Here is a 56,152-nt window from a genome sequence, read left to right on the forward strand (position 1 = left end):
CCCGGCCGCCGGGGGGGGTGAACACCCCCCCCCCCCCCCCCGCTCGCCCGCTTCGCGTGCGATCGACCCTCCCCCTTGCGGGGAGGGTGGCAGCGGCGCTCCGCTCGATGGACTTGCGTGGCGGCGTTCAGAACGTGCGGATGATCCTGAAATCCAATCCGTCGGCCGCGGCGAGATGCATGGCCATGCCCGCGCGGCCGTGGCGGATCGTCACCTCGCCGCGGGCGCCGGAATAGACGATGTTGCCGCCGGCGGCGGCGAGCGGCCGCAGCGCCAGCGAGCCGGAGCGTTCCGCGGCCGCCTTCAGGAAGCGCAGGCCTTCATAGTTCGACTGTCCGACGGAGCCGACCGGCGGCGCAGCGGCGCCGAACATCGCGGTGTAGCGGCTCACGAACGCGTCGTTCGCATTGGAGCCGATGCAGCTGAAATAGCCCGAGGCCGAATACAGGTTCTCGGTGTTGTCGGCGCCGATGCCGAGCAGCACCGTCTCGTCCATCGCGCCGGCCAGCCGCAGCGTGGTCGCGGCCAGGCCCGATTCGCCGAAGGCGCGGTTGAAGGTGATGCTGTCGGTGCCGATCAGCGAGATCAGCACGACGTCGGGCCGGGCGGCGCGGATGCGGGCCAGATGCGCCTCGTGATCGTCCTCGCCCACGGGGACGAACTCCTCGCCGACCACCTGGCCGCCGGCGTCGGTGATGTAGGTCTTGATCGAACGGTGCGACTGCCACGGCCAGACATAGTCGCTGCCGATCAGGTACCAGCGCTTGGCACCTTTGTTCTCCGAGAGCCAGTGAATGGCGGGGCGGGTCTGGCTGTGCGGCGTCTCGCCGATCGCCATCACGCCGGGCGTGCGCTCGCCGCCCTCATAGACCGGCGTGTAGACATAGGGAATGCGGCCGCGCGTGAGCCGGCGCAGCGCCAGCCTGACGGCGCTGATATGCGAGCCCATCACGACGTCGATGTCCTCAAAATCGAGCGCATCCCGGGCGCGCGTGATCACCTCGTCGACGGGCCCGCCGGAATCGTAGAACGACAATTCGATCTCGCGGCCGAGAATGCCACCGCTGCGGTTGATCTCGGACACCGCCAGCAGCGCGCTGTTGGTCGCTGCCGGCCCCCAGATGCCGGGCGAGCCGGAGAAGGTGATGAAATTGCCGATGCGAAGCTTGTTGCGGCCGCCGCGCCGCACGGCACGGTCGGGGTCGAAGGGAACGAGAGACGGAAGGTCGCCCCGCTTCGGCGAGGTCCTGAACAGCAGCGACGGCGGCAGGCCGAGGCGCCCGGCCGTGACGGATCCTGTCGAGAGCACACCCACTCCTTGGCCCGCAACCATGGTTGGCCCGACACTGTGGGCCGGCGGTCATACGCCGTCAAAATCAGCACGCATTCGGCAAATATCCTATTCGAAAATGTTGAATGTTCAAGAATTGGGATGCATATAGATCGGGCAGCAACTGCCGGACAATCATTCAATCGGGACCCGCAAGCGAAGTTCACCGTGGCCAAACCGCCCCATCCCAACACCCCCCTCACCGAACATCTCGCCTACCTGCTCGCGCAAGCCAACCGGGAGATCAACCGGCAATTGGAGACACGCCTGAGCACGGAGGGCGTGCCCGTCGAGCAATGGCGCATCCTGAAAGTGCTGTCCGACGGCGAGGGGCATTCGATGGGCGATCTCGCCGACGCCGTGCTGCTCAACCATCCGACCCTGACCAAGATGATCGACCGCATGGTGTCGGACTCGCTGGTGTACCGCCGCCAGGACGCCCATGACCGCCGCAAGGTGCTGATGTTCATCAGCGACCACGGCAAGGCGCTGTGCAAGCGGCTGAACTCGCTCGCCGCCAGCCAGGAGGCGCACATCCTGGAGAACTACGGCGACAAGGCCACCGGCGAGCTGAAGCGGCTGTTGGAAAACCTGATCGACGCGGCGAGCTGAAGACGCGCTGCGCCATCGACATTCAGGACCGAACTCCATCCTCCCGTTATTGCGAGCGCAGCGAAGCAATCCAGGGTGGTGGGCGGGACTCTGGATTGCTTCGCTGCGCTCGCAATGACGCGGAATTCGCTGCGACACTTTGCATCGCACCAAAGGCCTTCACCCGCGAACCCCGCCTGCGGCAAATGGGTCCGCAGACCCGGCAACGCCGGGATGGACGCAAGACGAATCCTCCCTCATCCTGTCACCTGACGATCGCGACGAACGGGCCCGAGAGCCCGCGCGCGATCACCGGCTGAACCATGTCCGGCCGGACGAGGACACGACACAGGGAGGACGGGCTATGGGCATTCATTTGCTCGATCGCGCCATCGGCAGCGATTATCCGACATTCGCCAGCACGGCTGACATCCGCACCTTCGAGCAGACGCCGTACAACGAACGCATCGCCGCGCAGAGCACGTATGAGGCGCTCAAGTGCGGCGCATCGGCCAATCCCGACGCGCCGGCGATTCAGTTTCTGCAGAATGCCGATCCGGCCGACACGCCGGTCGTGATCACCTATCGCGACCTCGTTGCCAGGGTGACACAGGCCGCCAACATGTTTCATGCGCTCGGCGTTGGTCCCGATGACGTCGTCAGTTTCATGCTGCCGCTGGTGCCCGACGCCTTCGTGACACTGTTCGGCGCGGAGGCCGCGGGCATCGCCAACCCGGTCAACCCGCTGCTGGAGCCGCACCAGATCGCCGAGATCCTCGACGCCGCCAAGACCAAGGTGCTGGTGGCGCTCGGCCCCCTGCCCGGCACCGACATCTGGCAGAAGGTCGAGAAGGTGCGTGGCAGCCTCAAGCACCTCAAGGCGATCGTGCAGGTCCATGGCGGCGGCGGTGACCCGGCCAGCGGCATCCATGCCTGGGCCGACCTGATCAAGCCGCAGCCGGGCGACCACCTCGTCAGCGGCCGCCAGATCAAGGCCAGCGATACCGCGGCCTATTTCCACACCGGCGGCACCACCGGCACGCCGAAGCTGGTGCGGCACAGCCATGGCAACCAGGTCTACCAGGCCTGGGGCATCAACCTGGTGCTGAAGGCCAAGCCGGGCGCCACGCTGCTGTTCGGCATGCCGCTGTTCCATGTCGGCGGCTCGCTGACGCAGGCGCTGCAGACCCTGTCCGCCGGCGGCAGCCTCGTCGTGCTCTCCGGCGCAGGCTGGCGCAACCCGAATGCCGTGCGCAACATCTGGGGCCTGGTCGAGCGCTTCAAGCCGGAGACGCTGTCGAGCGTGCCGACCGTGCTGGCGGCGACCCTCGCCGTGCCGCTTGGCAACGCGGATATTTCCAGCCTGCGCTATGCCGCGGGCGGCGGCTCCGCCATTCCAGTCGCCGTGGGACAGGCGATCATGGACCGGCTCAAGCTGCCCGTCGTCGAGGTCTACGGCATGACCGAGACCGCGAGCGTCCACACCATGGCCTATCCCGACCAGCCGATCCGGCTCGGCTCGGTCGGGCTGCCGCTGCCCTATGCTCAGGTGCGCATCGTCAGGCTCGATGCTGACGGAGCTTACGAGCGCGACTGCGCGGCGGACGAGATCGGCGTCGTCATCATGGCCGGACCCGGCGTGTTCACGGGCTATCTCGACGACGCCCACAACAAGGGCGCCTTCGTCCAGGGACATTGGGTCAACTCCGGCGATCTCGGCCGGCTCGATGCCGACGGCTTCCTGTGGATCACCGGCCGCGCCAAGGACCTGGTGATCCGCGGCGGTCACAACATCGATCCGGCGCCGATCGAGGAGATCCTGTTCCAGCATCCTTCCGTCGGCTTCGCCGCGGTGGTCGGCCAGCCCGACGCCTATGCCGGCGAGCTGCCGATCGGCTATGTCCAGCTCAAGCCGGGCGCGTCAGTGCAGCCGGGCGAGCTCGAGGACTGGGTGCGCGCCCGCACGCCGGAGCGCGCCGCGGTGCCGGTGCAGATCATTCCGATCGACCCGATGCCGGTGACGGGGGTGGGCAAGGTGTTCAAGCCGCAATTGCGCTGGGACGCGGCGACACGCGTGTTCGCGGGCGTGCTGAAGCAGCTCACCGATCGCGGCATCGACTGCAGCGTCAAGGTCGGCCCGCATGGCAGCCACGGCAGCATCGCCACGGTCACCTTGCGCAACGTGCCGGCGGAGAGCCGCGAGGCGATCGCGAACGAGGTGCACACGCTGCTGGCGCCGTTCGTGATCCGGCACGAGGTGGTGATGGGGTGATAGGGAGAAGCCGCAAGATCACTTGCGCTCGTATAGTGATCGTTCGCAACGCCTGCGAGCTCTGCACCTCCCGCTTGCGGCAGGGCTATTGACGATCGGGATGGTGCGCTCGTCCGTTTCCACGTCGTCATGGCCGGGCTTGTCCCGGCCATCCACGCCGTTCGGCACACTGAGAACCACGTGGATGCCCGGGACAAGCCCGGGCATGACGGAGTAACTAACTGCCGGATTGGTTCGTCGCGACAACCCAAGTCTCGAGATGCGATAGCCCTGCCACTAGCAGGCTCCGCGAGGCGTCATTCACTTCGAAGCCGCTGGCTTCAGCAGAAGTCCGCTCGGCTGGACCACGCCCTTGTCGACCGCAACCTTGCGCAACAGGTCCGGCCGATCGGAGATGATGCCATCGACGCCGATGTCCATCAGCCGCGCCATGTCCTCCGGCTTGTTGACGGTCCAGACCACGACGCTGAGTCCGAGCGCATGGGCTTCGCCGATCAGCTCCGGCGTGACGTCGGCGAAATACGGCGACCACACCTTGCCGCCGGCGGCGTGGATCGTGCGCGGCAGCGAACCGCCGTGATCGGCGGGGTTGAAGCCGGCGGTCCAGTGCGTCGCATCCGTCAGTGACACGTTGGGCGACCTGCCACGCTGGATCGTCAGATAGACGGTCGGAATCTCGGGCACGCGCTGCCGCACCAGCTGCAGGGTGCGCCAGTCGAACGATTGGATCATCACACGATCGGCGAAATGCTCGGCCCTGATCAGATCGAGCAGCACGGTGACGAAACGCTCCGGATCTGGCGCCTCGTCGGGATGATCGGGATCGAGCTTGGTCTCGATGTTGAGCCGCACCTGCGCGTTGCCCGAGCGGCGCACGAGATCGATGACCTCCTTCAGGGTCGGAATCCGCGGCGGCGGCACATCGCCGGACAGGACCTTCTGATCGGGAAACTGCTTGGCGTAGTCGCTGCCCGGCCTGATCTGACCGACATCGTAGGACTGCACCTCGGCCAGCGACAGCTCCAGCAGGGGGCGGCCGGGCGGCGCGACGTAGTTGCCGGACGCATCACGGGCGAGATCGGGATTGAGCCGCCGCTCGTGCGAGACCACCAGCACGCCGTCATGCGTGACCCCGGTGTCGAGCTCCAGCGTGTCGACGCCCATGGCCAGAGCAGCCGTGAAGGCCTGCAGCGTGTTCTCCGGAAACAGCCCACGGCCGCCACGGTGGGCTTCGATGTCAAAGGCCATGGCGCGGCTCCCGAGGCAGGAGAGCAGCAGGGACAGACAGAGGATGAGAGATCGGTGCCACATCGCGCCAGCCTATCATACCCGCGCGGCAAGCCCATTCCCCTTGTCTCCGCCGGGCTTCTGAACTAGGCCTCTTTCGTCAGACCAGCGGACAATGCTGGCCAAGGATCGAGGGGAGCGATCCGCACGCGCGGCGCGCGCCGTGCCTCATTCCCCTGGTCCATTCTTCGCGTTCTGCTTTCGAGTTCACGTGCGACGGACCATGCCCATGACCGACCTTCCTGTCATCATCGCCGGCGGCGGCATCGGCGGCTTGGCGACCGCGCTCACCTTGCAGCAGATCGGCGTGCCCTGCGTCGTCTATGAGAGCGTGCGCGAGATGCGGCCGCTCGGGGTCGGCATCAACCTGCAGCCCAATGCCGTGCGCGAGCTGTATGACCTCGGCATATCGGCTGAGGATCTCGATCAGGTCGGCGTACCCGCCAAGGAGTGGGCGCTGGTGGGACTGAACGGCAACGACATCTATTCCGAGACCCGCGGGCTGCTCGCCGGCTACAATTGGCCGCAATATGCCGTGCATCGCGGCAAGCTGCACATGCTGCTGCACAGCCGGGTGGTGCAGCGCGCCGGCGCCGGGACGGTGCGGCTCGCCAGCCGCGTCACGGGCTATGAGAAGAATTCCGATGGCACGGTGACCGCCCGCATCGAGCATGCCGATGGGTCGCGATCCGAGCAGCGCGGGCGGCTGCTGATCGGTGCCGATGGCATCCACTCGGCGATCCGCGCCCAAATGCACCCGGCGCAGCCGCCGATCCATTGGGGCGGCGCTGTGATGTGGCGCGGTGTCACCTGGGCGAAGCCGATGCGGACCGGATCGTCCTTCGTCGGCCTCGGCACCCATCGCCATCGCGTCGTGGTCTATCCGATCTCCCATCCCGATCCGACGACGGGCCTCGCGCTGATCAACTGGATCGCCGAAGTCACGATGGACAACACCGAGGGCTGGAAGCAGACCGGCTGGTTCCGCCAGGTGCCGGTTGCCGAGTTCGCGCATCATTTCGCGGGCTGGACCTATGACTGGCTCGACGTGCCCGCGCTGATCAAAGGCGCCGACGGCGCCTATGAGAACCCGATGATCGATCGCGATCCGGTGCCGACCTGGGTCGACGGCCCGGTCGCGCTGATGGGCGACGCCGCGCATGCGATGTATCCGACCGGCTCGAACGGCGCGAGCCAGGCGATCGTCGACGCCCGCGTGCTCGGCGCCTCGCTGCTGGCGCATGGCGTCACACCGGCGGCGCTCGCGGCCTATGACGAGAAACTGTGCGGCCCGATCTCGCAGGTCATCCTGCGCAACCGCGGCGCCGGCCCGTTCGGGTTGCTCAACCTGGTCGACGAGCGTTGCGGCGGCAAGTTCACTGATATCAACGCGGTGATTTCGCCGGCCGAGCGCGACGCCTTCATGGCCGGCTACAAGAAGGCCGCGGGCTTCGCCATCGAGCAGCTCAACGCGGCGCCGCGGACGATCGCAGACGGTGCGCGCGTCGACAACTTGGCCACGATCTGAGCCGCTTCCGTCGGCGGCGTGATCTGAACCGGCGCATACGAGCCAGTCACCGAAACGGCTGCCAGGGACCGCCATGCTCCGACGATTGGGCCGACTTTCCCTGGTCTTCGCATCCCTGATCCTGTCGGGTCAGGCTGGGGGTGCCGCCGACTGCAGCGACAGGCCGGCAACCTCTCGACTGGTCGGCCCGATGATCATGGCCGGCTTCTTCGGGACCAAGGCATCGGATCCTGGATTTCAGCAGGTCCTGGCTGATCTCGAGGAGGGGCTGATCGGCGGCGTCGTCATCCTCGGCCGCAATGTCGGAACGCGAGATGATCTCGTGGGGATGATCGACCGGATCCGATCCTGCAAATGCGCGGCTCTTCCCTTCATCGCCATCGACGATGAAGGCGGCACCGTCGAGCGGCTCGGACCCAACATTGGCCTTGCGGCGACGCCTTCGGCGGCGGAGATCGCCCGCGGCTCGGTCGCGGCGGCGCGCATGGCTTACGCGGCTCTCGCCGAGAAGCTTGCGGCGCTGCACATCAACGTGAACCTCGCGCCGGTGGTCGACCTCAACACCAACCCGTCGAACCCGATCATCGGACAACGGCAACGCAGCTATGGCAGCGACGCTGGCACGGTCGTGCGCTATGCGGCGGCCTTTATCCAGGCGCATCGCAAGCAGCGCGTCCTGACGGCGCTCAAGCATTTTCCGGGGCATGGCTCGTCGACCGCCGACAGCCACGCCGGCATTGCCGACGTCACGGCCACCTGGGCGCCTGCGGAGCTGAAGCCGTATAGGCGGCTCATCCGCCGAGGGCTGGCTGGCGCCATCATGGTGGGACATCTCGCCAATTCCAGCCAGTGGGGCGGTGTTGCAACCCAGAGCGGCGGGCGCGCGATCGACCGCCTGCTGCGCCACGACCTCCACTATGACGGCGTGGTGATCACCGATGACCTCGCCATGAAGGCCATTCTCGACGCCAAGCCACCGGCAGGCGCAGCCGTGGACGCGGTCAAGGCGGGCGCCGATATCATCATGTTCACCAAGATGAGCGAGGAGGACCAGACGTCCGACGTCGGCCGCGAGATCAACGGTGCGCTGACGGCTGCCGTGTGCTCGGGCGAACTCGAGACCGGAACGTTGCAACGCTCGTTGGCGCGCATCCGGCAGTGGACGTCGGGTTGGAAGCAGCATGGCAAGAGTAAATCGCAGCGACGCGCGCGCCTCGCGGTGCGCTGACCTGCGTCCCCTGCTCCCGACGGGTGTGAGGCGACATGCTGGAGCGATCAGCGTGCCTCGACACGTCGGCCGGTGGCTATGGATCCCGGCGTTCGCCGGGATGACAGCGGAGGGTGTGCCGAGACCTCAGCCAACAAACGCTATCATCCGTGCGTTCAGGGGGCTGATCCGCGGGGTGCATGCCGAGATCGCGCCCAGCAAATGGTGTCGTCCCTGCGAACGCAGGGACCCATAACCCCGGGAGCCGTTTGGGGCACGACCGTTTCAACGCGCCGCCTGCCTCAAGGCAGATCACGCGGTATGGGTCCCGGGTCGACGCCCGCTGACGCTTTGCGTCAGCAGGCTTGCCCGGGACGACACTGCAAGTTTGGATGCAGCTCGGCCCACAGCGTCACTGCGAGCCGAACGATTGCAGCGCGCTTACGCGTAGCGCCCGTGGCAGTGCTTGTACTTCTTGCCGCTGCCGCAGGGGCAGTCCTCGTTGCGGCCGATCTTGCCCCAGGTGGTGGGGTCGTTCGGGTTGCGCGCCTCGGCCGGGACCGGGGCGGCGGCCGAGGACGGCACCAGGGAGACGTTGGCGAAGGCCATTTCGTCTTCGCCGGTGTTGGGATCAACGTGATGGGCCTGCATCGGCGGCAGCACCGGCTGCTGCTCCTCCGGCGGCACGATCTCGACCCGCATCAGCTGGGCCGTGACGGCCTCGCGCAGATGCGCGATCATGGCCTCGAACAGCGTGAACGCCTCGGACTTGTACTCCTGCAGCGGATCGCGCTGGCCATAGCCGCGCAGGCCGATCACCTGGCGCAGATGGTCGAGCATGATCAGATGCTCGCGCCAGAGATGGTCGAGCGTCTGCAGCAGGATGGTCTTCTCGACGTAGCGCATCACGTCGGGGCCCCATTGCGCGACCTTGGCGGCCATGCGCTCGTCGGCATGGGTCTCGATGCGCTTGAGCAGCTCCTCGTCGGCGATGCCCTCTTCCTTGGCCCAGTCCTCGACCGGCAAATCGAGGTCGAGCACGCGCTTCAGCTCCTCCTTCAGGCCCGCCACGTCCCACTGCTCGGCATAGGCATGCTCGGGCACGTGCTTGCTGACGAGATCGTCAACGAAGGCGTGACGCATGTCGGTGATGGTCTCGACCACGCTGTCGTCCTGCATCAGCTCGACGCGCTGGTCGAAGATCACCTTGCGCTGGTCGTTCTGGACGTTGTCGAACTTCAAGAGGTTCTTGCGGATATCGAAGTTGCGCGCCTCGACCTTCTGCTGCGCCTTCTCGAGCGCCTTGTTGATCCAGGGATGGATGATGGCCTCGCCTTCCTTCAGGCCGAGGCGGGTCAGCATGCTGTCGAGCCGGTCGGAGCCGAAGATGCGCATCAAATCGTCTTCCAGCGACAGGAAGAACTTCGACCGGCCGGGATCGCCCTGGCGGCCGGAGCGGCCGCGCAGCTGGTTGTCGATGCGGCGGGATTCGTGGCGCTCGGAGCCGATGATGTAGAGGCCGCCCGGCTTGGTCACGGTCTTGGCCGGACGCGAGCCCTTGGCCGGCTCGATCTCGACCGTCTCCTCGGCCTTCAGCACGAGCTCGCGGAAGCTGGCGATCTCGGCCTTGAGCTGCTCGATCTTCGCTGCCTTCTCGGCCTCGTCGGTGATCCCGGCCGTCTCCTGCTGCAGCCGCATATCCAGGGAGCCGCCGAGCTTGATGTCGGTGCCGCGGCCGGCCATGTTGGTCGCGATGGTGATCGCGCCGGGGACGCCGGCCTCGGCCACGATATAGGCTTCCTGCTCGTGGAAGCGCGCGTTCAGCACCGCAAACAGCTTCGCCGGCTTGCCGGCGCGGGCCGCCGCATAAAGCTTGTCGAGCGCGCGTTCGCTGCCGAAATCGATCTGCTTGTAGCCGTGCTGCTTGAGATAGGCGGCCAGCACCTCGGACTTCTCGATCGACGCGGTGCCGACCAGCACCGGCTGCAGCCGCGAATTGGCGCGCTCGATCTCGGCCAGGATCGCGGCGTATTTCTCCTGCTGGGTCCGATAGACCTCGTCGTCCTCGTCGAGACGGGCGACCGGCAGATTGGTCGGGATCTCCAGCACTTCGAGCTTGTAGATGTCGAACAGCTCATCGGCCTCGGTGGCGGCCGTGCCGGTCATGCCGGCGAGCTTCGCATACATGCGGAAGTAGTTCTGGAAGGTGATCGAGGCCAACGTCTGGTTCTCGGGCTGCACCGGCTGGTGCTCCTTGGCCTCGAGCGCCTGATGCAGTCCTTCGGAATAGCGACGGCCCGGCATCATACGGCCGGTGAACTCGTCGATGATGACGACCTCGCCGTCGCGGACGATGTAGTCCTTGTCGCGGGTGAACAGCGTGTGGGCGCGCAGCGCCTGGTTGATGTGGTGGACGACGGAGACGTTCTCGACGTCGTAGAGCGACTCGCCCTTGAGCTGGCCGGCGTCGCGCAGCAACGTCTCGATCTTCTCCATGCCGGCTTCGGTCAGGGTCACCGTGCGTTGCTTCTCGTCGACGTCGTAGTCGGACTTGTCGAGCTTCGGCACGAAGGTGTCGATGGTGTTGTAGAACTCGGAGCGGTCGTCGAGCGGACCGGAGATGATCAGCGGCGTGCGCGCTTCGTCGATGAGGATGGAGTCGACCTCGTCGACGATGGCGAAGAAGTGCCCGCGCTGGACCATGTCCTCCAGCCGGTACTTCATGTTGTCGCGCAGATAGTCGAAGCCGTATTCGTTGTTGGTGCCGTAGGTGATGTCGCAGGCATAGGCCTGCTTGCGCTCGGCATCGTCGAGGCCGTGGACGATGACGCCGGTGGTCAGGCCGAGGAAGCCGTAGATCTGGCTCATCCAGCCGGCGTCGCGGCGGGCGAGGTAATCATTCACCGTCACGACATGGACGCCCTTGCCGGCCAGCGCGTTGAGGTAGACCGCCAGCGTCGCCACCAGGGTCTTGCCTTCGCCGGTCTTCATCTCGGCGATGTCGCCCTCGTGCAGCACCATGCCGCCGATCAGCTGGACGTCGAAATGGCGCTGGCCGAGGGTGCGCTTGGAGGCCTCGCGGACGGTGGCGAAGGCCGGGACCAAGAGGTCGTCGAGCGTCTTGCCGTCGGCGAGCTGCTTCCTGAACTCCTCGGTCCGCGCCTTCAGCTGATCGTCGGTCAGCTTGGCCAGCTCCGGCTCCAGCGCGTTGATGGCGTTGACACGGGACTGGTAGCCCTTGACGCGACGGTCGTTGGCTGAGCCGAAAAGCTTACGGGCGAGCGCGCCGATCATTGCTGAAATCCTGCCTCTGTAGGTCTGCGTTGCAGCCGTAACTCATGGTTTGGGTTTGCTGTTCCCGACGTGATGCACCGCAGCACCCGCGCCAGGCTCGAACTTCGGCGCCGGGCGGCGTCCGCCAGATGAGTGGGAGGCGAGCAAACTAGGGTTCAACGGCCAAAAACGCAGCAAAATAAGCGCTATCGCCCTTGAAGCGATCGGGCAGAGATATGGCTGGGGGGGAACGTTGTCAACGGCGCCCGGCACCGGCAAGTTCACCCCGAATCTGTCGCCGATTTCACGAAATTGACAGACTTTTCGCGTTGCCAAGGCAAGGCGATTGGGCGAGTGTCCCCGCCGCCCAGAGGTAAAGCCCCTCGAGCCCCCTCTTCAAGACAAGGATTTTCCATGACCACGTCGTTCCCGGTTACGAAAGCCGGCCTGCGCTTCGGCCTTGCCACCGCTCTTGCCGGAAGTCTCGCATTGTCCCTGCTCGCAGCGCCCGTGCGCGCGGCCGACGATGCCAACCCGGTGCTGGCCAAGGTGAACGGTGCCGAGATCCGCAAGAGCGACGTCGCGCTCGCCGAGGAAGAGCTCGGGCCGAGCCTCGCCCAGATGGACCCGGCGTCCAAGGACGAGAACGTGCTGTCGTTCCTGATCGACATGAAGCTCGTCGCCAAGGCGGCCGAGGACAAGAAGGTCGCCGACAGCGAGGATTTCAAGAAGCGCCTCGCCTTCACCCGCAGCCGCCTCTTGATGGACAGCCTGCTCGCCAGCGAGGGCAAGGCCGCGACCTCGCCGGACGCGATGAAGAAGGTCTACGAAGAAGCCTCCAAGCAGATCGGCGGCGAGCAGGAGGTGCACGCCCGCCACATCCTGGTAGAGACCGAGGACGAGGCCAAGGCCGTCAAGGCCGAGCTCGCCAAGGGCGCGGATTTCGCAGAGCTCGCCAAGAAGAAGTCCAAGGATCCCGGCGCCTCCGACGGCGGCGACCTCGGCTTCTTCACCAAGGAGCAGATGGTGCCGGAATTCGCCAACGTCGCCTTCGCGATGGAGCCAGGCAAGATCTCCGATCCGGTGAAGACCCAGTTCGGCTGGCACGTCATCAAGGTCGAGGAAAAGCGCAACCGCAAGCCGCCGGAGTTCGACCAGGTCAAGAGCCAGATCGAGACCTACGTGACCCGCAAGGCCCAGGCCGATTACGTCGGCAAGCTGCGCGAGGCGGCCAAGATCGAGCGCCTGGACAAGCCCGCGGGTACTGACGCCGCCAAGCCGGCGGACGCGAAGCCGGCTGAGCCGGCGAAGAAGTAGGTCGTTAGACGGCCGTCACCGCCGCTTCACAAAAGGTGTCGTCCCGGCCTCCGCGCCGGGACCCATACCGCGTGATGTTGGGAAAGGGCGGGCGGCCCGTGCCGCGGCTCAAACTGAACCCTGTGGTTATGGATCCCGGCGTTCGCCGGGATGACAGTTGAGGGTTTGGAGGCAGCCTCTCCCATAGCGAAGATCGAGATGATACAGAGCGCTTCCCGCCCATTCCTGCCGGAAGCCCTCGATGTCCTCAGCCGTCTCCCCGCTCGCCCCGACCGACGTTCCCGACATGCCGGCGATTGCCGGCGTCAAGCTCGCGACCGCGGCGGCCGGCATCCGCTACAAGAACCGCACCGACGTGCTGCTGGCGCTGCTCGATCCCGGCACCACAGTCGCCGGCGTGTTCACGAAATCCAAATGCCCGTCCGCCCCGGTCGAATGGTGCCGCGCCAAGCTGAAGGGCGGCAAGGCGCGCGCGCTGGTGGTCAATTCCGGCAACGCCAATGCCTTCACCGGCAAGACCGGCAAGCAGTCGACGGCACTGACCGCGGCGATCGCCGCCAAGGCGGTCGGCTGCAAGCAGGACGAGATCTACCTCGCCTCGACCGGCGTGATCGGCGAGCCGCTCGATGCCACCAAGTTCGACGGCGTGCTGGAGGGCCTCGCCGGCACCGCTGAAGCGGAAGACTGGATGGGCGCGGCGCGCGCGATCATGACCACCGACACCTTCCCGAAGGTGGCGACCGCGACCGTCAAGCTCGGCAAGGCCAAGGTGACGATCAACGGCATGGCCAAGGGCGCCGGCATGATCGCGCCGGACATGGCGACGATGTTGTCCTTCATCTTCACCGACGCGCCGATCACGGCGCCCGCGCTGCAGGCGCTGCTCAAGGCCGGCGTCGAGGACACCTTCAACGCGGTCACGATCGACGGCGACACTTCGACCTCCGACACGCTGCTCGCCTTTGCGACGGGGGCTGCCGCGGCCAAGGGCGCGCCGAAAATCAGCCGCGCCAGCGACCCGCGCGCGAAAGCCTTCGTCAAGGCGTTCAACGCCGTGCTGGCCGATCTCGCCGAGCAGGTCGCCCGCGACGGCGAGGGCGCCCGCAAGCTGGTCGAGATCATCGTCGAGGGCGCCAAGACCAAGCATTCGGCGCGCAGGATCGCGATGTCGATCGCCAACTCGCCGCTGGTGAAGACCGCGATTGCCGGCGAGGACGCCAATTGGGGCCGCGTCGTCATGGCTGTCGGCAAGGCCGGCGAGCCGGCCGATCGCGACAGACTGTCGATCTCCTTCAACGGCATCCGCGTCGCGTCGAAGGGCGCGCGCGATCCGTCCTATGACGAGAACGAGGTCTCGGAGGCGATGAAGGCGCAGACCATCCAGATCAAGGTCGCACTCGGCCTCGGCAAGGGCCGCGACCGCGTGCTGACCTGCGACCTGACCAAGGAGTATGTCGCGATCAACGGCGACTACAGGTCCTGACCGAACTCAAAGCTGCTGGCCGACGTGGACGGTGACCTCGACGCCCTTGGTCACCGGCCGGTTGAGCGCATCCGCCCCTTGCCGGACGTACGCGAAATGATCTTCGCCGACGAAGTCGGGCTTCGAGACATAGACGACGTGATGCCCCCGGACCGCGACCGCGCCGTGGCTCGGGGCGGCCAGCAAGCGCGCGCTATACATCGGCCCGCGCGAGCCCAGAACGGTGATGCTGCAGCGCTTGCCGGGTTTCGCATACATATGGCCTTGGACGGTCTGGTTCTCCAAGGTCCGGATCGGCGGCACGACGCAATCGGCGGCTGAAGCCCCTGCCGAGAACGTCACAAGCATTATGAACGACAGCGTCGCAATCTTGATCATTACGCTCCTCCTCCCAGTTACAGAGCGTAATGTTATCGCTTGTAGCACTTGAGATCAATCCATTCTGCCGATTGCATCCCGGCAGCGATCAACCTGCAATACGCGCGGCCGCGACAGCCTTCTTGAACAGCGCATTCATCGCGTCCGCGATGACCGCCGGCCGCGCGGGATACCGGGGCCGTCAGTTCGTCAGCCGGACCGGCGAGGCCTTGTTGAACAGGGTGGTGAACGAGTTCTGGATCGTCGCGACGTCGGAGGCGATCATGAAGTTGCTGCCGGCACAGGATTTCAGCGCGATCGGGATGTCGTCGACGCGGGTGGCGCCGCCGAGGCTGCCGGGCTGGCCGAGCGTCGCGTTGTACCCCCAATCCCAAGTCATCGGGTAATAGGGCGTATTGATGATCGCGATCGTCACGCCGTTGCTCTTGAAGGTGTTGCAGAAGCTGGTGTTGAACACGCGCACCTGCGATCGCAGCGAGGTCTGGGAGGTCCAGGCGCGCGTCGGATCATTGACGCCGTCGGTTGCGATGATCACCATCTTCTGCGGACTGCCCGAGGTTGAGCCGTCGCCGCCAGTCCCGACGCTGGCGACAAAGCTGCTGATCAGGCTGTCGAACGGCGTGGCGGCCGCCGCGTCATTATAAGCAAGCCCCGGCGCCGGAAAATTGTTCGCGACCGAGGTGAAGCTCGAGGTCAGCGGCGACATCTGCGTGAGCTGGTTGTCGAACGACCACAGGCCGACCTTGACGTAGTTCTTGTAGACGGAGCTGCTGTTCAGATAGGTCAGCAGATTCTGCACCCCCTGATTGACCACCTGGTAGCGCAGCAGCACGTTGTTCTTCAGCGCATAGCTGTAGGAGTCGGTGCCGTCCGTCGTCTCGTGGCAGGCCAGCGTGCAGCCGGTCCCGTTGTTCATCTGGGTGATGCCGGCCTGCGTTGCCGGCAGCAGCATGGACGACGAGATGTCGACCAGCAGATAGACGTTCAGATAGGGCTGCATCGTGGCCGATGAGGTCGACTGGGCAGACAGAGTCATGGTCGGGAAGCCGACCAGCCGCATGAAGGAGGTGTTCATGACGCTGGTCGTCGATCCGACGCCGGACAGGGTGCGGCCGCTGGCCGTGAAAGTGATGGTCGGTGTGGCGCTGATCCCGGCCGTGTTGCCGGCGAAGAAGGAGGACGCCGCAGCCTGGGCCTTGGCGATCGCCGAGGCCTGGCTGGCCCCTGAATCCAGCGCGGCCTTTCCGGCCGCGACACCGGCCAGCACGGCTTCATCGATGGCCAGCTGCAGCTTGGCCCGCAGCCGGTTGGCCATGGAATAGTCAACCCCGGCACCGACGAAGGCCAGCACCGGCACACAGGTGATGGCGAAGAGGATCGCGATGTTGCCACGCTGGTCGTGGCCGAAACGTCGAAGATGATCCAGCAGCCAATGCATCCGATGAGCCCGCCAAGAGAGGATGGAACTCATATTGCGGCGTCGCGGTTAAGGGCCGCTTGCGGCGTTTCCATAGGCTTCCATCGCGTTCCGTAGATTTGCGGCGATCGGTCGAATGGGTTAACGCTGCGTATATTCGCCAACAGCCTTGCCGATCCATGCCCGACCTGAAGCTCACTCTGGTGGTCGCCTGCGCGCTCATCGACACCGACAACCGCGTGCTGCTGGCGCAGCGGCCGCCCGGCAAGACGCTCGCCGGTCTCTGGGAGTTTCCCGGCGGCAAGCTCGAGCCCGGCGAGCGGCCCGAAGCCAGCCTGATCCGCGAGCTCGACGAGGAGCTCGGCATCACCGTGCGCGAAGCGTGCCTCGCGCCGCTGACCTTCGCGAGCCACGCCTATGAGACGTTCCATTTGCTGATGCCGCTCTACATCTGCCGGCGCTGGGAGGGTCAGGTGGTCGCGCGCGAGGGCCAGCAATTGGCCTGGGTGCGGCCGAACAAGCTGCGCGACTATCCGATGCCGCCGGCGGACATTCCGCTGCTGCCGCACCTGATTGATTTGTTGATGTGAGTCGGCGCTGCGCCCGGCGATGACGCGTTTCGCTACTCGTCGTTCCCCACGCTTGGGCTCCGCTTCACCGCCGCCTCCAGGCTCGCCGTCGCCGAACCCGGCTTCAGCGGCTTCTGCTGGCTCTCGTGCGGCGCCCAGCCGGACAGCCAGATGACATCGAAGGTGGCGCGGATGCGGCCGTCGGGATCGGCGAAGCGCTCGGAATAGATCTTTGCCATGCGCAGCAACGTCGCGCGGCGCATTGGCATCCGCCGCCGCTCGACGAGGCTGTTGGCGGCGCCCATGCGGCGGAGGTCCTGCATCAGGCCGAACGCGCTGGCATAGCGCACCACCACCCGATCGACGTCGGTGACCGGCAGCGCAAATCCTGCTCGCTGCAACAGGCCGCCGACATCGCGCAGGTCGGCGAACGGCGCGACGCGCGGCGATACGCCGCCCTCGCATTCCGCCTCGGCGGCGGCGAACGACTGACGGAGCTCGGTGAGCGTATCACCGCCGATCATCGCGGCCAGCAACAGGCCATCGGGACGTAGCGCGCGGCGGATCTGCACCAGCAGGCCTGGCAGATCGTTGACGAACTGGAACGCCAGGGCCGATAGCGCGAGATCGAGCGATTGCGGGACGAGCGGCAACCGCTCGTCGGCCGTGTCGGGCGGCGCAAGATGCGCGAGCTCCGGGAGTCGTCCGGAAAGATACGGCCTCAATCCCGCGCCCGGCGTCCAGACGTCGGCAGCCGCCGTGAACGAGCGGTTCACCGCCGCAAGGCGATCCTCAAGATCCTCGGCAACGCGGTCCAGCAGGAACGTCTCGGGCGCGTTCGCAGCCCGCCGCTGCCTGAGCGCAAGCAAGCGACGATCGAACAGAACGGGAGCGGTGGCAGGCTGGGTCATCGCCGCTGGTTACGACGATCCTCGCGACCGGGCAATGCGCCGCTTGAGCCCGGTCTGGGGCCACGCTAACCTCTGACGTCCCAAGCCAAAATAGTGGCATTCGCCGACGGATCCTTGCGATCATGCTCACGGTCCACCTTCGCGACATCAGCATCGAGGTGGTCGAAGCCTGGCGTTCGGCATTCTCGGACGTTGGCGAGGTCCTGGTCTCTCACGGAAGCATTCTGGACCAGCAGGCCGATGCCATCGTCAGCCCGGCGAACAGCTTCGGCTTCATGGATGGCGGCATCGACCTGCACTATGCGCGCTTCTTCGGTTGGCAGATCGAGACCGAGCTGCGCGAGCTGTTGGCCGCGCACCATTACGGCGAGCTTCCGGTCGGACAGGCCGTGATCCTCCCGACCGGACACCCGGAGCTTCGCTATCTCGTCAGCGCACCGACCATGCGCGTGCCATCGCGCATCGACGGAACACCGAACGTCTATCTGGCCTTCCGTGCCGCTCTCATTGCGGTCCAGATGCACAACGAGAGCGGGGCCACGCCGATCACGTCCCTGCTGGCACCGGGCATGGGCACCGGCATCGGGGCCGTGCGGCCACGGCAGGCCGCACGCCAGATGCGAGCGGCCTATGATGCGATCATCGGCGAGCATGGACGCAGGGGCAGGACGGCGCGCGCCATCCTGGGCGAGCATCATGATCTCCTTGCCTGATCCGGTTCGCTCCGTTCTTGGTTCGGTCCGCGGCGCGATGGCCCACGCCGCCAGGCTCGCGCTCGATATTGCGCTGCCGACCCTGTGCATCGCCTGCCGGGAGCCGGTCGACGGCGAGGGCGTCTGCGCCGCGTGCTGGGGCAAGCTGTCGTTCATCGAGCGGCCGTATTGTCCGAAGCTCGGCATCCCCTTCGTATACGACCCCGGCCCCGAGCTGCTGTCGATGGAGGCCATCGCGGCGCCTCCGGCCTATGCGCGCGCCCGCGCCGCAGTCCGCTACGACGAGATTGCTGGCACCCTGGTGCACGCGCTGAAATATCAGGACCGCACCGATCTGGCGCCGATCATGGGCCGCTGGATGGCGCGCGCGGGCCGCGAGCTGCTGGCCGATGCCGACGTGCTGGTCCCGGTGCCGTTGCATTGGCGGCGCGGCTTTTCCCGCCGCTACAACCAGTCCGGTGCGCTGGCGCGGGTGATCGCCCGATCCAGTGGCGTGAGAATGCAGGGCGACGCGCTGCGTCGCGTGCGTGCGACCGAGCAGCAGGTCGGCCTGTCGCGGCCCCAGCGCGCCAGCAATGTGCAGGGCGCATTCCAGGTATCAGCAGACCGCCTGCATGATGTGCAGGGGCGTCGCGTCGTGATCATCGACGATGTTCTGACCACCGGCGCGACGGTGAATGCCTGCGCCCGCGCTTTGCTGCGCGCCAAGGCAGCCGAGGTCAGCGTGCTGGTCTTCGCCCGGGTTGTCGATGCCCCCCGCGCTCCCATATAATCCATTGTTCCGTAACAGCTGAGCGCGACATGACCTCTGCGATCGAAATCTATACCCGTCCGGGGTGCGGCTACTGCACGGCCGCCAAATCGCTTCTGACCCGCAAGAACGTTCCCTTCACCGAGCACGATGCCGGCAAGGATCCGACGATCCGGCAGCAGATGTATGACCGTGTCGGCCCCGGCTCGACCTTTCCGCAGATCTTCATTGGCAAGACCCATATCGGCGGCTGCGACGATCTCTATGCGCTCGATCGCGAGGGCAGGCTCGACGCCATGCTGACGGGAGACAAGGCGACATCATGAGCAACGACCGCAGCTTTACCGCCGCCATGGTGCAGATGCGCACCTCGCTGCTGCCCGAGCCGAGCCTCGAGCAGGGCACTAGGCTGATCCGGGAAGCGGTCGCGCAAGGCGCCCAATACGTCCAGACGCCGGAAGTGAGCAACATGATGCAGCTCAACCGGACGGCGCTGTTCGCGCAGCTCAAGAGCGAGGAGGATGATCCCTCGCTGAAGGCCTACCGTGCGCTGGCCAAGGAGCTGAACATTCATCTGCACATCGGATCACTGGCGCTGCGCTTCTCCGCAGAAAAGGCCGTGAACCGCTCCTTCCTGATCGGGCCCGACGGCAATGTGCTGGCGAGCTACGACAAGATCCACATGTTCGACATCGACCTGCCGGGCGGCGAGAGCTATCGCGAGTCGGCCAATTACCAGCCGGGCGAGACGGCGGTGATCTCCGACCTGCCGTGGGGCCGGATCGGACTGACGATCTGCTACGATGTGCGCTTCCCGGCGCTGTATCGCGCGCTGGCCGAGAGCGGAGCGTCCTTCATCACCGTCCCCTCCGCCTTCACCCGCAAGACCGGCGAGGCGCACTGGCACACGCTGCTGCGCGCCCGCGCCATCGAGACCGGCTGCTTCGTGTTCGCCGCCGCCCAATGCGGGCTGCATGAGAACAAGCGCGAGACCTTCGGCCACTCGCTGATCATCGACCCCTGGGGCGAGATTCTCGCCGAAGGCGGCGTCGAGCCTGGCGTGATCCTGGCGCGCATCGATCCCGCCCGCGTCGAGAGCGTACGCCAGACCATCCCGTCGCTACAGCACGGCCGCCGGTTCGGCCTCGCCGACCCCAAGGCCGGTCCGGACCACCTGCACCTGGTGCGGGGCTCGGCATGATCCGCTACGCGCTGCGCTGCGAGCGTGACCACAGCTTCGAAAGCTGGTTTCAGAGCTCGTCGGCCTACGACTCGCAGGTGAAGCGCAAGCTGGTGGAATGCCCGGCCTGCGGCTCGACCAAGGTCGAAAAGGCGATCATGGCGCCGCGCATCGTCAGCAAGAAGGGCCGCGAGGTGACCCCGGAGCCGCCGCCGGCGGCCCCTGTTCCGGTGCCGGCGCAGGAGGTGATCCCGCCGGGATCGACGGCGCTGATGATGGCGCAGGAGCGCGAGCTGCGCGCCAAGCTCAAGGAGCTGCGCGACCACATCGTCAAGAACGCCGACGATGTCGGCGAGCGTTTCCCGACCGAAGCCCGCAAGATGCATTACGGCGAGGCCGAGCACCGGCCGATCTACGGCGAAGCCTCGCTCGACGAGGCGCGCGAGCTGATCGAGGAAGGCATCGAGGTCGCCCCGATCCCGGTGCTGCCGGACGATCGGAATTGAGGCGCGGCTCGTCATTAGGCGACAGGCCGCCGATGATGCGCGCGCGATCTCGGCAGTTGTTCGTCATTGCGAGCACAGCGAAGCAATCCAGAGTCTCGCACGCAGCCCTGGATTGCTTCGCTGTGCTCGCAATGACGGTGGAAAGATCTCGACCTGAATCGCCCCTCTTCGCCTGAGCGACATTGATGTCCCCCCTCTCCTCCTCCTGGCAACTCTGGGCTCTGCTGTCGGCGCTGTTCGCCGCACTGACGGCGATCTTCGCCAAGGTCGGCGTCGAGGGCATCAACTCCGATCTCGCCACCCTGATCCGCACCACGATCGTGCTGGTGACGCTGGCCATGATCCTGTTTGCGACTGGGCAGCTCACGAGCCCCGGACCGATCTCGCCACGAAGCTGGCTGTTCCTGACGCTGTCGGCGCTCGGCACCGGCGCGTCCTGGCTGTGCTATTTTCGCGCGCTCAAGCTCGGGCCGGCCACCCTGGTAGCACCGATCGACAAGCTCAGCGTCGTGCTCGTCGCGTTGTTCGGCGTCGTCTTCCTCGGCGAACGGCCGTCGCCGCAGGGCTGGATCGGTATCGCAATGATCGCGGCCGGCGCCGTCCTGATCGCGATCAAGGGCTGACTACACGGCGATCAACAGCGCCACGCCGGCCACGATCAGTCCGATGCCGCAGAGCTCGCGCAGCGAGACCGGCTGCTTGAACGAGTAGTACGACACGGCTTGCGCGAACAGCACCTCGATCAGCGCCAGCGTGCGGACGTTCGCCGCCGCGGTCAACGCAAACGCCAGGAACCAGAATTGCGAGGCAAACGCGCCGACGAAGCCGGCCAGCATTGACGGGCGCCACAGCGACAGGATCCCACGCAGGATGTCCGGCGCCCGCGCCAGCAGATAGACGGTGAGAATCAGCGTCTGCGTGAACAGGCCCCAGACCAGGGTGGTGGACGCCGCCGTGACGAAGGAGACGCCTTCGACGTTGATGATGGCGCCGCGGAAGCCGACGGCCGATAGTGCGAACGCCGCAGCAGCGACCAGCCCGGTGACCGTCGGCTTCAACTCGGCAAAGCTCTTTTCGCCACCCGGCCGCAGCGCCGTGATGACGACGCCGATGGTGGCGATCAGGATCGCGACCATCTTGGGCACCGAGAGCGGATCGCCGAGAAAGACGAAGCCGAAAATGGCGGTCTGGATCGCCTCCGTCTTCAGATAGGCCGTGGTCACGACGAAGGACCGGTCGGTCATCGCCAGCAGCATCAGTCCGGTGCCGATGATCTGGCTGAGCGCGCCGAGCAGCAGCCACGGCCAGAACGCGGCCGACGGCCACGGCAGGCGATCGCCGGTCGCCAGCAGCACCGCGGTCAGGAACACCAGCGAGAACGGAAACCCGAACAGGAAGCGGATGTTGGTCGCGCCCCAGGTGCCGAGCTTCGCCGTCAACGACCGCTGCATCGCATTGCGCGCGACCTGACCGGCCGCGGCCACCAGCGTGAAGGGAATCCAGAGCGAGGTGATCGAGAACATGCGGGGCACGGAGCGGCTGTGAGGGCCGGCCACCGTGACCAGCGCGGCGCGCCGGGTCAACCGTGCAGGCGGCAATTCAGCCGCATGTCAGGATTGCAATGGGCGTCAGGGGCGGCACTGCGCCTCCTGCGTTTTGTGGTAACCTCGCGCAACAAAGACGGTGTCGTCCCTGCGAACGCAGGGACCCATAGCCACCGGCTTCGGTTGTTTTCGACAATCCATCCAAGTGATGGTGCGGCAATGTACTACGTCTATATTCTGGCGAGCGGCCGTCACGGCACACTTTATATTGGCGTGACCAACTCGATCCAGATGCGCCTTCAACAGCACCGCGACGGCCACGGCTCACAATTCGTCAAGAAGTACGGAGTCTTCCGCCTCGTCTACGTCGAAACCTATGCCACCGCCGAAGAAGCGATCACCCGCGAGAAGCAGCTCAAACGCTGGAAGCGCGACTGGAAAATCGAGCTGATCGAGCGCGACAATCTCGAATGGCGCGATCTCAGGGACCTGATCTGCTAGCGTGCCCCAAACCACTCCCTGTGGTTATGGGTCCCTGCGTTCGCAGGGACGACACCGGTTATGGGGTGAGGGGCGGGCTGCACCGACGACACCACGGGTGAGACCGGCGAAAGGAACAAGGCTGTCGTCCCGGGCAAGCCCGGTGACGCGAAGCGTCAGCGGGCGCAGACCCGGGACCCATACCGCGTGATCTGTCTTGAGGCAGGATAGACGTTGAACCTCTCGCGCGACGGTAGGCCCGCTATCGACCTGATCCCCCAGCGTGCCCTGAACTGCTCCCTGGGGTTATGGGTCCCTGCGTTCGCAGGGACGACACCGGTTGTGGAGTGACATACGGGCAGAATCAGAGCTGATCACACCATCTGCTCGGCCACCATCATGTAGTTCACGTCCATGTCGGACGACAGGCTCCAGCGGTCGGCGAAGGGGCTGTAGACGACGCCGCTCTGCTCGGTGATGACGAGGCGGTTGTCGAGCAGGTGTTTCGTCAGCTCGTCCGGGGTGACGAACTTGCTCCATTCATGCGTGCCGCGCGGCAGCCAGCGCAGCACATATTCGGCGCCGACGATGGCGAGTGCAAAACTCTTCCAGTTGCGGTTCAGGGTCGAGACCACCATCATCCCGCCCGGCTTCAGCACGGCGGCGCAGCGGCCGAGAAAGGCGCCGACGTCGGTGACGTGCTCGACGACCTCCATCGCCAGCACGATGTCGAAGCGCTCCCGCGGGTCCATCTCCTCGATCGTGGTGCAGCGGTAATCGATCGAGAGGTGCCCCTTCTCGGCGTGGAGCCTGGCGGCGGCGATGTTGCTGGCGGAGGGATCGACGCCGACCACCTGCGCGCCGAGCCGCGTGAACGGCTCGCACAACAGCCCCGCGCCACAGCCGATGTCGAGCATCCGCAGACCCGAGAGGCAGTTGAGGCTCTTGGCGTTGCGCTCGAACTTCCGGCAGGCGGCGTCGCGAATGTAGGTCAGGCGCAGCGGGTTGATCTTGTGCAGGGGCGCCATCTTGCCCTTGGGATCCCACCAGGTCTCGGACAGTTTCGAGAACTTGGCGATCTCCGAGGGATCGACGGTCGAGCCCGGAGAAGCGGGGGTGCTGCGGGAATCCTGAGGCATTGTCATCGCTGAATACTCAATGGTCTGATCTAACGCGCCGTGAAGGGCTAGCGTGCCGTGATGGCGTTCCGGAACGCCAGCGGCTCTGCGATGGTCGAAATGGTTTCCTTGCCTTCACCCACACCCAAGATGGTGACGTCACCGTAGTTGAGAATCCGTCCCATGATGGTCTGGTTCACGTCGACGCTCTCGACCTTGTCGAGCGCCATTTCGAAGGTACGGCGCTTGATGAAACCGGTTTTGTGGACCACGCGGCGGTTGGTGACGTCGGTCTCGGTGGTCAGCCGGTGGAACCAGGCCCGGACCGTCCAATACAGCGAGACCAGGGCGATCACGGCCGCAGTGGCCAGGCACAGCATCACGAGGTTGTCGTTCAGGGTCATGCGGGAGAGGACGAGCAGTCCGAACACGACGATCCAGGCCCCGATCGCCGGAAGGTAGAAAACCCAGTGCGCATTGGTCGAATACAGCACCTTCTCTCCGGGTTGCAGGATCTCGTCGATGTAACGCGCCATTCCAAGCCTCTACCTCACCCTGTCACCACAAGGAACCGTCTTGCCCCCGGCCTCCGCGCTATGTATACGCGCGTTTCGGCGGGCGCGCCTCCGGTTTCGCGCTGGGCCGGTCAACTTATCCTCCTGATGGGAATGAGCGCGTCGTCATGGGTCGCCTCGTGCTGAAATTCGGCGGCACATCCGTCGCCAACATCGACCGCATCCGCAACGTCGCGCGCCACGTCAAGCGCGAGGTCGATGCCGGCCACGAGGTGGCGGTCGTGGTCTCCGCGATGTCCGGCAAGACCAACGAACTGGTGGCCTGGTGCACCGAAGCCTCGGCGATGCACGACGCGCGCGAATACGACGCCGTGGTGGCCTCGGGCGAGCAGGTCACGTCCGGCCTGCTGGCGATCGTGCTGCAGGGCATGGGCATCCAGGCCCGCTCATGGCAGGGCTGGCAGATCCCGATCAAGACCAGCGACGCCCATGCCTCGGCCCGCATCGTCGACATCGACGGCTCCGAGCTGGTCAAGCGGTTCCAGGAGCGCAAGGAGGTCGCGGTCATCGCCGGCTTCCAGGGCATCAACGCCGACACGGGGCGAATCACCACGCTCGGCCGCGGTGGCTCGGACACCTCGGCCGTGGCGATCGCCGCCGCCATCAAGGCCGACCGCTGCGACATCTATACCGACGTCGACGGCGTCTACACCACCGACCCCCGCGTCGTGCCGAAGGCCAAGCGGCTCGACAAGATCGCCTTCGAGGACATGCTGGAGCTGGCGTCCCAGGGCGCCAAGGTCCTGCAGGTCCGCTCGGTGGAACTGGGCATGGTCCACAACATGCCGATCTTCGTCCGCTCCTCATTCGACAAGCCCGAGGATATCGACCCGCACGCCAACCAGCCGCCGGGGACGCTGATCTGCAGCGAGGAACAAATCATGGAAAATCACGTCGTCACCGGCATCGCCTTCTCCAAGGACGAGGCCCAGATCTCGGTGCGCCAGATCGAGGACAAGCCGGGCGTCGCCGCCTCGATCTTCGGGCCGCTGGCGGATGCCAACATCAATGTCGACATGATCGTCCAGAACGTCTCCGAGGACGGCAAGACCACCGACCTCACCTTCACCGTGCCGGCCACCGACTACAACCGGGCCCGCGAGACGATCGCCGCCGCCAAGGACAAGATCGGCTACCAGCGATTGGATACCGCGACCGACGTCGCCAAGGTCTCGGTGATCGGCTCGGGCATGCGCAGCCATGCCGGCGTCGCGGCCCAGGGTTTCGCGGCGCTGGCCGCCCGCAACATCAACATCCGCGCGATCACGACCTCCGAGATCAAATTCTCGGTGCTGATCGACGCCGCCTATACCGAGCTGGCCGTCCGCACGCTGCATACCCTCTACGGACTGGACCAGGCCTAGAAAATTCTCCTCCGTCGCGTCCGATGTCCCGATTTGCAACAGCGGAACATCGGGCAGACGTGCGCGAAAATCGTTGACGCCGCCGCCGGTGGCAGGCGTTTTGCTTGGCAAAACAAGCCCTAATTCGCTATACGCCTCGCAGGATGGCTGCCGCGAACTGTGCTCCAGTGATGATTGTCCTGATTCGGACCGGCACTCTCAGCGTGCGGCGGTGGTGAATCAAGAAAGCTGTTCGATTTCGCGAGTTTAGCGCCAGCGCGGCTGATCGCCGGGCTGGTCCCAGGAAGGGGGATTGTGCCACATGCGAAGCACGTCGGGAGGCCCCCGCGTCCTGCTCAGACGGCTTCGCGAGACCATGGCGGAGCAGGTCTCGGCGCAGGAGCGGCTCGACAAGATCGTGGTCCTGATCGCGGCCAACATGGTCGCGGAGGTCTGTTCGGTCTATGTGCTGCGCGTCGACAATACGCTCGAGCTCTATGCCACCGAAGGTCTGAACCGCGACGCCGTCCATATCACGGTGATGAGCGCGCATGAGGGCCTGGTCGGCCTCGTCGCCAGCGAGGCCACCCCGCTCAATCTGAGCGACGCACACAGCCACCCCGCCTTCTCCTACCGTCCGGAGACGGGCGAAGAGATCTACCACTCCTTCCTGGGCGTGCCGATCCTGCGCGCCGGCAACACGCTCGGCGTGCTGGTGGTGCAGAACCGCGCCAAGCGCACCTATGTCGAGGAAGAGGTCGAGGCGCTGCAGACCACGGCGATGGTGCTCGCCGAGATGATCGCCTCGGGCGAGCTCGCCGCGCTGGCGCAGCCCGGCGCCGAGCCGGCGGTCCGGCACTCCGTGCACAAGACCGGCGCGGTGCTGTCGGACGGCATCGCGCTCGGCCATGTCGTGCTCCACGAGCCGCGCGTCGTCGTCAACAACTACATCGCCGAGGACCTGCCGAAGGAGATCAAGCGGCTCGATGCAGCTCTCGTCAAGCTGCGCGCCGATCTCGACCGCATGCTGGAGCGCGGCGACGTCGCCGATGGCGGCGAGCATCGCGAGGTGCTCGAAGCCTATCGGATGTTCGCCAACGACCAGGGCTGGTCGCACAAGCTGCACGAGGCGGTGGCCACCGGCCTCACCGCCGAGGCCGCCGTCGAGCGCGTGCAGTCCGACACCCGCGCCCGCATGCTGCGCTCGACCGATCCCTATCTGCGCGAGCGCCTGCATGATCTCGAGGACCTCGGCTACCGGCTGCTGCGCCAGCTGGTCGGCCAGGACCACGCGCCGAGCCGCGAGCACCTGCCCGACAACGCCATCCTGATCGCGCGCGCGATGGGTCCGGCGGCGCTGCTCGACTACGACCGCAAGCGGCTGCGCGGCCTGGTGCTGGAGGAAGGCACGGCCAATTCTCACGTCGCGATCGTGGCGCGCGCGCTCGGCATTCCCGCGGTCGGCGAGGTGCCGAACGCGCCGGGCATCGCCGATCCCGGCGACGCCATCATCGTCGACGGCACCTCAGGCTCGATCTATGTGCGACCGTCGGCCGAGATCGAATCCGCCTATGCCGAGCGGGTGCGGTTCCGCGCCCGCCGCCAGGCGCAATACAGCGAGCTGCGCAACAAGCCCTGCAAGACCAAGGACGGCCAGCCGATCGAGCTGATGATCAATGCCGGCCTCGTGATCGACCTGCCCCACATCGAGGACACCGGCAGCGCCGGCATCGGCCTGTTCCGCACCGAGCTGCAGTTCATGGTGTCTGCGAGCCTGCCGCGCTCCAGCGACCAGCTGGCGCTGTACCGCACGGTTCTCGACGCGGCCGGCTCCAGGCCTGTCACGTTCCGGACACTCGACATCGGCGGCGACAAGGCGTTGCCGTACATGGAAACGGTGATCGAGGAGAATCCGGCGCTCGGCTGGCGCGCGATCCGCCTCGGGCTGGATCGTCCGGGCCTGTTGCGCGGGCAGATCCGGGCGCTGCTGCGCGCCGGCGGCGGCCGCTCGCTGCGCATCATGTTCCCGATGATCTCGGAGGTCGCCGAGTTCGATACTGCGAAGGCGATCGTCGAGCGCGAGCTGACCTATCTGCGCCAGCACGGCCACACGCTGCCGGAGCGCGTCGACGTCGGCACCATGCTCGAAGTGCCGGCGCTGCTTTATCAGATGGACGAGCTGCTCGCGAAGGTCGACTTCATCTCGGTCGGCTCCAACGACCTGTTCCAATTCCTGTTCGCGGTCGACCGCGGCAATGCCAAGGTCTCCGAGCGCTTCGACACGCTGTCGACGCCGATCCTGCGGGCGCTGCAGGAGATCGTGCGCAAGGCCAAGGCAGCCAAGCGGTCGGTGTCGCTGTGCGGCGAAATGGCGTCCAAGCCGATCGGCGCGCTGGCGCTGATCGCGCTCGGCTACCGCTCGCTGTCGTTGTCGGCGACCGCCCATGGCCCGGTGAAGGCGATGATCCTCGAGCTCGACGCCGCCAAGGCCGAGACGAAGATGGCCGAGTGGCTGGCGGCACCGGCCGGCAGCTTCTCGATGCGGCAGAAGCTGACCGAGTTCGCCGAGAGCGAAGGCCTCGCGCTGTAGCGGGCCGGTCGCGCGTCGCGTCTTCCGTCCGTATCGTTCGCTCCTAGATTAGATTGCATCATGTCGTCGCTCCCCGAAGCCAAACTGGACGTTCTGCTCGCGCATCATGCCTCGCTGGAGGCGGAGCTGCTCGGCCAGGTCAACTCCGAGCGCTACGTGCAGATCACCCGCGAGCTCGCCGAGCTCAATCCGCTGATCGAGGCGGTGAAGGCTTATCGTGCGGGAGTCAAAGAACTCGCCGACACCGAGGCCCTGATCGCGGACCCGGCCACCGATGCCGAGATGCGCGCGATGGCCGAGACCGAGCGCGACGAGCTGGTCGCGCGCCGCGGCGAGCTGGAGCAGCAGATCCGCGTCGCGCTGCTGCCCAAGGACGCGATGGACGACCGCAACGTCGTGCTCGAAATCCGCGCCGGCACCGGCGGCGACGAGGCCTCGCTGTTCGCCGGCGACCTGTTCCGCATGTATGAGCGCTTCGCTGCCCTGCAGGGCTGGAAGGTCGAGGTGATCTCGGCCTCGGAAGGCACCGTCGGCGGCTACAAGGAAATCATCGCCGAGGTGCAGGGCCGTGGCGCCTTCGCCAAGCTGAAATTCGAATCCGGCGTGCATCGCGTGCAGCGCGTGCCCGATACCGAGACGCAGGGCCGAATCCATACCTCCGCGGCGACGGTGGCCGTGCTGCCCGAGGTCCAGGATGTCGACGTCGACATCAAGCAGGACGATTTGCGCATCGAGACCATGCGGGCGCAGGGCGCCGGCGGCCAGCACGTCAACAAGACGGAATCGGCAATCCGCATCACCCACATCCCGACCGGCATCGTCGTGATGATGCAGGACAGCCGTTCGCAGCATAAGAACCGCGCCTCGGCGATGAACATCCTGCGCTCGCGCATCTACGACGCCGAGCAGCAGAAGCTGGACGCCGCGCGCTCGGCCGAGCGCAAGGAGAAGGTCGGTTCCGGCGACCGCTCGGAGCGCATCCGCACCTATAATTTCCCGCAAGGCCGCGTCACCGACCACCGCATCAACCTGACGCTCTACAAGCTGCCGCAGGTGATCGCCGGTGAGGCCTTGGGCGAGTTGATCGACGCGCTGACGACCGAGCACCAGGCGGCGCAGCTTGCGGCCCAGGGCGCGGCGGCGTGAGGCGCGACTGCGCGCTGCCGGAAACAATGCGACCCTGCCTCGCCACCCACGATGTCGTCCCGGCGAACGCCGGGACCCATAACCACCGGCTTCAGTGGTTGTCACGGAAGGCAACTCCGACCGCCCGTCCCGCTCTTGCACGGCGTATGGATCCCCGCTTTCGCGGGGATGACCCGTGGAGAGAGCGTTCGCGATGACGGAGATCATCGCTGGCGCGACCGTCGATGCGGCGCGGCGGACGCTGGCAGCGCGGTTCGCAGCCGCGGCTCTCGATTCGCCCGAGCTCGACGCGCGGCTGCTCATCGGCCACGTGCTGCAGCTCGACCTGACCGGCCTCGTGGTGCATGGCCAACGTCCGCTCTCCGCTGCCGATGCTGTGCAGCTGGAAACGCTGGTGCAGCGCCGGCTGGCCGGCGAGCCGGTCGCCCGGATTCGCGGCATCAAGGAGTTCTGGGGCCTGGAGCTGGCGCTGTCGGCCGATACGCTGGTGCCGCGGCCGGACACCGAGACCGTGGTCGAGCTCGCGCTGGAGTATCTCGCATCCGGAGGCGACCTGACGCGGCGGCTGCGCATCGCCGATCTCGGCACCGGCTCTGGCGCCATTTTGCTGGCGCTGCTGTCCGAGCTGCCGCACGCCATCGGCATCGGCACCGACATCAGCATCGGCGCGCTTCAGACCGCGCGGCAGAATGCGCGGAGCCACGGGCTTGGCGACCGTGCCGGCTTCGTCGCCTGCTCCTACGCATCAGCCCTCTCAGCTCCTTTCGACCTGATCGTCTCCAACCCGCCCTACATCCCGCGCGATGACATCGGCGATCTCGCCATCGACGTCCGCGCCCACGATCCGCTGCGCGCGCTCGACGGCGGCGCCGATGGACTCGACGCCTACCGGGCCCTGATTCCGCAGGCCGCAGGGCTGCTCGCAATCGACGGCGCGCTGATCGTGGAGGTCGGCCAGGGCCAGAGCGCCGACGTCGCCGGTCTCATGAAACAGGCTGGGTTGGCGGCCGATTCGGCGACCATCAAGGCCGATCTTGGAGGTATTCCAAGGGCAGTCATGGCGCTAAAAAAGGTCCGCTAAAGGCTGGTCGATCCAGAAAAAGCTCTTGGAATATCCCCCGGGAGCGACTACGTTCCTTTCATAGCATCGGCGCAGGCCCCGCTGAGCGGTATTCAAGGAACACCGCCGCGGAGAGAGATGCCAGAGAGCCGCGCCGGGCGATTGGTTCCAGAACGCAGATCTGATGAGCGCGAGAGCCGAGCGGCTGCGCAGCCCACGACTGCAAAGCGAACGAAAGCCTGACTTTGCACTTGAGGTCTTACGCGAAGCAAACTGGGTCGGTCGTGGCGCGTGTCGCCCTGGCTGCCTGATGACGTGGTTCGCCGGCCGAGAGGGCTGGTGGGTGGGGAACGCGTGTTGAACGCGCTTTTGTCGAGCGAATCGGCTGTCGATCACATCGGCATGGATGCGAACCGGCATAGGTCCAGGCCGGCATGTCGGAACCGGCATGCGTCGGATGGCACCCCATGGACCGCGCGCCAAGCGCCCGGGCCGCAATACAGCATTTCACGACGGTATCGGTACTCCGATGACAATTAGTGCTCTGACAATCAGTGCTCCTATCGCAGGGTTGGAATAAAGGCAGGACATGAGAAACGGTCAAAACAACAAGCGGATGCGCAACCGCAACAGCGGCGGGAATAACAACAACAATAACCGGCGCGGCCAGAATCCGCTGACCAGGGTGTTCGAGTCCAACGGGCCGGACATCAAGATCCGCGGCACCGCCTCTCATGTCGCCGAGAAATACGTCCAGCTTGCCCGCGACGCCCGCTCCTCGGGGGATCCTGTTGCCGCCGAGAACTACTACCAGCACGCCGAGCACTATTTCCGCCTGATCGCGGCGGCCCAGGAGCAGTTCCGCCAGAACCAGCCGCAGCCGCGCAGCACCGATGACCTGACCGTCGACGACCTCGACGATGATGGCGAGAGCTTTTCGAATTTCGGCCAGGAGCCCGGCTTCGTTCCTGCCCAGCCGCAACCTCAGCCTCAGCCTCAGCCGTTCATGCGCGAGGGCGGCCAGCGCGAGCGTGGCGACAACCAGCAGCCCTATCAGCGTGATCCGCAGCAGCCGCGTGAGCACCGCGAAGCGCGCGAGCATCGCCAACCCCGAGAGCATCGCGAGCCGAGAGAGCCGCGGGAGCTTCGCGAGCCACGGGAGCCTCGTGAGCAGCGCGACCCCCAGGAGCATCGCGAGCGGGAGCCGCGCGAGCACCGCGAACGTCCCCAGCCCGCCCAGTATCAGCCGCAACCGCAGCCTGTGATCGCCGACAGCGGGGTAGACCGTTTGCCGTCCTTCATCACCGGCCCGCAGCCGCAGATCGCCAGCGCACCGGCGGCCTTCGAGGGCGCCGCCGAGCGCTATCCGCGCCGCCGCCGCCGTCCGCATGGCCCGCGTCCGGAGGCCGCTGCAGCGGCCCCTGCCCCGAGCGAGGATCTCAATTCCGGCGAGTGATCGTTCCGATCCATCGTGACGTGACGAAGCGGGCAGGCCAAGCGGCCTGCCCGCTTTTTCGTGCGCGCATCAAGATGTCCTCAGCCGGCGCAGATCAGCGCTGGTCATCCGAAGCGGGGTGAGAACTGAGATTGGAGCCTTGCGCTGACGGTGCCGGCGTCAGCACCGGCTCGAGGCGCGGGATCAGCCTGATGCGCTCGCGCCGCGCCGGGATCACGCGATAGACCTGCTTGGTCGCCTCGACGATGTGAACCCCGGCAAACGGCAGCGACAGCGCCGCGCCGACCCGCTCCCAGGCCATCGCCGACTTCAGGAACCAGCCGCCGACCGGCGGCATGAACAGCGCCTCGCCCCAGGCGCTCGGCGTGAACCAGGTCTGCCGCAGCAGTTGGGTGATCTGCGAGCGCGAATAGGGCCGGCCGTGACCGAACGGGGTGTTGTCGGTGCGGGTCCAGACGCCGCGCCGGTTGGGTATCACGATGATCATGCGTCCCGCTGGCGCCAGCACCCGCCACATTTCGCGCAGCAGCCCGGCGGGATCATCCGACATTTCCAGCGCATGCACGATCAGGATACGGTCGACGGCGGCATCCGGCAGCGGCAGCGAGAACTCGTCGACCAGCGAGGCCAGCGTGGGCCGGGCCGTCGGCCACTTCAGCACGCCCTGCGCGGCCGGCATGAAGGCAATGCAACGTTCCGAATCCTCCCGGAACAGGCCCAGATACGGCGTCGGGTAGCCGATGCCGAGCACGCGCTGCCCGGCCGCGCTCGGCCAGCGCGCGCGGATGCCGCGGTTGATCAGGAGCCGGGCGACGATCCCGAGGCGACCCGAATAGAAATTCCGCAGATCGATCACGTCCATGAACATGAATGTACCATGCCGCAGCAGCCCGCCGCGCGCCCAATATTGCGTTGCGCCTGCAGCGTTAACGCCATATCTCTGCCGCCGCGAGATGGCGGAGCACACCGCGACGCTGCGCCCCAGGGCTCCTCTCTCACGACATCTGCCATCACGCGCGGCACGCGTCGTGCCCCGCCCGGTACCGCCGACGGAGACATCATGGCCGCCGACATCCGCGTTTTCACCTGCCTGTCCGACAATTTCGGCTACCTGATCCACGATCCCGTGACCGGCGCCACCGCGTCGATCGACGCCCCCGAAGCCGGTCCGATCGGCCGCCAGCTGGAGGCCGAGGGCTGGACCCTGACCGACATCCTGATCACACATCATCACCACGACCATGTCGGCGGCGTCGCCGCGCTGAAGCAGCGCTATGGCTGCCGCGTAGTGGCACCGCACGACAAGACGACGGCGATCGCCGATGTCGATCTGCGCGTGGCCCATGGCGACGTCGTCAAGATCGGCGACCTGCTCGCACGCGTGCTGGAGACGCCGGGCCACACGCTCGACCACGTGTCCTACGTGTTCGATGCCGACAAGGCCGTGTTCGCCGCCGATACGCTGTTCTCGATCGGCTGCGGCCGCGTGTTCGAGGGCACCTATCCGATGATGTGGGATTCGCTTCTGAAGCTGCGCACGCTGCCCGATGATTTCAGGCTCTATTGCGGCCACGAATACACCGCCTCGAACGTCAAGTTCGCTCTGACCGTCGATCCCGACAACGAGGCGCTGAAGGCGCGCGCCGCCGAGGTTACACGGCTCCGTGCCGCCAACCAGCCCACCATCCCTGTGCTGCTCGGTGCGGAGAAGCAGGCCAACGTTTTTCTGCGCGCCGATGATCCGGCGGTCGCCGTCAGGCTTCGCATGAAGGGCGCCAGCACCGAAGAGGTGTTCGGCGAGCTGCGCGAACGCAAGAACAAGTCGTGAGGCGGGGGTCACGGCAATGACCACGCTCTCCGCCGCCGACATCATCGCGCGTCTCGGCCTGCAGCCTCACCCGGAAGGGGGGCATTTCCGCGAGACGTTCCGCGACACGGCCGTCGACGCCGGGGGACGGGCGGCGTCGACGCTGATCTATTTCCTGCTGGCCCGCGGTGAACGGTCGCATTGGCACAAGGTCGATGCCGTCGAGACCTGGCACTACTATGCGGGTGCGCCACTGACGCTGCGCATGGCCAGCGAAGCTGGCGCGCCACACACGACGACGCTGGGCATCGATCTCGCGGCCGGCCAGCGGCCGCAGGCGGTCGTGCCCGCCCATGCGTGGCAGGCCGCCGAGAGCACCGGCGACTGGACGCTGGTCGGCTGCACGGTCGCGCCGGGTTTTGAATTTGCGGGGTTCGAACTCGCCCCTCCGGGCTGGGAGCCGCCGGTCTGAATCAGGCGCTGGCGCCGGCGACCTTGACGCCGGCCGGCTCGGCGAAGCGCTGACGCTCCTTGGCGAGAAAGCCGGAGATCGCGTCGGCCGGCATCGGCTCGGCGAAGTAGTAGCCCTGGATGTAGTCGGCGCCGAGACGTTTCAGGCAGTCGAGCTGCTCCTTGGTCTCGACGCCTTCGACGACGCAGGAAATCTCCATGTCGGCGCACAGGCCGGTCAGCGACTTGATGATCTTGTGGCTCACCGGATTGGCATTGACGTCGCGCACGAAGCTGCGGTCGACCTTGAGCTTGTCGAGCGGCAGCCGATGGATGTGGCTGAGCGATGAGTAGCCGGTGCCGAAATCGTCCAGCGAGATGCCGCAGCCAAGCGCCTTCAGCGCCGCGATCGACTGCTCGGCGCGGGCAAAATCGAAGGTGACGGCGGTCTCCGTGATCTCGAACTCGATGCGGCGCGGCGCAACGCCGCTGGCCTGGACCACCGAAATCAGCGGCAGGATCCCCTCGGGCGCGCAGATGTCGTGCGCAGAGAGATTGAACGAGATGCGGATGTCGTCGGGCCAGGTCCGCGCCACCGCCAGCGCCTTCACCAGCAGGAAGCGGGTCAGACTGCGGATCACGCCGATCCGCTCGGCCGCCGGAATGAAGCTTGCCGGCGACACCGCACCCAGCTTGGGACTGCGCCAGCGGGCCAGCACCTCGAAGCCGGTGGTGCGTGAATTCGTGGCGTCCATGATCGGCTGGAACGCGAGACCCATCTCGCTTTCGAAATCGGCCGTGCGCAGCAGGTGCTCGATCACGCTGCGGCTGCGGATCTCCGCCTCCAGCTCGCTCGAGAAGATGATGGCCTGGCCGCGGGCGCGGCGCTTGGCGTGGTAGAGCGCGTAGTCGGCGCACTCATAGAGCGCGTCCGCGGCCGTGGCCGAGCGCGGATAGAGCGCAAACCCGGTCGAGCACGACAGGCCGGTATGCGTCGTGTCGAACTGATAGGGCAGCTTGATCAGATCGGTGATCTGGCGCCCGAGCGTCAGCAGGTCGTCGTCGGTCGGATTGCCGATGACGACCAGGCCGAACTCGTCGCCGCCGAGGCGGGCCAGATGGACCTGGGAGCCGCGGGTTTCGCAGACATCACGGATACGGCGGGCAGCTTCCATCAGGACGCGATCGCCGACCGTGTGGCCATAGGTGTCGTTGATCGGCTTGAAGCCGTCGAGATCGATGATGCCGACCGCGAGCCGCGTGCCGTCACGCTCGGCCTCGGCGAAGGCATGGGTGAGCTCGGAGAAGAAGCGCCGCCGGTTTGGAAGGTCGGTCAGCGAATCCAGATTGGCGAGACGGAAGTTCTCGTCGGACAGCGCCTGTGTCGCCGCCTGCTCGGCGAGCAGCGACTTGCGGCTGGCGACCAGCGCGGCGAAGTCGCGGTAATAGATGAACAGCACCGTGACCATGGCGCCGGACACCAGCAGCTGATTGACCGCGATGGCCCGCAGCGCATGGACGCCGGTGGCCATGAAGAAGATCACATAGGGAACGATCACCACGAGGGTCACGATCAACGCCGCCGATCGCAGATGCATCAGGCAGAAGATGATGCCGATGACCGTGACGGCCATGTAGAACGCGACCTGCCCCTGGGCAAACGGATCGCCATAGGGGAACAGCGCGAACGACCAGACGACGAACAGCGCTCCGATCGGCCCGGCAATCCGGTTGGTGACGCGCAGATTGTGCAGCACCTCGGCGTCGCTGACAGCGCTGTCGTTCTGGCGCAGCCACCACAGCATGCGAACGCCGGTGATGGTCGTGAGCAGCGCCGGGACCGAAACGGTTAGCAATGTCGGCGCCAGCGGCAGGAACGTATAGGCGAGCGCAAGGCTGTTGGTGATCAGAATGAAATAAAGCAGCGGAACCTGCTTGGAGAAGGCCTGGAACTGGGCGCGCGTCAGCTCGGGATTGTCCGCGGGCACGCGAAACAAGTTCCCCGCGCGAGCGATGTAACGTCTCACGTCCGGCATCCGCCGCCCCATTGCCACTCTCATTCGTGGCCAGTCTTGCGCATGCCGGGTAAAGGCCACGTTAGGTGCAGATGGGCGGGGGCCTAATCGACGGTTGCAATCTACCGGCCGATGACTGCCATCGGCTTCTCGATTAAGCACGCAGCAAGGATAACAAGCGGATTCGTGCGGCAACGCCTGAGGCGTACGCCCGAACGCCATGAACCGGGATGCTCGACTCGTGCCGGAAGTCCCTCGCGCTCAGCGACGGCGCAGAAGAAACAGGTCCTTGGCTGCGATCAGGCCACCGCCTGCGATGAGCAGCGCGGCGAGCGCGACCGCAGCGCTCGGCCGGGCGTAGCCGGCGAGAATGAGGAAGGCGGTCGACAGTAGCGGCGTGGCATAGGACGCCGCACCGAGTACGCGGATGTCGCCGCGCTTCATGCCGACATCCCAGGCGTAGAACGCAGCACCGACGGGGCCAATGCCGAGGCCGGCGACTGCAAGCCACTGAATTGCGCCATCAGGCCAGACCGTCGGCTCGACTGCGGCATGCACCACGGCCGCGAGCAGCGAGGTTGCGAGGCAGAAGCCGGCGACGGCGTCGGTCGGCACCGCTTTGAGGCGGCGTGACAGCACCGAATAGATCGCCCAAACGAACGCCGCGACGAAGGCCGCGGCCAACCCCGGCAGCTGGCTCGCGGCGAAGCTCGCGCCATTGCCGGCGAACAGCAGCGCGGTGCCGACGAGGCCGAGCACGGCCCCGATGACGTGGTGGATCGCCAGCCGCTCACCGGGCAGCAGGGCCGAGAACAGGACGATCAGCAGCGGCCAGAGATAGTTCAACAGCCCGGCTTCCGCCGGCGGCGCGAAGCGCAAGGCCAGGAAATACAGCGCGTGATAGCCGAACAGCCCGCCGACCCCGACCGCCCAGGCCGCCACCGGCTGCCGCAGCACCTGCAGCCCGTCCGGCCGGCGGAACAGCGCGAGCAGGCCGACCACACCGCCAACAGCAAAGGTCATGGCCGCAAGCTGGAAGGCGGGGATCGTGCCGGTCGCCACCGTCAACAACGCGAGCAGCGACCACATCATGATCGCGGTCAGGCCGATCAGGGTCGCAGTTCGCTGTGACATCGGGGTCAGGCTCCGTCGCGGCCGGTCGATGGCGGCCATTCACGCGTCGCCCACGGCGAGCAACATGGCGGGCAACCCCAGAGACGTGAATGCCCGCGACGAGCGCGGGCATTCGTTGTCTTAACCGCAGACGGCGTCGGGAAGCAACGCCGACGACGACGGGATCACGCCATGTACTGGCCGCCGTTGACCGACAGTGTCGAGCCGGTGATCGCGCCGGCCTCATCGGCGGCAAGGAACACGACGGTGCGCGCGATCTCCTCGGGCTCGCCGAGGCGGCCGACGGGGATCAGCGGCAGGATGGACTTCTCGAGCACGTCCTTCGGCACCGCCTGCACCATCTCGGTGTTGATATAGCCGGGGCAGATCACGTTGACGGTGATGCCGGCCTTGGCGGTCTCCAGCGCCAGCGCCTTGGTGAAGCCGATGTCGCCCGCCTTCGCGGCGGAGTAGTTGACCTGGCCGAACTGGCCCTTCTGGCCGTTGATCGAGGAGATGTTGATGATGCGGCCGAACTTGCGCGCGCGCATGCCCTCGATGACCGGGCGGGTCATGTTGAACAGCGAGCCGAGATTGGTGTTGATGACGGCGCTCCACTGCTCGAGCGTCATCTTGTGAAAGGCGCCGTCGCGGGTGATGCCGGCATTGTTGATCAGCACGTCGATCGGCCCGAGTTCGGCTTCGACCTTCTTGATCCCTTCGGAGCAGGCGTCGAACGAGCTGACGTCCCATTTGTAGACGGGGATCTCGGTCTCGCTCTTGAACTTCTCCGCAGCGGCATCGTTGCCGCCGTAATTCGCTGCGACCTTGTATCCCGCCGCCTTCAGCGCCTTGCTGATTGCAGCGCCGATCCCGCGCGTTCCCCCCGTCACCAACGCTACACGTGCCATGTCGAATCCTTCCCTCGATGACTGTTCGCACGACGACAACCTCTGGATGCCGGCGTGCATACCCGTTGTTATTGGATCACGTCCGTCCTTGCGGCAATCATCTCACCACCGGGACGTCCATGTTCAACTGCATTTTTTTAGTAGCCGATTATGCGACGTGTTTGACGGACATCAAGAACAAAACGCCCGGCGAAATCGCCGGGCGTTGATCTTTAGTTGAGGCGGATGCGATTGCGAAGGCCGAACGGTTCGCAATCCGTGCCGTCTTTTTAGTCGCGTGCGACGCACAGCGCGATGCCCATGCCGCCGCCGATGCACAGCGTGGCAAGACCTTTCTTGGCGTCGCGCTTCTGCATCTCGTGCAGCAGGGTGACAAGCACGCGCGCGCCGGAGGCACCGATCGGATGGCCGATGGCGATGGCGCCGCCGTTGACGTTCACCTTCGACGTATCCCAGCCGAGATCCTTGTTGACGGCGCAGGCCTGCGCCGCGAACGCCTCGTTGGCCTCGATCAGGTCGAGGTCGGCAATCGTCCAGCCGGCCTTCTTCAGCGCCGAGCGCGAGGCCGGAATCGGCCCCGTGCCCATGATCTTCGGATCGACGCCGGCCTGGCCCCAGGAGACGATCCGCGCCAGCGGCGTCTTGCCTTCCTTGGCCGCCTGCTTGGCGGTCATCAGCACCACGGCCGCGGCGCCGTCATTGATGCCCGACGCGTTGCCGGCCGTCACCGTACCGTCCTTCTCGAACGCCGCGCGCAGCTTGCCCATCGCCTCGACCGTCGCGCCGTGACGCGGATATTCGTCGGTATCGACCACGGTGTCGCCCTTGCGGCCCTTGATCGTCACCGCCGTGATCTCGTCCTTGAACCTGCCGGACTTCTGTGCGGCCTCGGCCTTGTTCTGCGATGCAACCGCGAACTCGTCCTGCTGCGCGCGCGTGATCTGATACTGCTTTGCAACGTTCTCGGCGGTGTTGCCCATGTGATAGCCGTTGAAGGCATCCCAAAGGCCGTCCTTGATCATCGTATCGACGAGATCGAGCGAGCCCATCTTCACGCCGGCCCGCAGATATTGCGCGTGCGCCGCCATGCTCATCGATTCCTGGCCACCCGCGACCACGATGTCGGAGTCACCGTTCTTCAGCGCCTGGTACCCGAGCGCCACGGAGCGCAGGCCGGATCCGCACAGCTGGTTGATGCCCCAAGCCGGGCTGTCGACCGGAATGCCGGCCGCGATCGAGGCCTGGCGCGCCGGGTTCTGGCCCTGCGCCGCGGTCAGGATCTGGCCCATGATGACCTCGGAGACGCGGCCGGGCTCGACCCCGGCGCGCTCCAGCGCGGCCTTGATGGCGATAGCGCCCAGCTCATGGGCCGGAACACTGGCAAAGGCACCGTTGAAGCTTCCAACCGGGGTGCGGGCGGCGCTGACGATGACGACATCGTCTGACATGGGCATCTCCTGAGGTTCTTGATCTTGGGACGTGAAAGCGAGGGCTTGAGAGCTTGGGAGGTATTTGAAATGAAAACGAGTTTTTCAATTCACGGTCGTGCCGGCCGTCCGCAAGCCCCGGATTGGCAGTCGCGCAACCTTCGCTCATCATCCTGTTAACGTCGTTGCGACATGTCAATTGGCGGCAACAGCAATTCCTGCTGCGGCGCATTCAAAATGGGATGGTTGGCCGTTTCATGGGCAAGAATTCTGCTGTCCGATTAACCGTTCCGCACAAAACCGTAGCCGAACTCGCTCGAAAGTGATTACGTTATTGCATTGCGTAGCTCGTTTGCCCTGCGGTAGCGCCGCCGGGTTCCCTGTATCTCGGTTTGCATGTGTGAGCTCCATGGCGAAATCTGACCAACCCACCACAATCAAAAAATACGCGAACCGGCGGCTCTACAATACCGGGACGAGTACATACGTCACCCTCGAGGATCTCGCCTCGATGGTTAAGAACGGCGAAGATTTCCTGGTCTACGACGCCAAGACAGGCGACGACATCACACGCTCCGTGCTCGCGCAGATCATCTTCGAGCAGGAGAACAAGGCCGGACAGAACCTGCTGCCCACCACCTTCCTGCGCCAGCTGATCCGCTTCTACGGCGACAGCATGCAAATGGTGGTGCCAAAATACCTTGAACAGTCGATCGACACGCTGACCCGGGAGCAGGAGAAGTTCCGCAAGCAGATCGCCGACACCTTCAGCGGGACGCCGTTCGCGCCGCTCGAGGAGCAGGTGCGCCGCAACATGGAGCTGTTCCAGCAGACCTTCTCGATGTTCAAGCCGTTCGCGCCTGCGGCCGTGCGCACTGAGGAGAAGGCCGCAGAGCCGGCCGCCGCAGTGGAGGACAACATCGACGACCTGCGCCGGCAGATGAGGGACATGCAGGAGAGACTCGACCGCATATCCGAGCCCAAGAAGGACGAGTGAGAGGATCATTCTCGAGAGACCCCACGCGAGTGGGCGTCTCTCGACCCATGGTCCGGACGCGAGGGGGTCCCTCAGGCCCGCCGTCATCACGCCTCTGCTTCGGAAAGTCGCCAAGCCCCCTGAGAACCCCGAGCAGCGCGTCGTGCCCGTCGGCACCAGCCTTGGCCAGCAGACGCCGGTCATGCGCCTGCACTAGCGCATCGGCTTTGCTCAGCAGCGCTTCGCCATCCGCAACGTCAGCCTCCAGGTCACTACGATCACGACATTCGGTCGCGGCGGCGGCAGGAGCACGCTCTGATCTTCCCGTCGAAGTTCTGGCATGGCGCGCGGCCGGCGAACTACCTGCGCGTCAGCTCGCCGCGGGCAAAGCAAGATCGCCGCCGGGCACCCAAGGCCGCTCGACGGCCGCCAGACCGATGAGCCGGCCCTGGATGTAGTCGCAACCCCAATCCCGTAGCAGCGCCGCCGACGCCTCGTCCTGGACCCACTCGGCGACGGTCTTGATCTGGAGCCGTCGCGCGAGCTCGACCAGCGTCTGCACGAAGGCGCGGTCGTCGGCCGAGCGGACGAGGTTCTGCACGAAGGCGCCGTCGATCTTGACGATGTCGACGCCGAGCTTGCGCAGGTTGCGGAACGAGGTGTGTCCCGCGCCGAAATCATCGATCGCGATCCGGCTGCCGAGATCCTTCAGCCGCGTCACGAAGCCGCGGAGATCGTCGATGTCCTGGATCTCGACCGTCTCGGTGATCTCGACGATCAGCCGCTCGGCGACACCGGGGTGGGCACGCATCATGGATTCGATCGAGGCCCACCAGTCCGGATCCATCGTCGTCTCCGGGGAGATATTGAGGCTCAAGGTCACGTTCGGCGAGCTCGCAAGCTCGGCGACGACGAGCTCCAGGATGCGATGGTCCACCAGGCGGATCAGGCCGAGACGTTCCGCGACCGGCACGACATCCGGCGCCAGCAGAGCGCGACCGTCATCCTGCCGCATCCGCACCAGGCACTCATAGAAGGCGGGCGCGAGCGTATGCGCGTTCACCACCGGCTCGAACGCCGTGACGACGCGCCGCTCGTTCAGTGCAGTGACGATCTCGTCGGTGACGCGGATGTTGACCTTGCGCTGCGCGTCGCGCTCGACATTCGGCCGCCAGGTCGAGAACGACCCGATGCGGCGTCGCTTGGCGGCGTCGAGCGTCTCATGGGCGCGATTGACTGCCTCCTCGACGGAGCGGGCATGGCGCGGCACGCTGACCGCACCGATCGTGGCGGTGACGGCGACCGGACCTGACTTGGTCGGCACCACCTCGTCGCGGACCACCGCCAGGAAGCGTTCGGCGGCGACGGTCATGTCGTCCATCGTGCAGTTCTTCAGAATCAGCCCGAACTTGTTGCCCGAGAAGCGGCCGAGCGAGTCGCCGCCGCGCAGCCGCGCCCGGATCCGCTGGGCGATTTCCAGCACCACGCCATCGGCGACGTCGAAGCCGAAAGCGTCATTGATGCGGGCGAGATGGTCGATGCCGACCAGCATGAAGGCACAGGAGAACCGGAAGCGCTGCGATTCCTCGATCACCTCGGCAAGGGTGGCGAGCAGATGGGTACGGTTCAACTCGCCGGTCAGCGGGTCGTGGCGCGACAGCTTCAGCAGCTGCTCCTCCCGGGCGTGGCGCTCATTGTTGATCCGGACGATGCCCTGCGCGCGTGATGGCCGCCCGTCGGAGCCCGCGAACCAGCAACCGGTCTCCTCGACCCAGATCAGCGGCGCGCCGGCGTGCGTCCGCACGCCATATTCGATCCGGTAGGGCGTGCCGCCGAGACCATGCATCGGCGTCGCCTGCCGCATCACCTCGGAGCGGATGCCGCGGTCCGGCTCGATCAGCTTGCCGAACTCGGTGCCGTTGCACAGCTGCGGCAGCGGCACGTCGGCAAACACCGCGCCGACGTGATCACTCCAGACGATGACGTCGCTCGCCAGATCCCAGACGAACGCCGCTTGGCCCAGCGACGCCAGGATCATCGAGGTCTGTGGCAAATCGGATGTCAAGATCGCCTCGTTTCGGAACAAGCCGGCGCGGCCCGGCGTCGATTTCAGGACGGCCGCCACCTACCCGCGCGAGCGGAGGCGGCAAACTTCGCGAATCAGACTACGCATCTCTGGTTAACGGAGAGCATGCCGACACGACAGGCGCGCGTCCGAACCGCGTCAACCATGTTGCAATGTCCCGCGGCCGTTGCGCTTCGGACGGCATCGGCCTTGCGAGTTGGAGTGGCGAAAGGATCCGGCGTCCCATATCGTGACATCTGCGCCGGTGATGGTTGGACAATGTTAACGATTGATCAGGGCGGGGACGGCCTGGACGGATCGGAGGAGCGCTCGGTGGTGCTGCTGCCGGCTGGCACGCGCGACCAGGGTCGCCCGCACGTCCTGCGCGCGGCCCGCCCCGACGCCGGCTTCGTCACCCATCTGATCGCGACCGCCGAACAGTTGCCGCAGACCCGCACGCTGCGGCGCGCGGCGCCGGCCGACGTGCACAGCGCCTATGCCGCGAGGCTCCAGCCGGTGAAGCAGGCCGGCGGGCGGACCCGTCAGGTCGCCTGATTCGGCTCGCGCCGGTGCGTCAGGTCTTCGGCGTGTCGGTCTTGAGAGGCTCTTCAGCGGTGGGAACGGCAGCCGCGCCCTGCAGCTCCGGAGCTGCCACCTTCGGCTCGGCCGGGGCCGGCCGGGGCACCGAACGATCGAGCAGCACCGATTCGGCGACCGAGGCCGCAGCCGGCACGGCGTCGCTGGGTTCCACGACGAGGGGATCCTCGACGAGCGGTTCCTCGACGGCGGGGGGCGAATCAGCCGGGGGCGGAGGCGCGGTCGGCTCCTGAACTTCCGCCCTGACCGGTTCTTCGGCCGGCTCGGGATGGGACACCGGCTCTTCGACGGGGACCGGCACGGGAGCCGGCGTTGCGACAACGGCGCGGTCGCGGCGCTTGGTGCGCAGCGAGATGCCGCCGAAGAAGTCGACCATCGACAGCAGGGTCAACAGCAGGAACGTTGAGTTCCCGAACTTCGGCCACATCACGAATTCGGCCGCGGCGCCGCCGAACACCAGCAGCGACAGCAGGTGGTCGGTCAGATATTTGCCGTTCGGCTTCGCCGCCTTGATCACCTCGAGCAGCAGCAGCAGCACGCCCAGCGCCAGCAGCATGTCGCCGAGCGAAATCGTCCAGACCTCGCCGGACGGAAGCTGGAGGCGCAGCAGCGTCTCGCTGAACGCGACCCCCGGCATCAGGAAGACGATCATGTTGTAGATCGCCAGGGGGATCAGCAGCAGCGGGAAACCGACCATGGACATCGGTTAAAGCCTTGGGTGGCGCGGGCGGCTGCCCGGCGCAAGATCAACTGGTCCGACGAGAAGATACGACGGCGCGACGGGATAACGCAGCACTCATGCATAACGGTCCCGGCGAATCACGTCGCACGGGACCGATTTCAACCCCATCGATGGCCGAATTCGGGCAGCTTGCAAAGCCGCCCGCGCGGACAATCAGGCGTCTTTCTTCTTCAGGACCTGGCGGCCCTTGTACATGCCGGTCTTGAGGTCCAGGTGGTGCGGACGACGCAGCTCGCCGGAGTCCTTGTCCTCGACATAGGTCGGCTTCTTGATCGCGTCAGCCGAGCGGCGCATGCCGCGGCGCGACGGCGAGGTTTTTCTTCTGGGGACGGCCATATCGGTATCCTCTAGGGGTATTCGGAAGGCATCGTCCGCAACGGGACGGCTGCAGCCATGAAGCTGGCGAGCCAGGATGCCGATCAAGGCCGCGCTTATAGAGGATGGGGTCCGGCATGGCTAGGGCTCTCCGAGGCATTTTTGGCCAAATTTGCGTCGTCCCTGCCCTCACCGCCGGTCGCTCCAGCAGGTCTGCAAGCCCTGGGCCTGAGCCCTCATCATGTAGGTCGCCGACAGCCGGCGAACGCCCGGACCGGGCGTGCGGGCGCTGCGCCGGACCGGGTTCGGCAGGATCGAGGCCAGCAGCGCCGCCTCGCGCGCCCCCAAGCCGGCGGCGGAGCGGTTGAAGGCGTAATTCGCCCCGGCTTCGACGCCGAACTGCCCTGCCGGGCCGAGCTCGGCGATATTGAGGTAGATCTCCAGAATGCGCCGCTTGCTCAGCACGAGGTCGATCCACAGCGCCAGCGGCAGCTCCAGCGCTTTTCGGACATAGCTGCGGCCCTGCCACAGGAACAGGTTCTTGGCGACCTGCTGGGTGATGGTCGAGCCGCCCCTCGAGACCTCGCCATCCTCGGCGTCATCCATGACCTCGCGCAGCGCCCCCCAGTCGATGCCGTGATGGCTGCAGAATTTGGCATCCTCGGCCGCCACCACCGAGCGCGGCAGGTACGGCGACATGGCGGCGAGGTCGATCCAGTGCCGCGTGACGGGCTGGCCGGTCACCGACCGCCACAGCATCAGGGTCGAGCCCGGGTGACCCACGGCATAGAACGGCGTCAGGACATAGGGCACGAGCAGCACCAGCACGACGATCAGGAGGATGGTTCTGACGGTACGCAAGGGCAGTCGCCGCTCGGTTGGAACCACCGCGGGGGTGGCCGGTACGGCCGGATTATCCGACATCTCCATCACGTTTCCTGCTTTTTTCCATCCTTGCGGCCGAAAGCCGCCGCCGTCCCCGCAATTGACGAAGTCGCCGCCATCAACGATTGTCCGGCGAATTTTGCCCCTGGAGCTCTTCTTAAATGACTGCGACGGCCCTCACCGACTTCACCAAACGCCTGGACAAGACCGCTGAGGAGACCGAAGCCCTGCTCGGCGAGCTCCTCGGCGATGCGCCGCTGGCGGACGAGATCGCCAGGCCGACGCGGCTGATCGAGTCGATGCGCTATTCCAGCCTCGGCGGCGGCAAGCGGCTGCGCCCCTTCCTGGTGGTCGAGAGCGCCGCCGTGTTCGGGGTTCCCCGCAAGGGCGCGCTGCTGGCCGGCGCGGCGCTGGAATGCATCCATTGCTACTCGCTGATCCATGACGACCTGCCGGCGATGGACAATTCCGACCTGCGGCGCGGACGTCCGACGCTGCACAAGGTCTACGACGATGCGACCGCGATCCTGGCCGGCGATGCGCTGCTGACGATCGCCTTCGACATCATCACCCGCGACGAGATCCATCCCGACGCCGGCGTCCGCCTGGCGCTGACCCGGGCGCTGGCCCGCTGCGCCGGTGTCGGCGGCATGGCCGGCGGCCAGATCCTCGACCTCGCCGGCGAGGGCCGGTTCGGCGACAGCGGCCCCGTCGACGTCGCACGCGTCCAGCAGATGAAGACCGGCGCCCTGCTCCGCTTCGGCTGCATCGCCGGCGCCCTGCTCGGCCAGGCCGCGGCGGCCGAGTACCAGGCGCTCGACGATTACGGCCGCGCGCTCGGCGAGGCCTTCCAGATCGCCGACGACCTGCTCGACGTCGAGGGCGATGCCGCGACGCTCGGCAAGCCGGCCGGCGCCGACGCCGAGCTCGGCAAGACCACCTTCGTCACCCAGCTCGGCATCGAGGGCGCCAGGCAGCGCGTGCGCGACCTCTTGGCCCGCGGCGACGCCGCGCTGTCGATCTTCGGCGCCAAGGGCGACGTGCTGCGCGCCGCCGCGCATTTCGTCGCCGAGCGCAAGAGCTGAGTCGAGGCGTTGGCCGGACTCCATCCCGACGACCCGGACCTCGCCCGCTTCGCAAGGCTGCCGGCCCCGCTTCGCGTCGTCTATGCGCGGCCGCGCACCTTCGTCTCGCTGGGCATCGCGATCGTCGCGTTCTTCCTTCTGCCGCCGGCGCTGCGGCTGATCACGCGGCTCCTGATCAGCTGGGACATCTTCACCGCGATCTACCTCGTATTGGTCGCGGTGATGATGCTTCGCTGCGAGCACCAGCACATCCGCCGCAAGGCGATCATGCAGGACGATGGCCGCTTCGTGATCCTGCTGGTGACGGCGCTCGGCGCCTTCGCCAGCATCGCCGCAATCGTGCTCGAGCTCGGCGCCTCCAAGCGTGACGCCTCGGCGCTGACGCTGGCGCTGCTCACCGTGTCGCTGTCCTGGGCCGCGGTGCATGCGACTTTCGCCCTGCACTACGCCCATGACTACTACCGCGGCGCCAAGCCGGGGGGCCTGCAATTTCCCAGCGGCGACAAGGACGAGCACGCCGACTACTGGGACTTCGTCTACTTCTCCTTCATCATCGGCATGACCGCCCAGGTCTCCGACGTCGGCATCACCGACAAGGTCATCCGCCGCACCGCGACCGTCCACGGCATCATCTCGTTCATCTATAACACCGCACTCGTCGCCCTGATGGTCAACATCGCCGCGAGCGCGATCTCGTCCTGATCAGTTGCACACCTCGGCGCTGGCGTTGTTGCCCGGGCCACCGCCGCCGCGAAATTCGAGCCGGCAGCCGGGCCTGACGGCGCGGCACAGATAGGCGTCGCAATAGACCTGGCCTGACGACGGTCTGGGACGGGCCTGCGCCTGCGGCTTCGGCGGGGCAATGCTGGGCGCCATCCCGATGCCGACGCCGAGACCGCCACCACCCACACCGACCCCAACGCCGACGCCCACGCTAGGAGCGGGCAACGGCATGCTGGGCTCGGGAACGGCGCGGGCACGGCGGCGCGACGGCGCGTCCTCGTCGTCGTTATTGTCGCGCTTGGCGACCGGCTTCTTCTCGCGCCGCTTCTCGCATTCGTTGTCGTCGTTCACGAACGAGCCCTCGGCACAGACGATGCGGGTGCAGCGATCGCCATCCGATTGATAGCCGTGCTGGCAGACCAGCGGGCAGACGCGGGCCTGCTTGAGCTTGATGGCCTGGAGCGCATCGGCCGAGGCGGCCTGGGTGTCGAGCCTGGTGCCGGCATAGCGGTTGAACTGCGACAGCGAACGGCGCGAGGCCGAGCCCCAGTCGCCATCGGCATCCTCGGTAAGGCAGCCGACGCGGCGCAGCTCGAGCTGCACCGACTTGGCCAGGTCAGCGGGTTGCGAGGCCGGGGTCAGCGAAGCGACCTGCGGTCCCTGCGGCGAGACTGGAGCGGCCGGCGAGGTTGCCGCGCGCGGATTGTCGACAGCCGCGAGCTGCTGCTCCTGCCGCTTCCTTTCGGCGTCGGCCGCCTGCTGCTGCGCCAGCTGATTGGCCTTCTCGGCCACCAGACGCGCCTGCTCGGCCGCCTTGGCTTCGGCCTCGGCCTTGGCGAGAGTATCCTTGCGCGCACCCTCCGCCGCGAGCCGCGCCCGCTCGGCCTCGGTCGCACGCGCCTTCTCGGACGCGGCGGCGCGATTTTCTTCGGCGGTCAGCTTTTCGAGCTGCAGCTTGGCGAGGCTGGCATAGAAGCCGTCAGGGTATTGCGCCAGGAACGCGTTCAGCGCGCCCTTGTTGCCGACCTGCATGGCGAGCTCGTAATCGCGCCGGGTGTCGGCCTGCGGGCTGGGAGCCGGCGCAACCGGCATCTGCGTCACCACCCGCGGCACGCCCGGAACCAGCGGCACGTCCTCGCCGCCGAGCGAGCCATAGACGAACGGCTCCTGGCGGTTGGCGGTCGATTTCAGCACCTCGTCGCGGACGAAGCCGAACGCCTTGCGGACGTCGAGCCCGGGGGTCGCGATGTGCCGCGACAGCGCCAGCGTGAACGGTGAGTTCTTGCCATCGCCGTCCTGCGCGGTCGAGCCGGCCTTGGCGGAATAGGCGACCAGCGTGTTCGGGCTGGTCGGCTCGACCTTGGCGAGGCCGCGGCCGAGGCTGCGCGTCGCCACCGTCCGCTGCATGTTGCGGGAGAACGGATTGTCGCGGCAGGCATCGAGAATGACCAGCCGCAGCTTCTTGGCGGGCTCGACCGCGACCAGGATACGATCGAGCGACAGCGTCTCGTCATAGACGTCGGTGTCGCGTTCGAGCCGGGCGTCGATCGGGATCAGATAGTTGGAACCTTCGACCTCCATGCCGTGGCCGGCATAATAGACCACGGCGATGTCGGCATCGCGGGCGGCGTCGGCGAAATCGCGCAAGGCGCGCCGCGTCTCCCGCGCGGTCAGGTCGCGGCGGTAGTCGACGACGTCGAAGCCGGCATTCTTGAAGGTCGCCGTCATGACGGCGCCGTCATTGGCGGGGTTCGTGAGCTGCGGCACGTTCTGATAGGCGGAGTTGCCGATCACGAGCGCCACCCGCTTCTCCGCGAGCGCGGGGTGGCCGGCCAGCAGCAGCGCTGCCGCCAGGATGTAACCGCCCAATCGAACTGACCAAGACATCGTACCTTCCCCATGCCGCCGGGAGACCTGCTGGGACCTGCCTATCAGAGGACAGCCCATTCGGCTTGTGATCGGGATCACGCAGATTTATTCCCGATCGAGTTGGCCTCGGCCATTATAGTCTGTCGCTGGCGCAATGACGCCAGTTCATGCCTTGCCAAGCGCGGTTTTGCATCGAAAATGCGATCCTTGTTTGTCCGGGTTCCCAGGGAGTTGGCCGTGAGCGCAGACCGTTCCACCGTCGAGGCCGTCGTGCAGGGCTATTTCGATGCACTCTACGAAGGCGACGCCGACAAGCTGGGCGCGGTCTTCCACCCCAGCGCCGACCTGCGCTGGGTCGAGAACGGCGAGCTCAAGATCCTGACCGTGCCGGACTGGCTGGCCTGGGTGCGCAAGCGCCCCTCCGCCAAGGGCGAAGGCAAGCCGCGCGAGGACTTCATCGTCACCATCGACCGTTCGGACGACAAGACCGCCTTCATCAAGGTGCGCTGCCAGCTGCCGCCGCGCTATTTCACCGACTATCTGGTGGCGATGCGGCTGAGCGACGGCTGGCAGATCGTGTCGAAGTCCTACCGCTACGATCTCCGGGACTGAGCCAGGCGCTTCGACGCCCGGCTGTTTCAGATGGAAGCTCAATTCCAGATATTCCTGATCCTGCTGGCCGTGCTGGCGGGAACCGCCCTGATCGCGCGGCGCGCCAACCTCGCGCCGGCGATCCTCATGATGCTCGCCGGGATCGCGCTCGCCTTCGTGCCGACGATGCCGGCGTTCGCGCTGCCGCCTGAGCTCGTGCTGCTGGTGGTGCTGCCGCCGCTGATCTACTCGTCGAGCGTCGCGATGAGCTGGCGCGAGTTCAAGCGCAATTTGCGGCCGATCGTGCTGCTGGCGGTGGGCTGCGTGCTCTTCACCGCGTCTGCCGTGGCGGCGGCGACCCACTATCTTCTCGGCCTCCCCTGGAGCATCGGCTTCCTGCTCGGCGCCATCGTGGCGCCGCCCGACGTCGTGGCGCCGCTCGCCATCGCCCGCCGGCTGCATCTGCCGCGCCGGGTCATGGTGATCCTCGAAGGCGAGGGCCTCGCCAATGACGCGACCGCGCTGATCCTCTATCGCTTCGCGGTGGCCGCGATCACCACCGGAGCGTTCTCGCTGCCGGTCGCAGCCGGTGAATTCGCCGCGATTGTGGTCGGCGAGATCGCCTTCGGCATCGGTGTCGGCTGGCTGATGCTGCGCGCCCGCCACTATGCGCGCGACCCGCAGGTCGAGATCACCCTGTCCGTGCTGACGCCCTACCTCGCGTTCTGGATCCCCGAGCATGTCGGCGGCTCCGGCGTGATCGCGACGGTGGCCTGCGGCCTCTACATGAGCTGGAACGGACCGTTGTGGATCTCGTCGGCGACCCGTCTGCAGGGCGTCTTCTTCTGGGACCTCATGATCTATCTGATCGAGGGCATGCTGTTCCTGCTGACCGGCTTCCAGATGCGGCTGATCTATGAGAAATCGAAGGTCTTTCCGCTCGATGAGATCATGATCGCGACCGCCCTGGTGCTCGCCATCGTCGTCATCGCGCGCTTCGCCTGGACCTTTCCGGCGACCATCCTGCCGCGCCTGCTGAGCCCTTCGCTGCGCGCCCGCGATCCGCTGCCGCCGTGGCGCCAGACCTTCATCATCGGCTTCACCGGCGTGCGCGGCACGGTCTCGCTCGCGACCGCGCTGGCGCTGCCGTTGACGCTCTCGACCGGCGATGCGTTTCCCTATCGCGAGCAGATCCTGTTCATCGCCTTCGGCGTGATCTTCTTCACCCTGATCGGGCTCGGCCTGACCCTGCCGGCTGTCGTGCGCTGGCTTGGAGTCGGCAACCAGGGCCGCGCTGAGCATCAGCGCGAGCATGAGCACGAGATCGCGGCCCGGCGCGAGGCGCTCGACAGCGCCCTGCGCTCGCTCGAGACGATGACGAACGATCGCGAGCTGTCGGACGAGGTGGTGCGGCTGCTGCGGGCGCGCCATGAGGTGCGGACCAACCAGTTGCCGGAGGGGCTCAAGCCGGACGACAACGACGCATCCGCGCTCGGCATCGAGCTGACGCGCGAGCTGATCACGGCGGAACGCAAATTCATCCATGTGATGCTGCGCGATGGCAAGATCACCGACGAAACCCGCCGCCGCATCGAGCGCGACCTCGATCTGGAGGAAGCGAGCCTCGCCAACCGATCGTATGGCGAGCTGCCGTTGTAGGGTGGCCGCCGTTGGCAGGAGTGAGTTGGGAGTCTGCCTCTCCACATTCAGTTTCGTCCCGGCGCACGCCGGGATCCATAACCACCGGCCGTCATGGCGACGAAGGCTGGCCACTCCAGCGTGCCTCACATTCCCTCCTGGGAGTATGGGTCCCGGGTCGGCGCGACGCCAACGCATGCGCGTTGGCATCGCTTGCCCGGGACGACAGCTGAATTCGTGGCAAGCGTTCTCATCCTCGCGCCCGCTTTTCGCGTCCGAGTGTTGATCATCTCGTCGCCCTCTCTCATCGGAGGGCGCAGGGAAGGCCGGGCCTCGGCTGAGGCCCGTGGCCCGCCTGCGGAAAAAAATGCAGGCGGCAGGTACCACAGGTTCAGCCGGACAAGACCCGGCCCTCCCTGCGCAATGGTTTTAACGGCTGCTTCGCACTCTCCCCGGGGACCGGGCTGTCTTGCCCCCGTCACCAGCGGATCATCACCGCCAGCTTGGCATCAGCATCGGGATGTCAGGACCATGCGACTTGACCGTCCGCGCCATGACGTTCGTCTGCAAGCCCAAGGGCTCACTGCGCCACGTCGCGTCCACCGCATCCCGCCTCCACGTTCGTGACGACCGCGAAGCGCCCCTCTCGATGAGGCGGGACGAGCGGAAAGATCGATCTGATTTGCCCGACGACACAAGGCTTTGGAGGTGCGACATGGTAACGCGACGGGCAGAACGGGAGCTCGCGATTGATTATGGCCGCCGACGACCCTACTGCGAAGTGCAGCGCTTTGTGCTATCCTAAGTCCATGACCCGAGAAGCTCTCGAAATGCTCCTGGAACGCGTCGCAGCTTGGCCCGACCAGGCCCAGGCCGAGTTCGTGCGGTCATTGGAAGACATCGAGACGCGGCACATCGGCCCGTACCGCCTGAGCAATGACGAGCGTCAGGCCGTGCAACGCGGATTGCGGGAGATGCGGGAGCGGAAGCTCGCCGACGATGCGGCGGTTGCGGCCGTGTTCGACCGTTTTCGGGCATGAAAGTTCGATGGTCGCAGTCGTCGCTTGCCGAGCTCGAGGCCATCTTTTCCTACATTCATGAGCGCAATTCGGCCGCTGCTGCTGCAGTCGTTGCGCGCGTCGAACGATTGACGTCGATCCTGGCGGACTTTCCGTTGGCAGGCCACGTCACCGACGAGCCGAAGGTTCGCGTCCTGGCCGTCGTGCGCTATCCTTTCCGGATCTTTTACACGGTCGATGAGGCAGCAGACGAGGTCGTCATCCTGCACGTCCGACATTCGGCGCAAGACGAGACGTCCTAGCAGTTGGGCGCCGCCCTCTCCCCGCGTCATTCCGGGGCGCGCGAAGCGCGAGCCCGGAATCCATAGCCACAACCGGCTGTGAGGAGGCGGGATGCCTGTGGCGCTCATCTTCGACAAGTGACCGCCTGTGGCTATGGATTCCGGGCTCATTCGCGCTGCTTCAAAATGGCTTCGCCATTTTGCGCGCGAATGCCCCGGAATGACGGCGTGGAGAGAGCCGGAGATGTTTTGATCGATGTCGGGTGCTGCACGTGGATGAAGCGTCACCCGCGCGCGATGCCTCACCTCACCGCTCGATCATCCAGCGCGTCACCGCCTGGTGGTAGTTCATCGGGCCGGGCACCGTCTTGTAGGTCTTCAAGTAACGGAAGCCGGCCTTCTGCAGGGCGCGGTTGGGGGCGATGTTGTAGGCGTGCGGCTCGCAGAACAGCTGCTTGAGCTGCAGCCGCTCGAAATACAGATCGATGCTGCGGCGGACGCATTCGGTGCCGAGGCCGCGGCCACGCAGCTCCGGCTCGGTGACGTGCAGGTGCATATGGGCGCGGTTGCCGTACACGATGCGGTCGCAGCTGGAGAAGCCGATCGGGCGGCCGTCGAGCCGCCAGATCACCAGCAGCGCGGCGCGCTCGGCGAGCGGCGTTTCATAAAGCGTCTTGAACAGGCCGGCCCACACCGGCCTGGTCGGCATCCGTGTCGGATCGATGCCCATCAGGTCGAGCTGCTCGATGCTCGACGAATAGAAGTAGTCGATGACCAGCGAGGTCTCGGCGAGTTCCATGTCCCTGACGTCGAGAGTCATCGAGGCGTCCTCTTCAGCAGGCCTCAAGGTGCTGATCATGCGGGCAGCAGTGGGGCGGCGCGGGGTGGATCGGGCTGCGGCGCACGAGCCCGCAGCGGCGCGTGCCCGGAAAGTTTCAGAATGAGGAACGGGCGACAAGCAGCCGCCGGTTGTGAGTAACGCGACCTCCAACAAAAGGAGCGAGTCGTGCGACGGGTGTTGCGGCCCTCTTACCTCTCCCCGCTCTTTGCGGGGACGCGACGAGCTTCGCTCGCGCTGAGAGGTCGGATTGCGCAGCAATCCGGGGGAGGGGCATGGCGCATAGAAGGCCAGGGTCGCAGGTTCAACGGACGGGCACGACCGATCCTGGACTTCTTCGCGTAGGTCTTTGGGGAGTCTCTGCAGAAGGCGGCACTGCCCGTGCGGCGGCCCCTCACCCCAGCCCTCTCCCCGTGAAGAACGGGGAGAGGGAGCGCACCGTCGTCACGGCGGCGGCTCGACCTCAGATGGTCATAAAACAAAAGCGCCGCGTTGAAACGCGTCGCGCGACCTTACTCCGCCGCGGTCACGCTCTCCGGCGCCTTCTCAAGCGCTTTCGCACCGCTGCCGTAGCGCTGGTCGATGTAGTCGATGACCAGGGCCTTGAAGTCGGCGGCGATGGTCGGGCCGCGCAGGGTGCGGAACTTCTTGCCGTCGACGAAAACAGGCGCGGCCGGGGCCTCGCCGGTGCCGGGCAGCGAGATGCCGATATTGGCGTGCTTGGATTCGCCGGGGCCGTTGACGATGCAGCCCATGACGGCGACGTTGAGCGCTTCCACGCCGGGATATTGCGACTTCCAGGACGGCATCTCCTCGCGGATGAAATCCTGGATCGAGCGCGCCAGCTCCTGGAACGTGGTCGAGGTGGTGCGGCCGCAGCCCGGGCAGGCCGCCACCAGCGGCACGAAGGTGCGGAAGCCCATGGTCTGCAGCAGCTCCTGCGCGACCTGAACTTCGAGCGTGCGGTCGCCGCCGGGCTCGGGCGTCAGCGAGATGCGGATGGTGTCGCCGATGCCCTGCTGCAGCAGAATGCCGAGCGCGGCCGAGGAGGCGACGATGCCCTTCGAGCCCATGCCGGCCTCGGTGAGGCCGAGATGGATGGCGTAGTCCGAGCGCGCGGCGAGGTCCTGATAGACGGCGATCAGGTCCTGCACGGCCGAGACCTTGGCCGACAGGATGATGCGGTCCTTGGGCATGCCGAGCTCCTGGGCCCGGGCGGCCGACAGCAGCGCCGACTGCACCATCGCTTCGCGCATCACCGCGCGCGCATCGCGCGGGTTCGCCGAGGCGGCGTTCTCGTCCATCAGCTTGGAGAGCAGCTCCTGGTCGAGCGAGCCCCAGTTGGCGCCGATCCGCACCGGCTTGCCGTATTTATTGGCGAGCTCGATGATGGTCGAGAACTGGGTGTCGCGCTTGTCCTTGAAGCCGACATTGCCGGGATTGATGCGGTATTTCGCCAGTGCCTCGGCGCAGGCCGGGTAATCGGTCAGCAGCTTGTGGCCGATATAGTGGAAGTCACCGATCAGCGGCGTGGTGATGCCGCGCTTGTCGAGCTGCTCGCGGATGTGCGGGACGGCGGCGGCGGCCTCCTCGCGGTCCACCGTGATGCGGACCATCTCGGACCCGGCGCGCGCCAGCGCTGCAACCTGGGCCACCGTGCCGTCGATATCGGCGGTATCGGTGTTGGTCATCGACTGCACCACAATCGGCGCACCGCCGCCCACGGCGACGTTGCCGACCATGACTTTGGTGGTCTGATGCCGGGGAGCGGGTCCGGCGACATCGGACGCTGAAGTGTTCTCGGTCAGGATCTCGGGCTTGTTCATGGGCGCTCGGATATCAGGTTTTGGTGACGTTCAGCAATGGATCAGTCGCGGCTGCGACCGCGCGGTTCGGGCGGTTAACGAGAAAAAGCCCAATGATCACAAGCACGGCAGCGAGGCCGAAGGCCAGCGTCAAGGCGTCATGCAGGATGAAATAGCTCGCCACGACGCCGAATAAAGGGGTGATGAAGGTAAATGCCGACAATTTGCTCGCCGAATAGGCCTTGATCAGCGCGAACCAGATCGTGAACGTGGTTCCGACCACCCAGATCGACTGGTAGGCCATCAGGCCGACCACGAACGGGCTGGGAAGCTGGGTCAGCCGCTCGCCGGCGATCAGGGCTGCCGCGGCCATGATCGGAACCGACACCGCGACCTGGTATCCGAGGGCGCGCTCGGGCGCGATGAAGCGCAGGCGGGTGCCTTTGACGAACACGGTGGTCACGCCCCACAGCAGGCCGCCGCCGACCACCAGGAGATCGCCGAGCAGCACCTTGCCATCGACATTGGCCTGGGGAACCCCGATCGCCAGCGCCACGCCGGCGAAGCTCAGCGCCAGCCCGCCCCATTGCGCGGGTCCCATCCGTTCGCCGAGGAAGCGGAACGAGCCGAGCGCGACGAAGAACGGCGCCGTGTACAGGAACACGATGGCGCGCGAGGCCGAGGTCAGCAGCAGGCCCTGGTAGATCAGCACGAATTCGAAGCCGAACAGCACACCGGCCAGCAGGCCGAGCCCCAGCGTGCCGTCCCGCTCGAACATCTTCACGCCGCGCGCTCGCGCGAACACCAACAGCACCGGCAGCGCACCGAGCGAGCGGAAGGTCGCCTGCAGCAGCGGCGGAATTTCCGGCAGCGCGAGTTTTACCGCGATCTGGTTGAACGCCCAGGACAGGCACAGCACGAGGATGATGGCGATCGCACCCGGACCGAGCGGCCGGGTGGTGGCTGAGGAGGGGA

The 56,152-nt window shown here is 66.3% G+C and carries 51 protein-coding genes (1 of these 51 cut by a window edge); 29 read left to right on the plus strand and 22 right to left on the minus strand.

Going from position 1 to position 56,152, the window contains the following annotated elements; all coding sequences use genetic code 11:
- Positions 1-127 precede the first annotated feature (127 nt).
- A complete protein-coding gene (locus tag QQL87_RS14500; protein WP_284422801.1) occupies positions 128-1,309 on the minus strand; it encodes a substrate-binding domain-containing protein in 1,182 nt (393 codons plus the stop codon).
- A gap of 189 nt (positions 1,310-1,498) precedes the next feature.
- Here QQL87_RS14500 and QQL87_RS14505 point away from each other — a divergent pair, with 189 nt between their 5' ends.
- Together QQL87_RS14505 and QQL87_RS14510 are read left to right on the plus strand one after the other, a co-directional pair.
- Positions 1,499-1,942: a MarR family winged helix-turn-helix transcriptional regulator gene (locus tag QQL87_RS14505; RefSeq protein ID WP_284422802.1), complete on the plus strand. Its 444-nt coding sequence runs from the start codon at positions 1,499-1,501 to the stop codon at positions 1,940-1,942.
- Positions 1,943-2,285: 343 nt separating this feature from the next.
- Positions 2,286-4,193, plus strand: coding sequence for an acyl-CoA synthetase (locus QQL87_RS14510; protein ID WP_284422803.1), 1,908 nt, complete (start codon positions 2,286-2,288; stop codon positions 4,191-4,193).
- Positions 4,194-4,493: 300 nt separating this feature from the next.
- Here QQL87_RS14510 and QQL87_RS14515 read toward each other — a convergent pair whose 3' ends face one another.
- Positions 4,494-5,441, minus strand: a complete 948-nt coding sequence (locus tag QQL87_RS14515; RefSeq protein WP_284422804.1) for a glycerophosphodiester phosphodiesterase — start codon at positions 5,439-5,441, stop codon at positions 4,494-4,496.
- A gap of 268 nt (positions 5,442-5,709) precedes the next feature.
- Here QQL87_RS14515 and QQL87_RS14520 point away from each other — a divergent pair, with 268 nt between their 5' ends.
- Together QQL87_RS14520 and QQL87_RS14525 are read left to right on the plus strand one after the other, a co-directional pair.
- A complete protein-coding gene (locus QQL87_RS14520; RefSeq protein ID WP_284422805.1) occupies positions 5,710-7,008 on the plus strand; it encodes a flavin-dependent oxidoreductase in 1,299 nt (432 codons plus the stop codon).
- A 190-nt stretch (positions 7,009-7,198) separates the two neighbouring features.
- Positions 7,199-8,236: a glycoside hydrolase family 3 N-terminal domain-containing protein gene (locus QQL87_RS14525; RefSeq protein ID WP_284422806.1), complete on the plus strand. Its 1,038-nt coding sequence runs from the start codon at positions 7,199-7,201 to the stop codon at positions 8,234-8,236.
- A gap of 420 nt (positions 8,237-8,656) precedes the next feature.
- Here QQL87_RS14525 and secA read toward each other — a convergent pair whose 3' ends face one another.
- Positions 8,657-11,509 (minus strand): preprotein translocase subunit SecA, encoded by a 2,853-nt coding sequence (secA, locus tag QQL87_RS14530; protein WP_284422807.1) that lies wholly within the window; start codon positions 11,507-11,509, stop codon positions 8,657-8,659.
- Positions 11,510-11,902: 393 nt separating this feature from the next.
- Between secA and QQL87_RS14535 the strand changes: the two genes are divergently transcribed.
- Both QQL87_RS14535 and argJ read left to right on the plus strand, forming a co-directional pair.
- Entirely contained in the window at positions 11,903-12,805 is a 903-nt protein-coding gene (locus tag QQL87_RS14535) for a peptidylprolyl isomerase (RefSeq protein WP_284422808.1), read from the plus strand.
- Between the two features lie 241 nt (positions 12,806-13,046).
- Positions 13,047-14,288: a bifunctional glutamate N-acetyltransferase/amino-acid acetyltransferase ArgJ gene (argJ, locus tag QQL87_RS14540; protein WP_284422809.1), complete on the plus strand. Its 1,242-nt coding sequence runs from the start codon at positions 13,047-13,049 to the stop codon at positions 14,286-14,288.
- A 6-nt stretch (positions 14,289-14,294) separates the two neighbouring features.
- Here the strand turns inward: argJ and QQL87_RS14545 are convergent, their stop codons facing one another.
- Together QQL87_RS14545 and QQL87_RS14550 are read right to left on the minus strand one after the other, a co-directional pair.
- A complete protein-coding gene (locus QQL87_RS14545; protein WP_284422810.1) occupies positions 14,295-14,666 on the minus strand; it encodes a hypothetical protein in 372 nt (123 codons plus the stop codon).
- A gap of 181 nt (positions 14,667-14,847) precedes the next feature.
- Positions 14,848-16,104, minus strand: a complete 1,257-nt coding sequence (locus tag QQL87_RS14550; protein ID WP_284422811.1) for a TadE/TadG family type IV pilus assembly protein — start codon at positions 16,102-16,104, stop codon at positions 14,848-14,850.
- A gap of 158 nt (positions 16,105-16,262) precedes the next feature.
- Between QQL87_RS14550 and QQL87_RS14555 the strand changes: the two genes are divergently transcribed.
- Positions 16,263-16,673, plus strand: coding sequence for a (deoxy)nucleoside triphosphate pyrophosphohydrolase (locus QQL87_RS14555; RefSeq protein WP_284422812.1), 411 nt, complete (start codon positions 16,263-16,265; stop codon positions 16,671-16,673).
- A 32-nt stretch (positions 16,674-16,705) separates the two neighbouring features.
- Here the strand turns inward: QQL87_RS14555 and QQL87_RS14560 are convergent, their stop codons facing one another.
- The gene (locus QQL87_RS14560; RefSeq protein WP_284422813.1) at positions 16,706-17,563 is read right to left on the minus strand and encodes a methyltransferase domain-containing protein; all 858 of its coding nucleotides are present in this window, start codon (positions 17,561-17,563) and stop codon (positions 16,706-16,708) included.
- A gap of 122 nt (positions 17,564-17,685) precedes the next feature.
- Between QQL87_RS14560 and QQL87_RS14565 the strand changes: the two genes are divergently transcribed.
- The 6 genes from QQL87_RS14565 to QQL87_RS14590 all read left to right on the plus strand — a co-directional run bounded on the left by QQL87_RS14565 (position 17,686) and on the right by QQL87_RS14590 (position 21,336).
- Complete coding sequence (locus QQL87_RS14565; protein WP_284422814.1) at positions 17,686-18,276, plus strand: macro domain-containing protein; 591 nt, start codon at positions 17,686-17,688, stop codon at positions 18,274-18,276.
- Positions 18,260-19,048 carry a ComF family protein gene (locus QQL87_RS14570; protein ID WP_284422815.1) on the plus strand — a complete coding sequence of 263 codons (789 nt, stop codon included), beginning with the start codon at positions 18,260-18,262 and terminating at the stop codon, positions 19,046-19,048. The genes QQL87_RS14565 and QQL87_RS14570 overlap by 17 nt, the downstream gene beginning before the upstream one ends.
- A gap of 29 nt (positions 19,049-19,077) precedes the next feature.
- Entirely contained in the window at positions 19,078-19,353 is a 276-nt protein-coding gene (gene grxC / locus QQL87_RS14575) for a glutaredoxin 3 (protein ID WP_284422816.1), read from the plus strand.
- Positions 19,350-20,228 carry a carbon-nitrogen hydrolase family protein gene (locus tag QQL87_RS14580; protein ID WP_284422817.1) on the plus strand — a complete coding sequence of 293 codons (879 nt, stop codon included), beginning with the start codon at positions 19,350-19,352 and terminating at the stop codon, positions 20,226-20,228. The genes grxC and QQL87_RS14580 overlap by 4 nt, the downstream gene beginning before the upstream one ends.
- Positions 20,225-20,713, plus strand: coding sequence for a DUF1178 family protein (locus tag QQL87_RS14585; RefSeq protein ID WP_284422818.1), 489 nt, complete (start codon positions 20,225-20,227; stop codon positions 20,711-20,713). Before QQL87_RS14580 ends, QQL87_RS14585 begins: the two co-directional genes overlap by 4 nt.
- A 185-nt stretch (positions 20,714-20,898) precedes the next feature.
- Positions 20,899-21,336, plus strand: coding sequence for an EamA family transporter (locus tag QQL87_RS14590; protein ID WP_284422819.1), 438 nt, complete (start codon positions 20,899-20,901; stop codon positions 21,334-21,336).
- Here QQL87_RS14590 and QQL87_RS14595 read toward each other — a convergent pair whose 3' ends face one another.
- Positions 21,337-22,236 carry an EamA family transporter gene (locus QQL87_RS14595; protein ID WP_284422820.1) on the minus strand — a complete coding sequence of 300 codons (900 nt, stop codon included), beginning with the start codon at positions 22,234-22,236 and terminating at the stop codon, positions 21,337-21,339.
- A 240-nt stretch (positions 22,237-22,476) separates the two neighbouring features.
- Here QQL87_RS14595 and QQL87_RS14600 point away from each other — a divergent pair, with 240 nt between their 5' ends.
- The gene (locus QQL87_RS14600; RefSeq protein WP_284422868.1) at positions 22,477-22,758 is read left to right on the plus strand and encodes a GIY-YIG nuclease family protein; all 282 of its coding nucleotides are present in this window, start codon (positions 22,477-22,479) and stop codon (positions 22,756-22,758) included.
- Between the two features lie 353 nt (positions 22,759-23,111).
- Here QQL87_RS14600 and ubiG read toward each other — a convergent pair whose 3' ends face one another.
- Together ubiG and QQL87_RS14610 are read right to left on the minus strand one after the other, a co-directional pair.
- Positions 23,112-23,876, minus strand: a complete 765-nt coding sequence (gene ubiG / locus QQL87_RS14605; RefSeq protein WP_502871174.1) for a bifunctional 2-polyprenyl-6-hydroxyphenol methylase/3-demethylubiquinol 3-O-methyltransferase UbiG — start codon at positions 23,874-23,876, stop codon at positions 23,112-23,114.
- A gap of 47 nt (positions 23,877-23,923) precedes the next feature.
- Complete coding sequence (locus QQL87_RS14610) at positions 23,924-24,391, minus strand: PH domain-containing protein (RefSeq protein ID WP_284422822.1); 468 nt, start codon at positions 24,389-24,391, stop codon at positions 23,924-23,926.
- A gap of 146 nt (positions 24,392-24,537) precedes the next feature.
- Here QQL87_RS14610 and QQL87_RS14615 point away from each other — a divergent pair, with 146 nt between their 5' ends.
- The 5 genes from QQL87_RS14615 to QQL87_RS14635 all read left to right on the plus strand — a co-directional run bounded on the left by QQL87_RS14615 (position 24,538) and on the right by QQL87_RS14635 (position 32,025).
- Positions 24,538-25,794: an aspartate kinase gene (locus QQL87_RS14615; RefSeq protein WP_284422823.1), complete on the plus strand. Its 1,257-nt coding sequence runs from the start codon at positions 24,538-24,540 to the stop codon at positions 25,792-25,794.
- A gap of 301 nt (positions 25,795-26,095) precedes the next feature.
- The gene (gene ptsP / locus QQL87_RS14620) at positions 26,096-28,363 is read left to right on the plus strand and encodes a phosphoenolpyruvate--protein phosphotransferase (RefSeq protein ID WP_284422824.1); all 2,268 of its coding nucleotides are present in this window, start codon (positions 26,096-26,098) and stop codon (positions 28,361-28,363) included.
- 60 nt (positions 28,364-28,423) lie between these two features.
- Complete coding sequence (gene prfA, locus QQL87_RS14625; RefSeq protein ID WP_284422825.1) at positions 28,424-29,509, plus strand: peptide chain release factor 1; 1,086 nt, start codon at positions 28,424-28,426, stop codon at positions 29,507-29,509.
- A gap of 193 nt (positions 29,510-29,702) precedes the next feature.
- Positions 29,703-30,590, plus strand: coding sequence for a peptide chain release factor N(5)-glutamine methyltransferase (gene prmC, locus QQL87_RS14630; RefSeq protein ID WP_284422826.1), 888 nt, complete (start codon positions 29,703-29,705; stop codon positions 30,588-30,590).
- 568 nt (positions 30,591-31,158) lie between these two features.
- Entirely contained in the window at positions 31,159-32,025 is an 867-nt protein-coding gene (locus QQL87_RS14635) for a DUF4167 domain-containing protein (RefSeq protein ID WP_284422827.1), read from the plus strand.
- A gap of 94 nt (positions 32,026-32,119) precedes the next feature.
- Here QQL87_RS14635 and QQL87_RS14640 read toward each other — a convergent pair whose 3' ends face one another.
- A complete protein-coding gene (locus tag QQL87_RS14640; protein WP_284422869.1) occupies positions 32,120-32,887 on the minus strand; it encodes a class I SAM-dependent methyltransferase in 768 nt (255 codons plus the stop codon).
- Between the two features lie 198 nt (positions 32,888-33,085).
- Between QQL87_RS14640 and gloB the strand changes: the two genes are divergently transcribed.
- Positions 33,086-33,853, plus strand: a complete 768-nt coding sequence (gene gloB / locus QQL87_RS14645; protein WP_284422828.1) for a hydroxyacylglutathione hydrolase — start codon at positions 33,086-33,088, stop codon at positions 33,851-33,853.
- A gap of 16 nt (positions 33,854-33,869) precedes the next feature.
- Positions 33,870-34,304 carry a cupin domain-containing protein gene (locus QQL87_RS14650; RefSeq protein WP_284422829.1) on the plus strand — a complete coding sequence of 145 codons (435 nt, stop codon included), beginning with the start codon at positions 33,870-33,872 and terminating at the stop codon, positions 34,302-34,304.
- A 1-nt stretch (position 34,305) separates the two neighbouring features.
- Here the strand turns inward: QQL87_RS14650 and QQL87_RS14655 are convergent, their stop codons facing one another.
- The 4 genes from QQL87_RS14655 to QQL87_RS14670 all read right to left on the minus strand — a co-directional run bounded on the left by QQL87_RS14655 (position 34,306) and on the right by QQL87_RS14670 (position 39,769).
- Positions 34,306-36,318 (minus strand): putative bifunctional diguanylate cyclase/phosphodiesterase, encoded by a 2,013-nt coding sequence (locus tag QQL87_RS14655; protein WP_284422830.1) that lies wholly within the window; start codon positions 36,316-36,318, stop codon positions 34,306-34,308.
- 240 nt (positions 36,319-36,558) lie between these two features.
- Positions 36,559-37,431: an aromatic amino acid exporter YddG gene (gene yddG / locus QQL87_RS14660; RefSeq protein ID WP_284422831.1), complete on the minus strand. Its 873-nt coding sequence runs from the start codon at positions 37,429-37,431 to the stop codon at positions 36,559-36,561.
- A gap of 164 nt (positions 37,432-37,595) precedes the next feature.
- The gene (locus QQL87_RS14665; RefSeq protein ID WP_284422832.1) at positions 37,596-38,321 is read right to left on the minus strand and encodes a beta-ketoacyl-ACP reductase; all 726 of its coding nucleotides are present in this window, start codon (positions 38,319-38,321) and stop codon (positions 37,596-37,598) included.
- 269 nt (positions 38,322-38,590) lie between these two features.
- Positions 38,591-39,769, minus strand: a complete 1,179-nt coding sequence (locus QQL87_RS14670) for an acetyl-CoA C-acetyltransferase (RefSeq protein ID WP_284422833.1) — start codon at positions 39,767-39,769, stop codon at positions 38,591-38,593.
- A gap of 388 nt (positions 39,770-40,157) precedes the next feature.
- On the opposite strand from QQL87_RS14670, the gene phaR reads away from it, so the two are divergent.
- Positions 40,158-40,745: a polyhydroxyalkanoate synthesis repressor PhaR gene (phaR, locus tag QQL87_RS14675; protein WP_284422834.1), complete on the plus strand. Its 588-nt coding sequence runs from the start codon at positions 40,158-40,160 to the stop codon at positions 40,743-40,745.
- 349 nt (positions 40,746-41,094) lie between these two features.
- Here phaR and QQL87_RS14680 read toward each other — a convergent pair whose 3' ends face one another.
- Positions 41,095-42,762 (minus strand): EAL domain-containing protein, encoded by a 1,668-nt coding sequence (locus tag QQL87_RS14680; protein WP_284422870.1) that lies wholly within the window; start codon positions 42,760-42,762, stop codon positions 41,095-41,097.
- A 306-nt stretch (positions 42,763-43,068) separates the two neighbouring features.
- Between QQL87_RS14680 and QQL87_RS14685 the strand changes: the two genes are divergently transcribed.
- Positions 43,069-43,344: a hypothetical protein gene (locus tag QQL87_RS14685; RefSeq protein ID WP_284422835.1), complete on the plus strand. Its 276-nt coding sequence runs from the start codon at positions 43,069-43,071 to the stop codon at positions 43,342-43,344.
- Between the two features lie 19 nt (positions 43,345-43,363).
- Here the strand turns inward: QQL87_RS14685 and QQL87_RS14690 are convergent, their stop codons facing one another.
- The 3 genes from QQL87_RS14690 to mtgA all read right to left on the minus strand — a co-directional run bounded on the left by QQL87_RS14690 (position 43,364) and on the right by mtgA (position 45,304).
- Positions 43,364-44,089 (minus strand): hypothetical protein, encoded by a 726-nt coding sequence (locus tag QQL87_RS14690; RefSeq protein WP_284422836.1) that lies wholly within the window; start codon positions 44,087-44,089, stop codon positions 43,364-43,366.
- Between the two features lie 192 nt (positions 44,090-44,281).
- Positions 44,282-44,464: a 50S ribosomal protein L32 gene (rpmF, locus tag QQL87_RS14695; RefSeq protein ID WP_006610266.1), complete on the minus strand. Its 183-nt coding sequence runs from the start codon at positions 44,462-44,464 to the stop codon at positions 44,282-44,284.
- A 168-nt stretch (positions 44,465-44,632) separates the two neighbouring features.
- A complete protein-coding gene (gene mtgA / locus QQL87_RS14700; protein WP_284422837.1) occupies positions 44,633-45,304 on the minus strand; it encodes a monofunctional biosynthetic peptidoglycan transglycosylase in 672 nt (223 codons plus the stop codon).
- Between the two features lie 185 nt (positions 45,305-45,489).
- Between mtgA and QQL87_RS14705 the strand changes: the two genes are divergently transcribed.
- The gene (locus tag QQL87_RS14705) at positions 45,490-46,413 is read left to right on the plus strand and encodes a polyprenyl synthetase family protein (protein ID WP_284422838.1); all 924 of its coding nucleotides are present in this window, start codon (positions 45,490-45,492) and stop codon (positions 46,411-46,413) included.
- 9 nt (positions 46,414-46,422) lie between these two features.
- Positions 46,423-47,115 (plus strand): DUF1345 domain-containing protein, encoded by a 693-nt coding sequence (locus tag QQL87_RS14710; protein WP_284422839.1) that lies wholly within the window; start codon positions 46,423-46,425, stop codon positions 47,113-47,115.
- Here the strand turns inward: QQL87_RS14710 and QQL87_RS14715 are convergent, their stop codons facing one another.
- The gene (locus tag QQL87_RS14715) at positions 47,116-49,023 is read right to left on the minus strand and encodes a caspase family protein (RefSeq protein ID WP_284422840.1); all 1,908 of its coding nucleotides are present in this window, start codon (positions 49,021-49,023) and stop codon (positions 47,116-47,118) included.
- Between the two features lie 219 nt (positions 49,024-49,242).
- Here QQL87_RS14715 and QQL87_RS14720 point away from each other — a divergent pair, with 219 nt between their 5' ends.
- From QQL87_RS14720 to QQL87_RS14735, 4 genes are all read left to right on the plus strand, one after another.
- On the plus strand, positions 49,243-49,617 hold the full coding sequence (locus QQL87_RS14720) for a nuclear transport factor 2 family protein (RefSeq protein WP_284422841.1): 375 nt from the start codon (positions 49,243-49,245) through the stop codon (positions 49,615-49,617).
- Between the two features lie 30 nt (positions 49,618-49,647).
- Positions 49,648-51,255, plus strand: a complete 1,608-nt coding sequence (locus QQL87_RS14725; RefSeq protein ID WP_284422842.1) for a Na+/H+ antiporter — start codon at positions 49,648-49,650, stop codon at positions 51,253-51,255.
- Positions 51,256-52,064: 809 nt separating this feature from the next.
- Positions 52,065-52,274: a hypothetical protein gene (locus tag QQL87_RS14730; protein ID WP_284422843.1), complete on the plus strand. Its 210-nt coding sequence runs from the start codon at positions 52,065-52,067 to the stop codon at positions 52,272-52,274.
- Positions 52,271-52,555 (plus strand): type II toxin-antitoxin system RelE/ParE family toxin, encoded by a 285-nt coding sequence (locus QQL87_RS14735; protein ID WP_284422844.1) that lies wholly within the window; start codon positions 52,271-52,273, stop codon positions 52,553-52,555. Before QQL87_RS14730 ends, QQL87_RS14735 begins: the two co-directional genes overlap by 4 nt.
- A gap of 286 nt (positions 52,556-52,841) precedes the next feature.
- On the opposite strand, the gene QQL87_RS14740 is transcribed toward QQL87_RS14735, so the two are convergent.
- From QQL87_RS14740 to QQL87_RS14750, 3 genes are all read right to left on the minus strand, one after another.
- A complete protein-coding gene (locus tag QQL87_RS14740; RefSeq protein WP_284422845.1) occupies positions 52,842-53,354 on the minus strand; it encodes a GNAT family N-acetyltransferase in 513 nt (170 codons plus the stop codon).
- Positions 53,355-53,884: 530 nt separating this feature from the next.
- Complete coding sequence (gene ispG, locus QQL87_RS14745; protein ID WP_284422846.1) at positions 53,885-55,198, minus strand: flavodoxin-dependent (E)-4-hydroxy-3-methylbut-2-enyl-diphosphate synthase; 1,314 nt, start codon at positions 55,196-55,198, stop codon at positions 53,885-53,887.
- Between the two features lie 13 nt (positions 55,199-55,211).
- Positions 55,212-56,152 carry the 3' portion of a DMT family transporter gene (locus QQL87_RS14750; protein WP_284422847.1) on the minus strand. It continues 13 nt past the right edge of the window, so only the last 941 of its 954 coding nucleotides appear in the window; its start codon lies beyond the right edge, outside the window; it ends in the stop codon at positions 55,212-55,214.

Origin of the sequence: Bradyrhizobium sp. SSBR45G (genome assembly GCF_030159255.1) — a bacterium.
Taxonomy (GTDB): domain Bacteria; phylum Pseudomonadota; class Alphaproteobacteria; order Rhizobiales; family Xanthobacteraceae; genus Bradyrhizobium.

Bases quoted from the DNA above. Each gene is read 5' to 3' on its own strand.
- QQL87_RS14510 (WP_284422803.1), top strand. From the start codon at position 2,286: ATGGGCATTCATTTGCTCGATCGCGCCATCGGCAGCGATTATCCGACA.
- QQL87_RS14515 (WP_284422804.1), bottom strand. From the start codon at position 5,441: ATGGCCTTTGACATCGAAGCCCACCGTGGCGGCCGTGGGCTGTTTCCG.
- QQL87_RS14520 (WP_284422805.1), top strand. From the start codon at position 5,710: ATGACCGACCTTCCTGTCATCATCGCCGGCGGCGGCATCGGCGGCTTG.
- QQL87_RS14525 (WP_284422806.1), top strand. From the start codon at position 7,199: ATGATCATGGCCGGCTTCTTCGGGACCAAGGCATCGGATCCTGGATTT.
- secA (WP_284422807.1), bottom strand. From the start codon at position 11,509: ATGATCGGCGCGCTCGCCCGTAAGCTTTTCGGCTCAGCCAACGACCGT.
- QQL87_RS14535 (WP_284422808.1), top strand. From the start codon at position 11,903: ATGACCACGTCGTTCCCGGTTACGAAAGCCGGCCTGCGCTTCGGCCTT.
- argJ (WP_284422809.1), top strand. From the start codon at position 13,047: ATGTCCTCAGCCGTCTCCCCGCTCGCCCCGACCGACGTTCCCGACATG.
- QQL87_RS14545 (WP_284422810.1), bottom strand. From the start codon at position 14,666: ATGATCAAGATTGCGACGCTGTCGTTCATAATGCTTGTGACGTTCTCG.
- QQL87_RS14550 (WP_284422811.1), bottom strand. From the start codon at position 16,104: ATGCATTGGCTGCTGGATCATCTTCGACGTTTCGGCCACGACCAGCGT.
- QQL87_RS14555 (WP_284422812.1), top strand. From the start codon at position 16,263: ATGCCCGACCTGAAGCTCACTCTGGTGGTCGCCTGCGCGCTCATCGAC.
- QQL87_RS14560 (WP_284422813.1), bottom strand. From the start codon at position 17,563: ATGACCCAGCCTGCCACCGCTCCCGTTCTGTTCGATCGTCGCTTGCTT.
- QQL87_RS14565 (WP_284422814.1), top strand. From the start codon at position 17,686: ATGCTCACGGTCCACCTTCGCGACATCAGCATCGAGGTGGTCGAAGCC.
- QQL87_RS14570 (WP_284422815.1), top strand. From the start codon at position 18,260: ATGATCTCCTTGCCTGATCCGGTTCGCTCCGTTCTTGGTTCGGTCCGC.
- grxC (WP_284422816.1), top strand. From the start codon at position 19,078: ATGACCTCTGCGATCGAAATCTATACCCGTCCGGGGTGCGGCTACTGC.
- QQL87_RS14580 (WP_284422817.1), top strand. From the start codon at position 19,350: ATGAGCAACGACCGCAGCTTTACCGCCGCCATGGTGCAGATGCGCACC.
- QQL87_RS14585 (WP_284422818.1), top strand. From the start codon at position 20,225: ATGATCCGCTACGCGCTGCGCTGCGAGCGTGACCACAGCTTCGAAAGC.
- QQL87_RS14590 (WP_284422819.1), top strand. From the start codon at position 20,899: ATGTCCCCCCTCTCCTCCTCCTGGCAACTCTGGGCTCTGCTGTCGGCG.
- QQL87_RS14595 (WP_284422820.1), bottom strand. From the start codon at position 22,236: ATGTTCTCGATCACCTCGCTCTGGATTCCCTTCACGCTGGTGGCCGCG.
- QQL87_RS14600 (WP_284422868.1), top strand. From the start codon at position 22,477: ATGTACTACGTCTATATTCTGGCGAGCGGCCGTCACGGCACACTTTAT.
- ubiG (WP_502871174.1), bottom strand. From the start codon at position 23,876: ATGCCTCAGGATTCCCGCAGCACCCCCGCTTCTCCGGGCTCGACCGTC.
- QQL87_RS14610 (WP_284422822.1), bottom strand. From the start codon at position 24,391: ATGGCGCGTTACATCGACGAGATCCTGCAACCCGGAGAGAAGGTGCTG.
- QQL87_RS14615 (WP_284422823.1), top strand. From the start codon at position 24,538: ATGGGTCGCCTCGTGCTGAAATTCGGCGGCACATCCGTCGCCAACATC.
- ptsP (WP_284422824.1), top strand. From the start codon at position 26,096: ATGCGAAGCACGTCGGGAGGCCCCCGCGTCCTGCTCAGACGGCTTCGC.
- prfA (WP_284422825.1), top strand. From the start codon at position 28,424: ATGTCGTCGCTCCCCGAAGCCAAACTGGACGTTCTGCTCGCGCATCAT.
- prmC (WP_284422826.1), top strand. From the start codon at position 29,703: ATGACGGAGATCATCGCTGGCGCGACCGTCGATGCGGCGCGGCGGACG.
- QQL87_RS14635 (WP_284422827.1), top strand. From the start codon at position 31,159: ATGAGAAACGGTCAAAACAACAAGCGGATGCGCAACCGCAACAGCGGC.
- QQL87_RS14640 (WP_284422869.1), bottom strand. From the start codon at position 32,887: ATGGACGTGATCGATCTGCGGAATTTCTATTCGGGTCGCCTCGGGATC.
- gloB (WP_284422828.1), top strand. From the start codon at position 33,086: ATGGCCGCCGACATCCGCGTTTTCACCTGCCTGTCCGACAATTTCGGC.
- QQL87_RS14650 (WP_284422829.1), top strand. From the start codon at position 33,870: ATGACCACGCTCTCCGCCGCCGACATCATCGCGCGTCTCGGCCTGCAG.
- QQL87_RS14655 (WP_284422830.1), bottom strand. From the start codon at position 36,318: ATGCCGGACGTGAGACGTTACATCGCTCGCGCGGGGAACTTGTTTCGC.
- yddG (WP_284422831.1), bottom strand. From the start codon at position 37,431: ATGTCACAGCGAACTGCGACCCTGATCGGCCTGACCGCGATCATGATG.
- QQL87_RS14665 (WP_284422832.1), bottom strand. From the start codon at position 38,321: ATGGCACGTGTAGCGTTGGTGACGGGGGGAACGCGCGGGATCGGCGCT.
- QQL87_RS14670 (WP_284422833.1), bottom strand. From the start codon at position 39,769: ATGTCAGACGATGTCGTCATCGTCAGCGCCGCCCGCACCCCGGTTGGA.
- phaR (WP_284422834.1), top strand. From the start codon at position 40,158: ATGGCGAAATCTGACCAACCCACCACAATCAAAAAATACGCGAACCGG.
- QQL87_RS14680 (WP_284422870.1), bottom strand. From the start codon at position 42,762: ATGATCCTGGCGTCGCTGGGCCAAGCGGCGTTCGTCTGGGATCTGGCG.
- QQL87_RS14685 (WP_284422835.1), top strand. From the start codon at position 43,069: ATGTTAACGATTGATCAGGGCGGGGACGGCCTGGACGGATCGGAGGAG.
- QQL87_RS14690 (WP_284422836.1), bottom strand. From the start codon at position 44,089: ATGTCCATGGTCGGTTTCCCGCTGCTGCTGATCCCCCTGGCGATCTAC.
- rpmF (WP_006610266.1), bottom strand. From the start codon at position 44,464: ATGGCCGTCCCCAGAAGAAAAACCTCGCCGTCGCGCCGCGGCATGCGC.
- QQL87_RS14705 (WP_284422838.1), top strand. From the start codon at position 45,490: ATGACTGCGACGGCCCTCACCGACTTCACCAAACGCCTGGACAAGACC.
- QQL87_RS14715 (WP_284422840.1), bottom strand. From the start codon at position 49,023: ATGTCTTGGTCAGTTCGATTGGGCGGTTACATCCTGGCGGCAGCGCTG.
- QQL87_RS14725 (WP_284422842.1), top strand. From the start codon at position 49,648: ATGGAAGCTCAATTCCAGATATTCCTGATCCTGCTGGCCGTGCTGGCG.
- QQL87_RS14730 (WP_284422843.1), top strand. From the start codon at position 52,065: ATGCTCCTGGAACGCGTCGCAGCTTGGCCCGACCAGGCCCAGGCCGAG.
- QQL87_RS14735 (WP_284422844.1), top strand. From the start codon at position 52,271: ATGAAAGTTCGATGGTCGCAGTCGTCGCTTGCCGAGCTCGAGGCCATC.
- QQL87_RS14740 (WP_284422845.1), bottom strand. From the start codon at position 53,354: ATGACTCTCGACGTCAGGGACATGGAACTCGCCGAGACCTCGCTGGTC.
- ispG (WP_284422846.1), bottom strand. From the start codon at position 55,198: ATGAACAAGCCCGAGATCCTGACCGAGAACACTTCAGCGTCCGATGTC.